Annotated in this window: 36 protein-coding genes, 1 tRNA gene and 2 pseudogenes (1 of these 39 running past the window's edge); 24 read left to right on the plus strand and 15 right to left on the minus strand. The window is 74.9% G+C overall.

Annotated features, from left to right (window positions below; translation table 11 throughout):
- Together AC0666_RS22940 and AC0666_RS22945 are read left to right on the plus strand one after the other, a co-directional pair.
- A pseudogene (locus tag AC0666_RS22940) lies at positions 1–94 on the plus strand (ABC transporter permease); the annotation flags it as partial.
- 5 nt (positions 95–99) lie between these two features.
- Positions 100–861 (plus strand): sirohydrochlorin chelatase, encoded by a 762-nt coding sequence (locus AC0666_RS22945; protein ID WP_361723725.1) that lies wholly within the window; start codon positions 100–102, stop codon positions 859–861.
- Positions 862–930: 69 nt separating this feature from the next.
- Here the strand turns inward: AC0666_RS22945 and AC0666_RS22950 are convergent, their stop codons facing one another.
- On the minus strand, positions 931–1,932 hold the full coding sequence (locus AC0666_RS22950) for a ketopantoate reductase family protein (protein ID WP_468971682.1): 1,002 nt from the start codon (positions 1,930–1,932) through the stop codon (positions 931–933).
- A 226-nt stretch (positions 1,933–2,158) separates the two neighbouring features.
- Here AC0666_RS22950 and AC0666_RS22955 point away from each other — a divergent pair, with 226 nt between their 5' ends.
- Positions 2,159–4,030 (plus strand): DNA/RNA non-specific endonuclease, encoded by a 1,872-nt coding sequence (locus AC0666_RS22955; protein WP_468585438.1) that lies wholly within the window; start codon positions 2,159–2,161, stop codon positions 4,028–4,030.
- Here the strand turns inward: AC0666_RS22955 and AC0666_RS22960 are convergent.
- Both AC0666_RS22960 and mgt read right to left on the minus strand, forming a co-directional pair.
- Positions 4,027–4,590 (minus strand): DUF1697 domain-containing protein, encoded by a 564-nt coding sequence (locus AC0666_RS22960; RefSeq protein ID WP_468971680.1) that lies wholly within the window; start codon positions 4,588–4,590, stop codon positions 4,027–4,029. The genes AC0666_RS22955 and AC0666_RS22960 overlap by 4 nt on opposite strands.
- A gap of 7 nt (positions 4,591–4,597) precedes the next feature.
- Positions 4,598–5,910: pseudogene (gene mgt, locus AC0666_RS22965) on the minus strand (macrolide-inactivating glycosyltransferase).
- A gap of 41 nt (positions 5,911–5,951) precedes the next feature.
- Between mgt and AC0666_RS22970 the strand changes: the two are divergent.
- Positions 5,952–6,803 (plus strand): phosphotransferase enzyme family protein, encoded by an 852-nt coding sequence (locus AC0666_RS22970; RefSeq protein WP_468971678.1) that lies wholly within the window; start codon positions 5,952–5,954, stop codon positions 6,801–6,803.
- Positions 6,804–6,837: 34 nt separating this feature from the next.
- On the opposite strand, the gene AC0666_RS22975 is transcribed toward AC0666_RS22970, so the two are convergent.
- Both AC0666_RS22975 and AC0666_RS22980 read right to left on the minus strand, forming a co-directional pair.
- On the minus strand, positions 6,838–7,551 hold the full coding sequence (locus AC0666_RS22975) for an exonuclease domain-containing protein (RefSeq protein WP_468971677.1): 714 nt from the start codon (positions 7,549–7,551) through the stop codon (positions 6,838–6,840).
- A gap of 122 nt (positions 7,552–7,673) precedes the next feature.
- Positions 7,674–8,969, minus strand: coding sequence for an SAV2148 family HEPN domain-containing protein (locus AC0666_RS22980; protein WP_468585433.1), 1,296 nt, complete (start codon positions 8,967–8,969; stop codon positions 7,674–7,676).
- A gap of 288 nt (positions 8,970–9,257) precedes the next feature.
- Between AC0666_RS22980 and glgX the strand changes: the two genes are divergently transcribed.
- Positions 9,258–11,372 (plus strand): glycogen debranching protein GlgX, encoded by a 2,115-nt coding sequence (glgX, locus tag AC0666_RS22985; RefSeq protein ID WP_468971674.1) that lies wholly within the window; start codon positions 9,258–9,260, stop codon positions 11,370–11,372.
- On the opposite strand, the gene AC0666_RS22990 is transcribed toward glgX, so the two are convergent.
- Positions 11,357–12,613, minus strand: coding sequence for an MFS transporter (locus tag AC0666_RS22990; RefSeq protein ID WP_468971673.1), 1,257 nt, complete (start codon positions 12,611–12,613; stop codon positions 11,357–11,359). The genes glgX and AC0666_RS22990 overlap by 16 nt on opposite strands.
- A 169-nt stretch (positions 12,614–12,782) precedes the next feature.
- On the opposite strand from AC0666_RS22990, the gene treY reads away from it, so the two are divergent.
- Positions 12,783–15,062 carry a malto-oligosyltrehalose synthase gene (treY, locus tag AC0666_RS22995; protein ID WP_478708197.1) on the plus strand — a complete coding sequence of 760 codons (2,280 nt, stop codon included), beginning with the start codon at positions 12,783–12,785 and terminating at the stop codon, positions 15,060–15,062.
- Here the strand turns inward: treY and AC0666_RS23000 are convergent.
- Entirely contained in the window at positions 14,967–15,932 is a 966-nt protein-coding gene (locus tag AC0666_RS23000; RefSeq protein ID WP_468971670.1) for a LysR family transcriptional regulator, read from the minus strand. The genes treY and AC0666_RS23000 overlap by 96 nt on opposite strands.
- An 84-nt stretch (positions 15,933–16,016) precedes the next feature.
- On the opposite strand from AC0666_RS23000, the gene lpdA reads away from it, so the two are divergent.
- On the plus strand, positions 16,017–17,420 hold the full coding sequence (lpdA, locus tag AC0666_RS23005; RefSeq protein WP_478708198.1) for a dihydrolipoyl dehydrogenase: 1,404 nt from the start codon (positions 16,017–16,019) through the stop codon (positions 17,418–17,420).
- A gap of 118 nt (positions 17,421–17,538) precedes the next feature.
- Positions 17,539–18,897, plus strand: coding sequence for a M14 family zinc carboxypeptidase (locus tag AC0666_RS23010; protein ID WP_468971666.1), 1,359 nt, complete (start codon positions 17,539–17,541; stop codon positions 18,895–18,897).
- 157 nt (positions 18,898–19,054) lie between these two features.
- Here AC0666_RS23010 and AC0666_RS23015 read toward each other — a convergent pair whose 3' ends face one another.
- The 3 genes from AC0666_RS23015 to AC0666_RS23025 all read right to left on the minus strand — a co-directional run bounded on the left by AC0666_RS23015 (position 19,055) and on the right by AC0666_RS23025 (position 20,803).
- Positions 19,055–19,519 (minus strand): GNAT family N-acetyltransferase, encoded by a 465-nt coding sequence (locus AC0666_RS23015; RefSeq protein ID WP_468971664.1) that lies wholly within the window; start codon positions 19,517–19,519, stop codon positions 19,055–19,057.
- A 7-nt stretch (positions 19,520–19,526) separates the two neighbouring features.
- Positions 19,527–20,090, minus strand: a complete 564-nt coding sequence (locus AC0666_RS23020; RefSeq protein ID WP_468971662.1) for a hypothetical protein — start codon at positions 20,088–20,090, stop codon at positions 19,527–19,529.
- Positions 20,091–20,242: 152 nt separating this feature from the next.
- Entirely contained in the window at positions 20,243–20,803 is a 561-nt protein-coding gene (locus tag AC0666_RS23025) for an FHA domain-containing protein (protein WP_478708199.1), read from the minus strand.
- Positions 20,804–20,923: 120 nt separating this feature from the next.
- Here AC0666_RS23025 and treZ point away from each other — a divergent pair, with 120 nt between their 5' ends.
- The gene (gene treZ, locus AC0666_RS23030; protein WP_468971660.1) at positions 20,924–22,669 is read left to right on the plus strand and encodes a malto-oligosyltrehalose trehalohydrolase; all 1,746 of its coding nucleotides are present in this window, start codon (positions 20,924–20,926) and stop codon (positions 22,667–22,669) included.
- Positions 22,670–22,688: 19 nt separating this feature from the next.
- On the opposite strand, the gene AC0666_RS23035 is transcribed toward treZ, so the two are convergent.
- Positions 22,689–23,831, minus strand: a complete 1,143-nt coding sequence (locus AC0666_RS23035; RefSeq protein WP_468971658.1) for an aminopeptidase P family protein — start codon at positions 23,829–23,831, stop codon at positions 22,689–22,691.
- 39 nt (positions 23,832–23,870) lie between these two features.
- Positions 23,871–24,728: a LysR family transcriptional regulator gene (locus tag AC0666_RS23040; protein WP_478708200.1), complete on the minus strand. Its 858-nt coding sequence runs from the start codon at positions 24,726–24,728 to the stop codon at positions 23,871–23,873.
- Between the two features lie 144 nt (positions 24,729–24,872).
- On the opposite strand from AC0666_RS23040, the gene AC0666_RS23045 reads away from it, so the two are divergent.
- Positions 24,873–25,670, plus strand: a complete 798-nt coding sequence (locus AC0666_RS23045) for a CTP synthase C-terminal region-related (seleno)protein (protein ID WP_478708201.1) — start codon at positions 24,873–24,875, stop codon at positions 25,668–25,670.
- 75 nt (positions 25,671–25,745) lie between these two features.
- Positions 25,746–25,818 (plus strand) — tRNA-His (locus tag AC0666_RS23050).
- Positions 25,819–25,869: 51 nt separating this feature from the next.
- On the opposite strand, the gene AC0666_RS23055 is transcribed toward AC0666_RS23050, so the two are convergent.
- The gene (locus tag AC0666_RS23055) at positions 25,870–26,625 is read right to left on the minus strand and encodes an alpha/beta fold hydrolase (protein ID WP_468971653.1); all 756 of its coding nucleotides are present in this window, start codon (positions 26,623–26,625) and stop codon (positions 25,870–25,872) included.
- A gap of 72 nt (positions 26,626–26,697) precedes the next feature.
- On the opposite strand from AC0666_RS23055, the gene AC0666_RS23060 reads away from it, so the two are divergent.
- Positions 26,698–27,447, plus strand: coding sequence for a hypothetical protein (locus AC0666_RS23060; RefSeq protein ID WP_468971652.1), 750 nt, complete (start codon positions 26,698–26,700; stop codon positions 27,445–27,447).
- On the opposite strand, the gene AC0666_RS23065 is transcribed toward AC0666_RS23060, so the two are convergent.
- Positions 27,434–29,494: a phosphocholine-specific phospholipase C gene (locus tag AC0666_RS23065; RefSeq protein ID WP_468971651.1), complete on the minus strand. Its 2,061-nt coding sequence runs from the start codon at positions 29,492–29,494 to the stop codon at positions 27,434–27,436. The genes AC0666_RS23060 and AC0666_RS23065 overlap by 14 nt on opposite strands.
- A 412-nt stretch (positions 29,495–29,906) precedes the next feature.
- On the opposite strand from AC0666_RS23065, the gene AC0666_RS23070 reads away from it, so the two are divergent.
- From AC0666_RS23070 to AC0666_RS23090, 5 genes are all read left to right on the plus strand, one after another.
- Positions 29,907–30,929 carry a 3-oxoacyl-ACP synthase III family protein gene (locus AC0666_RS23070; protein WP_478708202.1) on the plus strand — a complete coding sequence of 341 codons (1,023 nt, stop codon included), beginning with the start codon at positions 29,907–29,909 and terminating at the stop codon, positions 30,927–30,929.
- On the plus strand, positions 30,926–31,669 hold the full coding sequence (locus tag AC0666_RS23075) for a glycosyltransferase (RefSeq protein WP_468585416.1): 744 nt from the start codon (positions 30,926–30,928) through the stop codon (positions 31,667–31,669). Before AC0666_RS23070 ends, AC0666_RS23075 begins: the two co-directional genes overlap by 4 nt.
- On the plus strand, positions 31,669–33,177 hold the full coding sequence (locus AC0666_RS23080) for a class I adenylate-forming enzyme family protein (protein WP_478708203.1): 1,509 nt from the start codon (positions 31,669–31,671) through the stop codon (positions 33,175–33,177). Before AC0666_RS23075 ends, AC0666_RS23080 begins: the two co-directional genes overlap by 1 nt.
- Positions 33,174–34,253 carry a cytochrome P450 gene (locus AC0666_RS23085; protein ID WP_468971645.1) on the plus strand — a complete coding sequence of 360 codons (1,080 nt, stop codon included), beginning with the start codon at positions 33,174–33,176 and terminating at the stop codon, positions 34,251–34,253. Before AC0666_RS23080 ends, AC0666_RS23085 begins: the two co-directional genes overlap by 4 nt.
- A gap of 542 nt (positions 34,254–34,795) precedes the next feature.
- Positions 34,796–35,689 carry an NAD-dependent epimerase/dehydratase family protein gene (locus AC0666_RS23090; protein ID WP_478708204.1) on the plus strand — a complete coding sequence of 298 codons (894 nt, stop codon included), beginning with the start codon at positions 34,796–34,798 and terminating at the stop codon, positions 35,687–35,689.
- 144 nt (positions 35,690–35,833) lie between these two features.
- On the opposite strand, the gene AC0666_RS23095 is transcribed toward AC0666_RS23090, so the two are convergent.
- A complete protein-coding gene (locus AC0666_RS23095; RefSeq protein ID WP_361712834.1) occupies positions 35,834–36,043 on the minus strand; it encodes an MbtH family protein in 210 nt (69 codons plus the stop codon).
- 249 nt (positions 36,044–36,292) lie between these two features.
- Here AC0666_RS23095 and AC0666_RS23100 point away from each other — a divergent pair, with 249 nt between their 5' ends.
- From AC0666_RS23100 to AC0666_RS23130, 7 genes are all read left to right on the plus strand, one after another.
- Entirely contained in the window at positions 36,293–38,620 is a 2,328-nt protein-coding gene (locus AC0666_RS23100; protein ID WP_478708205.1) for a lantibiotic dehydratase, read from the plus strand.
- Positions 38,620–40,125: an amino acid adenylation domain-containing protein gene (locus tag AC0666_RS23105; RefSeq protein WP_478708206.1), complete on the plus strand. Its 1,506-nt coding sequence runs from the start codon at positions 38,620–38,622 to the stop codon at positions 40,123–40,125. Before AC0666_RS23100 ends, AC0666_RS23105 begins: the two co-directional genes overlap by 1 nt.
- Positions 40,122–41,306, plus strand: coding sequence for a threonine ammonia-lyase (locus tag AC0666_RS23110; protein WP_478708207.1), 1,185 nt, complete (start codon positions 40,122–40,124; stop codon positions 41,304–41,306). The genes AC0666_RS23105 and AC0666_RS23110 overlap by 4 nt, the downstream gene beginning before the upstream one ends.
- Entirely contained in the window at positions 41,303–41,575 is a 273-nt protein-coding gene (locus AC0666_RS23115; protein WP_468585408.1) for an acyl carrier protein, read from the plus strand. Before AC0666_RS23110 ends, AC0666_RS23115 begins: the two co-directional genes overlap by 4 nt.
- Positions 41,576–41,585: 10 nt before the next feature.
- Positions 41,586–43,904, plus strand: a complete 2,319-nt coding sequence (locus tag AC0666_RS23120) for a lantibiotic dehydratase (RefSeq protein ID WP_478708208.1) — start codon at positions 41,586–41,588, stop codon at positions 43,902–43,904.
- A 176-nt stretch (positions 43,905–44,080) separates the two neighbouring features.
- On the plus strand, positions 44,081–50,467 hold the full coding sequence (locus AC0666_RS23125) for an amino acid adenylation domain-containing protein (RefSeq protein WP_478708209.1): 6,387 nt from the start codon (positions 44,081–44,083) through the stop codon (positions 50,465–50,467).
- 39 nt (positions 50,468–50,506) lie between these two features.
- Positions 50,507–57,671, plus strand: partial view of an amino acid adenylation domain-containing protein gene (locus AC0666_RS23130; RefSeq protein WP_478708210.1) — the 5' portion only. Its footprint extends 140 nt past the window's final position; 7,165 of the gene's 7,305 nt are visible here — the first part of the coding sequence; it begins with the start codon at positions 50,507–50,509; the stop codon falls past the right edge of the window.

A 57,671-nucleotide genomic window follows, 5' to 3' on the forward strand; every position in this document is an offset into this window, starting at 1 on the left:
GATCCTCCTCGTCGGCATCGCCATCGACCTCCTGATCTTCAGCCCCGTCGAACGCCGGGTACTCCGCACCCGCGGCCTGCAGGTCAAGAGCTGATTCCCGTGTCCCCCGCCCCCGTTCTCCTGGTCATCGCCCACGGCAGCCGCGATCCGCGGCACGCGGCGACCGTGCACGCCCTGACCCGGCGGGCGCGGGCGCTGCGGCCGGGGCTGCGGGTGGAGACGGCCTTCCTGGACTTCAACGCACCGCGGGTCGAACAGGTGCTGTCCGCCCTGTACGCCGAGGGTGTCCGCGACGTGGCGGCCCTGCCGCTGCTGCTCACCCGGGCCTTCCACGCCAAGGCGGACATCCCTGCGGTGCTCTCGCAGGCCACGACCCGGCTGCCGGGCCTCTCGGTCCGGCTCACCGAGGTCCTCGGCCCCTCCCCGCTCCTGACGCAGGCGCTTGAGCGCCGCCTGTGGGAGGCGGGGCTCGACCCGGCGGACCGGGCGGGCACCGGTGTGGTGCTCGCGTCCGCCGGATCCTCTGACCCGGAGGCGATCGCAGTGATCGCTGAAATCGCGCGGGAGTGGCGGCACACCGGTTGGTGCGCCGTGCGGCCTGCGTTCGCCTCCGCGGCCCTCCCCCGGACGGAGGACGCCGTACGGGCACTGCGCGCCGAGGGCGTACGCCGGGTCGTGGTGGCCCCGTACGTCATCGCGCCCGGGCGTCTGCCGGACCGGATCGCGGCGGGCGCCGAAGCCGCGGGGGCGGACCTCGTGGCCGGGGTGCTGGGCGCGGCCCCGGAACTCGCCCGCCTGCTGCTGGACCGCTACGACTCTGCCGCGTCCGCCCCGGCCCGTCTGCGGACCCTGACGGCGTGACCGCTGCGCGGGGTGCTCTTCCCCCGCGCAGCGACCCGTGCAGCGGACCCGGTCGCTGCGGACCCGCAGCTAGGCTCGGGCCTCGGCCTCGTCCGCGAGGGCCGTCAGGTCCTCGATGGACATCGCGCCCGGCGGGAGGGACTCCCGGGCGAAGATGTTCGCCGCGTGGCGGAGGGTGTCGTTGACCGGGGTCCGGACCCCGTGCAGCCTCCCGAGCAGGGAGATCTCACCGTTGAGGTAGTCCGCCTCGATGGAGCCCGTGCCGCGCGCCAGGCTCTGCCAGGACGACCCGCCCCGCAGGCCCGGCGGCTGCTCGACCTTGCCGTCCCGCGCCTCGGCCTGCTCCGCCTCCGAGGCGTACGCGATGCCCGCCGCCGCGTACGCCGCCTTGCCCTCGCGGATCGCGCGCAGCAGCAGCGCCCCCTTGGCGGGGGCCGGCTCCGGGCCCGTCGTCGCCTGGATCGCGTTGCCCAGGTTGCCCAGCAGCTTCGCGTACTTCCACCGCATCACGTCCTCGACCACCGGTGCCGCGAAGCCGGACTCCTCCAGGTCGGCAGATATCTGCGCGAGCAGCCGGTCGGTGCCGCCGGCCGCCCGGCCCAGGTGCAGGATGCCGGTCAGCGGAGCGCACAGCGCCGAGACCACGCCCGGCTCCAGGAAGGTCGCCGGCAGCCATACGCAGACCCCGTAGGTCCGCGCGAAGCGCCGCAGGGCCAGCCGTTCGGTCTCCACGCCGTTCTGGAGGCACAGCACCGGCAGCCGCTGCGCCGCCGTGCCGCCGCCCGCGACCTCCGCGTCACCCCACGCGTCGAGTGCGGCGATCGCGTCCTGGGTCTTCACGGTCAGCAGCAGGGCGTCGTCGGGGCGCAGTTCGCCGAGTTCGGCGGGCCCTGACACCACGGGCAGCCGGTGCACCCGGACGCCGCCGGCCGTCGTGAGCCGCAGCCCGTCCTCCCGCAGGGCCTGCGCGTGCGCGCCGCGGGCGGCGAGTACGACCTCGTGCCCCGCCTCCGCCAGGCGCCCGCCGATGGTCGCGCCGACCGCTCCGGCGCCGATGATGATGTAACGCATACGCAGCAGCCTGGCACATCCTCCGGCCGTGTCACCGGCGGGGCCCCGGTGCGCCTGCCGGCCGGCGCTGCTCGGCGCGCTGGCCCCGTGGCGCCGCCGTAGGCTGGAAATGCACGCACGGAGTGGGGAGCCCCAGTCTGTTCGCGTCGCTTTCAACTACCGCGGGGGCGGCATCTTCTCGGCGGGGCTTCTCACGCCTGAACTCCTTTCTTCCAAGGGGGCCCCTATGGCTGCCAAGAAGCGCGCGTCGGCCTCGCCGCCCAAAGGCGACGGCCAGGACAAGCTGATGGAGTCGCTCAAGCACTTCATCCGCACCCGGGGTTCGAGTTACCTCCAGGACCCCAACGTGTCCTCGATCGGCATCGGCTACAAGGAGAAGAACGGGAAGCGGGGCAAGGACCTGGCCTTGCAGTTCACGGTCGACCGCAAAGTGGTCCCGGAGGGCGTGGACGGCCTGAGGAGCGCGCCGATCCCGCCGTTCATCGACATCGGCGGCGGTGTGACCGTCCCGACGGACGTCGTCCAGCGAAGCTACGCGCCCCACTTCCTGGTGGTGGCCGAGGCGGAGACCCCGCTGCGGCAGACGCGGATCAACCCCGTTCGTCCCGGCGTGAGCGTCGGGAACGTCCACGTGAGCGCCGGGACCCTGGGCTGCATCGTCTTCGACCGCAACGACGGATCCCCCTGCGTCCTCAGCAACTGGCACGTCCTGAACGGCCGCCTGGGCAATCCGGGCGACGAGGTCGTCCAGCCCGGCAAGAAGGACGACAGCCGCATCGCCTTGAACCGCCTCGGTACGCTCAAGCGGTCCCACCTCGGGGTGTCCGGCGACTGCGCCGTGTCGAGCATCACGGACCGCGACATCGACCCGGCCATCCTCGACCTCGACGTCACTCCGGCGAAGCTCGGCGAGCCGCAGATCGACGACAAGGTCGTCAAGAGCGGGCGCACCACCGGTGTCACGCACGGCAAGGTCACCCGCCCGTTCGCCAAGGTCAGCATCGACTACGGCACGGGCGTCGGCGTGCGGGAGATCGAGTGCTTCGAGATAGGGCCCGACCCGGACCACCCGGCGGCCGACGGGGAGATCAGCAAGCCCGGTGACTCGGGATCGGCGTGGATGTTCAAAGGGCGGGGAGGCAGGCCGAGCGATGTCCTGGCCGGTCTGCACTTCGGTGGCGAGGGGGACGCGGACCCCGACGAGAGGGCGCTGGCCTGCTTCCCCCGGGCGGTCTTCGACGAACTGAAGATCACCCTCCAGCAGCCGGGCCCCGAGTCGGAGCCCGTGGCGGGCTACGACCCGGGCTTCCTCTCGGTGCCGATAGCAACCCCGCAGCTGAACCCGTCGGTCAAGGGCGATGCCGTGCTGCTGGACGGGTCGGAGGTCATTCCGTACACGCACTTCTCGCTGGCGCTGAACAAGACGCGGCGCTTCGCCTTCTGGGTGGCCTGGAACATAGACGGTTCCACGATCAAGAAGCTCGACCGCTCCGGCATCGAGTTCAAGAAGGACCCGCGGCTGCCGGCCGCCGCCCAGGTCAGCAACGAGCTGTACCGGGGCCGGACCAACCGGCTCGACCGGGGCCACATCGCGCGCCGCGCCGACCTGCTGTGGGGGCCGATGCCCGAGGCCGAACGGGCCAACACGGACTCGTTCTTCTACACGAACATCACCCCGCAGATGGACGACTTCAACCAGAGCGCCCGCAACGGCATATGGGGCCACCTGGAGGACGCCGTCTTCGAGGACGTGCAGGTCGACGACCTCAGGGTGAACGTGTTCGGCGGCCCGGTGTTCCACGACGACGACCGCCTCTTCCGCGGGGTGCGGATACCGCGCGAGTTCTGGAAGGTCCTCGTCTTCTCCGAGGCGGGAAAGCTGAAGTGCAAGGCCTTCCTGCTCACGCAGAACCTGGAGCTGGCCGAATCGCTCGAACTGGACGAGTTTCGCGTCTTCCAGGTCAAGCTGAACGAGATCCAGACCCGGGCCAGGCTGCGCTTCCCGGCCGCCATGACGGCCGCGGACACGCTGGTGGTCCCGGAATCGGTGGAGGACCGCGCCCCGCTGGAGAGCCAGGCGGACATCGACTGGAGTTAGGGCCGGGGCCCTTCCTGCGTCAGTTCGACGAGTTTGGCGACCGTGTTCCAGTTGCGGGTCGTCGCGTCGATGCCCTTGAGGACGGCCGGGCGGTAGAGCGCCTCGGCCAGTTTGGAGCGGCCCAGTCCGTTCGGGGCGTACAGGTAGAGGACCCGGTCGCCGATCCGGAACTCCTCCGGGAGGTACGCGGGCGCGTCGATCGCCGCGAACCGGGAGGGGTCCGGCTGCTCGGAGAGGAAGGTGACGTGCAGCTGCCTTCCCTCCAGTTCGGCGGCGGGGAAGGGGCAGTCGTCGGCGACGGCGCGCAGGCGGGCGCCGTCGGCGACGAGGCAGGCCACCGGGAAGCCGAAGCGGCTCTCGATGGCCCGCTCCAGCGCGCGGGCCAGGGCGACCGGGTCCTGCTGCGCGCTGCTGAAGACGGCGTTGCCGCTCTGCAGGTACGTCTGGACGTCGTCGTGGCCGAGTCCTTCGAGGACCTGGCGCAGTTCGGCCATCGGGACCTTCTTGCTCCCGCCGACGTTGATTCCGCGCAGCAGGGCCGCGTACTTCTTCCTGGTCATGCCCGAATCATGCCCGAGCGGCGGAAGCGGGCGGTGATGCGGGGAGTGCGGCCTCGATGAGGTCGGCGGCCTGCCGGGTGCCTCCTTCGGCGGCCATCTGTGCGCGGACCGCTTCGGCCCGGGCGGCGACCTGCGGGTCCGCGACGAGGCCGAGGACGGCCTCGCGGAGGGTGGCGGCGTCCGCCTCCTCCTTCGGGACGTGCCGGGCGACTCCCAGCGACTGGAGCATGTCGGCGTTGCCGAACTGGTCGACGGCCTGCGGGACGGCGACCATGGGGGTGGCGGTCGCCAGGCCTTCACGGCTGCCGCCGGCGCCCGCGTGGGTGATGAAGGCGTCGGCGTGTTCGAGGACGGCCTGCTGGGGGATCCAGCGGTGGACTTCGATGTTGCCGGGGACGGGGCCGAGATCCGCCTCGTCGGTGAACCGGCCGATCTGCAGGACGACGTGCCAGTCGGGCAGGTCCCCGAAGGCCTCGATGCAGGCGCGGTAGAAGGCGGGTTGCCGGGTGAAGGTGGACCCGAGGGAGACGAGCAGCAGTTTCCTGCCGGCGGCCGCCGCCGGGCGCTGCCAGGTGCTCGCCGCGTCCGTGCTGCGGTCGGTGGCCAGGCAGGAGCCGACGAAGGTGTACACGCTTTCGTCGACGCGGTCGGCGTGAGGCTGGAGGGCCCGCGGGATGAGCACGAGGCTGCGCCGCGGGCGGCCGACGAAGGCGTCGGGATGCTCGTCGATGCCGTTGGCGTCGAGCCAGTCGCGGAAGCGGGCGTAGTACGCCCGGCCGCGCTCGGAGGCGCGCAGTGCGGCCGTCATCGGTTCACCGACCTCCTCCTCGTAGCCGGTCCAGGCGACCAGGTTCGGGGAGAGGGAGATGGCGGGGACCCCCCAGCGGCGGGCAAGGACGACCGCCGGGTAAGCGGTGATGTCGTGGAGGACGAGATCCGGTTCGTCGCCTTCAAACGCGTCGGCGAGCTGCGGCAGGGCCTGGATCGCGTCGTCGAGGAACAGCTCGACGTGGTCGATGAGCTCGGTGCCCCAGGCCCCGGGCTCGTCGTCGGTGGGGAGGGTGGAGTTCCAGATCACCGGCGTCGCGCCGGTCTCGGCGACCTTGGCGGCGAAGGAGGCGGGGACGGCGTAGCTCACGCGGTGGCCCCGGGCGACGAGTTCGCGGATCACCTCCAGGCTCGGGTTCACGTGTCCGTGGGCTGCGATGGAGAACATGGCGATGTGTGCGGGTGTGTCTGCTGTGGTCATGCACTCAAGTTAACGAGACGATACGTCTCGTGCAATTCATTTCCGGGCCGTCGGTGCGAGACTTGGCGGATTCACCGCGAACGGGAAGACCGGAGCACCCGGAAGGGACGGCATGGACGAGGCGCAGGCCAGGGACGTACTGACGGCGGCGGGCCTCACCGGCCCTGCCGGGCTGCTGGCGCTGGGCGAGAACGCGGTCTTCGCCCTCGGCGACGTGGTGGTCAAGGTCGGCCGGGAGGCGGCATTGCTGGAGCGGGCCGAGCGGGAACTCGCCGTCGCGGCCTGGCTCGCCCAGGCCTCGGTCCCGGCGGTGCGCGCGGCCGAACCGGAGCCCCGCCTGGTCGCCGGGCACCCGGTGACGGTGTGGCACCGCCTGCCCGAAGCCGTCCGTCCGGCGGGCCCCGAGGACCTGGCGCTGCTGCTGCGGCAGCTGCACGCCCTGCCTGAGCCGCCGTTCGCGCTCCCCGCGCGGGACCTGCTGGGCGGGGTCGAACGCTGGCTGCGGCTCGCGGGCGAGGCCATCGACCCGGCGGATGCGGCCTATCTGCGGGCGCGGCGCGATGCCCACGCCGTCGAAGTGGCCGCCCTCACCCCGCAGCTGGCGCCGGGCCCGATCCACGGTGACGCCCTCCCCCGCAACGTCCACGTGGGCCCGGACGGCCCGGTCCTGGTGGACCTGGAAACGGTCTCGGTCGACCTGCGGGAGCACGACCTCGTGGTGATGGCCCTCTCCCGCGGCCGCTACGGGCTGGCCGCGCAGGCGTACGACGCGTTCACGGCGGCCTACGGCTGGGACGTACGCGACTGGGAGGGCTGTGCCGTGCTGCGCGGCGCCCGCGAAACGGCCAGCTGCGCCTGGGTGTCCCAGCACGCCCCGACCAATCCCCGCGCCCTGGCCGAGTTCCGCCGCCGGATCGCCTGCCTGCGGGACGGCGACAGCGACACCCGCTGGCACCCCTTCTGACGTCCCCCGCCCGGGCCGGACCGCTGACGGGTCTTCAGCCCCGGTAGGGGACCACGGGCCAGGCCCGCTCGACTATCGCCTCGGGATCCGAGGTGCGCCGCAGGTAGCTCTGCAGCGAGGCGGCCTGCTCCGCCGCCGCGCGCACCTGGAGCTCGTGCAGGTCGGCCAGGGCGACCGAGCCTATGACCGCGTGCTCCGCCCCCATGCGGCGGGCCGCACGCGCGGCGGCCAGTGCGTCCGCGGCGGCGTCGTGCGCGTCGTCGAGGGTGACGCCGTAGTGTTCGCAAAGGGCTTGGAGGGTCCGCCTCCCCTTGCGGTAGCGGTCCGCGTGCTTGTCCAGCACCAAGGGGTCGATGACCGCCGCGGGCCCGTCTCCCACCCGCTCGACCAGCGGCACGACCGCGTGCCGTCGGCACTCACGGTCCAGCAGCGACAGGTCGTACCGCGCGTTCATGACCACGAGCGGGGTGCCCGACCGCAGCACGCCGGCCAGGATCCCGGTGATCTCCTCGATCGCGGGAGCGGCGGGCCGGCCCTGCGCACGGGCCTGGTCCGTGGAAATTCCGTGGATCGCCGAAGCCTGCGCCGGGATGGGCACGCCCGGGTCCAGCAGCCAGGTCCGCTGCCGCGCGATGGCCCCGTCCGGCTCCACCGCGACCACCGCCGCGGTCACGATCCGGTCCGACTCGATGTCCGTCCCCGTCGTCTCCAGGTCGAAGGCAACCATCCGACCGCTGATCCAGCTCATCGCAGGGCCCCGCCCGCCCGGACCGCCCGGGACGCCCCCATGCCGTACCCGTCCTCCACCCCGTGCCCCTCCCCCGTACGCCTTCGGTCAACGGCTTTCAGCCTCCCACGGGGCACTGACAGTCACGACACCGGGCGGGAGTCCTCCCAGATCGACTCGAATTCCTCACGGTACGTGGGGAACAGGCCGTGATCCGCGTCACGTCCGGCGGTGCGGCCGCCGGCCGCGCCGCCGCCGCGCAGCACCAGCACCGGCGCCTCCATGCCGCGGGCCCGGCGCAGGTACGACTGCACCACCGCGATGCCCGAAGACTCCCCCTCCACCAGATAGGCCGTGAAGCGCGGCGTCTCGTCGAAGACGTGGATCTCGAAGCGCGAGGGGTCGCGCAGCCCCGCCCGGACCCGGCGCACGTGCAGGATGTTCATCTCCACCGAGCGGCTCAGCTCCCCCTTGCGCAGGCCGAGCTCGCGCTCGCGCCGCTTCACCGCGCTGCTCGCCGGGTTCAGGAACAGCAGCCGGACCCGGCAGCCGGCCTCCGTGAGCCGGACGAGTCTTCGGCCCGAGAAGTTCTGCACCAGGAGGTTGAGGCCTATGCCGATGGCGTCGAGCCGCCGGGCCCCGCCGAACAGGTCCTCCGCGGGCAGCTGCCGCTGCAGGCGCACCCGGTCCGGGTGGACCGAGACGACGTCCGCGTACCGGTCCCCCACCAGGTCCTCGACCGCGTCGATCGGCAGCCGGTCCGCCGGCGGAGAGCCCGCGCCGCCGCCGAGGGCCTCCAGCAGCCGCGCCGAGGCCCGCTCCGCCTGCTCCAGCACCGGCCGCGACAGGGCGCGGTTGCGGGAGACCACGTTCCGCGTGACCTCCAGCTCGTCGAGCGCCAGCTCGATCTCGCGCCGGTCGTCGAAGTACGGCTCGAAGCAAGGCCAGTGCTGGACCATCAGCTCCCGCAGCTGCGGCAGCGTCAGGAAGCTGAGCACGTTGTCGTCGGCGGGGTCCAGCAGGTAGCCCTTGCGCCGGCTCACCTCGCGCACCGCCACGGCCCGCTGCACCCACTCCTGGCCGGCGGGCCCGGCCGCCGCGACGACCCAGTCGTCCTCGCCGTGCACCGGCTCGTAGATCGGCCGCAGCACCGCACCGACCACCGACCGCAGCCGCTGCTCGATCAGGTTCAGCCAGATGTACGCCCGGCCCGCCCGCTGGGCCCGCGTACGGACCTCGCTCCAGGCGTCCGCCCCCCAGTCCAGCTCGGCCCCGGCCCGTGCGCTCCCGGCCGCCGGCGGGGCCAGGGACACCGCCCCGGCCGCCACGCCTGTGGGCACCCCGCCGGGCGCACCGCCGGGTGCACCTCCTGGGGCGTCCGCCGGGCCGCCCTCGTGACCGCTGTCACCAGGGGGCAGCTCCAGACCTCCCGAGCTCACCCGTGCACCGCCTTCTGCGTCTGGACGCCCGTCTCCAGTGATCACGGAAGGGTACTCCGAGGTCGGCGCCCGGTGCAGCCCGATGGGCCGTACGGCGGGGGCCCGTTGACCCATTATCCGATGCCCGCATAGTCCGCTGACCCGCATATCAGGTCTCCGGGTCACCCGGAGGACGCATCCCAAGTCCCCGCGTAGCGCCCCACTTTCGGGGAAGATCTGCCAGTGACGTGGTCCACGGCGGATCAGCTCGACACATCAGCCCGAAGCCGAGAGGAAGAGTCCTTATCCATGCAGGTCTGGCCGGGACAGGCGTACCCGCTCGGTGCCACGTACGACGGCGCCGGGACCAACTTCGCGGTCTACTCCGAGGCCGCCCGACGTATCGAACTGTGTCTGCTGCACGACGACGGCTCCGAGACGGCCGTCGAACTGCGCGAGACCGACGCCTTCGTGCGGCACGCCTACCTGCCCGGCGTGATGCCGGGCCAGCGCTACGGGTTCCGGGTGCACGGCCCGTACGAGCCCGAGCGGGGGCTGCGCTGCAACGCGGCGAAGCTGCTGCTCGACCCGTACGCGCGTGCCATCGCCGGCAGCGTCGACTGGGGCGAGGAGGTCTACGGCTACCACTTCGGCCGGCCCGACTCCCGCAACGACCTGGACTCGGCCCCGCACACGATGAGCTCGGTCGTGGTCAACCCGTACTTCGACTGGGCCAATGACCGACCGCCGCGCCACGAGTACCACCACACGGTGCTGTACGAGGCCCACGTCAAGGGACTGACCATGCGTCACCCCGACCTCCCCGAGGAGCTGCGCGGGACGTACGGGGCCCTCGCACACCCGGCGGTCATCGGCCATCTCACGAAGCTGGGCGTGACGGCGCTGGAGCTGATGCCGGTGCACCAGTACGTCAACGACCACCGGCTGGTGGACGACGGGCTCAGCAACTACTGGGGCTACAACACGATCGGCTTCTTCGCCCCGCACAACGGCTACGCCTCGGGCGACCGCGGCCAGCAGGTGCTGGAGTTCAAGTCGGCGGTCCGGGCGCTGCACGAGGCCGGGATCGAGGTGATCCTGGACGTGGTCTACAACCACACCGCCGAGGGCAACCACCTGGGGCCGACGCTGTCCTTCCGGGGTCTGGACAACGCCTCGTACTACCGGCTCGCGGACGATCCGCGGCACTACATGGACACCACCGGCACCGGCAACTCGCTGCTGATGCGCTCCCCGCACGTGCTCCAGCTGATCATGGACTCACTGCGGTACTGGGTCACCGAGATGCACGTGGACGGGTTCCGCTTCGATCTCGCGGCCACGCTCGCGCGGCAGTTCCACGAGGTGGACCGGTTGTCCTCGTTCTTCGACCTGGTCCAGCAGGATCCGGTGGTCAGCCAGGTCAAGCTGATCGCGGAGCCGTGGGACCTGGGCGAGGGCGGGTACCAGGTGGGGAACTTCCCGCCGCTGTGGACGGAATGGAACGGCAAATACCGGGACACCGTGCGGGACTTGTGGCGCGGACAGCCGCGCACGCTGGCGGAGTTCGCGGGGCGGCTGACCGGCTCCTCGGACCTCTACCAGGACGACGGCCGGCGCCCGCTGGCGTCCATCAACTTCACGACCTGCCATGACGGTTTCACCCTGCACGACCTGGTCTCGTACAACGAGAAGCACAACGAGGCCAACCGGGAGGGAAATCGGGACGGCGAGACCCACAACCGGTCCTGGAACTGCGGGACGGAGGGGCCGACCGAGGACCCGGAAGTGCAGGAACTGCGCGAGCGGCAGATGCGCAACTTCGTGGCCACCCTGATGGTGTCGCAGGGCGTGCCGATGCTCAGCCACGGCGACGAGTTCGCCCGCAGCCAGGGCGGCAACAACAACGCGTACTGTCAGGACAACGAGCTGTCCTGGGTGCAGTGGCCGGAGCCGGGCAAACCGGCTCCCTCCCTGCTGGACTTCACCCGGCGGATGGTGTGGCTGCGGCGCGACCACCCGGTGTTCCGGCGGCGCCGGTTCTTCCACGGCCGGCCGGTGGAGGGCACCGACGACGAGCTGTCCGACATCGCCTGGTTCACCCCGCATGGGGAGCCGATGCGGGCCCGCGACTGGCAGGCACAGCACGCGCGGGCGCTGACGGTGTTCCTGAACGGGGAGGCCATCTCCGAGCCGGGCGTCCGCGGGGAGCGGATCACCGACGACTCGTTCCTGCTGATGTTCAACGCGGGCGCGGAGCCGCAGGAGTTCACCATCCCGGCCGGGCACGGCGCCCAGTGGCGGCTGGTCGTGGACACGGCGCGGCCGGAGGTGCTGCCACCCGGCACCGGGCCGCAGTTCGCGGACGGGGACCGGGTGGCGCTGACCGGACGGTGCCTGGTGGTGCTTCAGCGTCCCGCGTAGGCGGCCGCCGAGGAACCGCCCTCCGCTGCGGGCCGGTGGGCCGGACGTCCGGCGCCGGCGGCGCGGGCGGCCGGCTGCGCGGGGGCGGTACGGGCGGCCGGGACGCGGGTGGTGAGGGCGAGGAGCAGGCAGAGCGCGGCGGCCGAGACGCAGACGGCGAAGGCGCCGGAGGGCCCGTACCACTCGGCGAGCCGCCCGGAGACGGCGAGGGCGGCGGCCTGCCCGGCGACCAGCGAACTGGCGGCGAACGCCGTCGCCTCGGCGAGCCGGGACGGCTCCACGGACCGCTCGGTGAGGGCGAACGCGGTGATCAGGTGGGGGGCGAAGGCGGCCCCGAGCACGATGACGACCGCATACAGCGGCCCCAGGGTGTCGGTGAACAGCAGCGGTACGCAGAGCACGAGCGCGGCGCCGGTGGCCGCGCGCCAGCGCAGCCGCAGGCCGAAGCGGGCGGGCAGCGCGCCGAGCCCGAGGCCCACGGCCGCGCTGACGACGCCCATGGCGGCGTACACGAGTCCGGCCTGCCCGGGGACGCCCAGGCGGGCGGTGAGGGCGGCGATACCGGCCTGGCAGCCGCCGAACAGGGCGCCCAGGAGGAAGAGCGAGCAGCGCACGGCGTACACGACGCGCGGATGCCTGCCCGGTGCGGGCCGGACCGGTGCGACCCGGCCCGAGGCGGGGGCCTTGCCGTCCCCGTCCGCGCGCGCCCGCTCCGCGGCCGTGACGGCGGCGGTCGGGTGCAGCGCGAAGGCGGTGGCGAAGACGGCGACGAGGGCGGCGGCGGCCCCGAGCGCGAGCGCGGGGTGCGCGATCAGCGCGGCCAGCCCGACCAGGGCGGGGCCGAAGACGAAGGAGACCTCGTCCAGGGTGCCTTCGAGGGAGTGGACGGCGCCGACCACGCACTCGTCGGCTCCGGCGCGGTGCGCGAGGGCCACGGAGCGGGTCCGGGCGAGCGGCCCGATCAGGGGCACCGAGGCGCCGGTGACGGCCCCGATCGCGGCCAGCGGGAGGGTCGCGAGGCCGCCGAGGGCCCCGGCGACCAGGGCCGCGGTGGCGACGGCGTTGACCGCCGCGGCGGTCAGGACCACGGGGCGCTGCCCGTGCCGGTCGGCGAGCCGGCCGAGGACGGGGCCGAGCACCACCTGCCCGGCGGACAGGGTGGCGCCGACCGCTCCGGCGGTGGCGAGGGAACCGCTGGTCTCGGCGACCAGCAGGACGCTGCCGAACTGGGACATGGCCACGGGCAGACGGGCAAGGAAGGAAATCAGGGGAAGGAGGGGCCCGGTGAGGGCGATGACTCTTCGATAGGTACTGGCGGCTTCAAGCACTCGGGCAACGCTAACGCGGTGCAGTCACCCGGATGCATTGGGTAATGGCACGGAATCAGGGAAGGTGGGTACGTACGTTCTCATGAGCCAGCCGAACGCGTACATCCGAACGGAATCCGATGTTCCGGCAAACGTCCCCCCGGGGACACCCCGGTCGACCTACCGCCTCCAACTGCGGGCCGGGTTCGACTTCGCGGCGGCCGAGACGGTGGTCCCGCACCTCGCGTCCCTCGGTGTGTCCCACCTGCACCTCTCACCGGTACTGGAGGCGGTCCCCGGCTCCGCCCACGGCTACGACGTCACCGACCACACCCGGGTGCGCGCCGAGCTCGGCGGTGAGCCGGGGCTGCGGGCCCTGGCCGCCACCGCCCGGGCGCACGGGCTCGGCCTGGTCCTGGACATCGTGCCCAACCACATGGCGGTGCCCTCCCCGCTGCGGCTGAACCGGCCCCTGTGGGAGGTGCTGCGGGAAGGGCCGGACTCCCCCTACGCGCGCTGGTTCGACATCGACTGGGAGGCGGGCGGCGGACAGGTGCTGCTGCCCGTCCTCGCCGGGCCGCCCGACCCGGCGGAGTTCACGGTCGACGGCGGGGTACTGCGCCACGGGGAGCAGGAGTTCCCGCTCCGGGAGGGCACGGCGGGGCTGGACCCGGCCGAGCTGCTGGCCGCCCAGTGGTACCGGCCGGCCTGGTGGCGCGAGGCCCGCACGGCGCTGAACTACCGGCGCTTCTTCACGATTTCGGACCTCATCGGGGTCCGGGTCGAGGATCCGGAGGTCTTCGCGGCCACCCACGCGAAGGTGGTGGAGCTGGTGCACGAGGGCGTGCTGCAGGGGCTGCGGATCGACCACGTGGACGGGCTGGCCGACCCGGAGGAGTACCTGCGGCGGCTGCGCGCGGCGGTGGGGGACGGCTGCTGGATCGTGGTCGAGAAGATCCTCGCCCGCACCGAACGCCTGCGGCCCTCCTGGCCGGTGGCGGGCACCACCGGCTACGACGCGCTGTACCGGCTGGACGGCGTGTTCACGGATCCCGGGGGCGCCGCCGAACTGGCCCGCCGCTACCGGGAGGCCACCGGCGCGGCGGACTGGGCGCAGACGGCGGAGCGGTCCGCGCGGGAGGTGCTGACCGAGGACCTCGCTGCGGAGCTGGCCGCGCTGGAGCGCCGTGCCGGCCCCGGGACGGCGCGGGCCGTGCGGGAACTGCTGATCGCCTATCCGGTCTACCGCCCCTACCCGGGCACGGACGCGTTCGCCGAGCTGGCCGGGGTGGCGCAGGCGGCCGGGGTGAGCGCCGAAGAGGCGCAGGACGTACGCGAACGGGCGCGGCGGGACCCGGCGTTCGCGGCGCGCTTCGCGCAGACCTCCGCGGCCCTGCGCGCCAAGTCCCTGGAGGACCGCGCGTTCTACCGCTGGGCGCCCCTCCTGTCCGCCACCGAGGTCGGGGGCGATCCCGCCCGGCCGGCGGTCTCCGTCGAGGAGTTCCACGCGTACTGCGCGGAGCTCGAACGGGACTGGCCGCATTCGGGGACGGTCCTGTCCACGCACGACACGAAGCGCAGCGCGGACGTCCGGGCCCGGATCTCGGTGCTGTCGCAGGCGCCGGAGCTGATGGGCCGGCCCGCGGGACCCGACCCGCAGCTCGCCTGGGTGGCCCGGCAGACGGCGCTCGGCCTCGGGGAGGTGCCGGAGCGGACCGAGCGTCTGGGGGCGGCCCTGCTCAAGGCCGCCCGCGAGGCGGCGCTGCGCACCAGCTGGACCGACCGGGACGAGTCCTACGAGGCCGCGGTCGGGCAGTACGCCGAGGCCGGGCGGCAGCCGGCGGACCTCCACGAGGAGGACGGGGCGGCCGAGGCGGCCCGGGCCAATTTGCTCGGCATGACCCTGCTGCACCTGGCGATGCCCGGGGTCCCCGAGGTCTACCAGGGCGCCGAGACCGAGTACCGGGCCCTGGTCGACCCGGACAACCGGCGACCCGCCCGATTTCCCCGCGAGGCGCTGGCCCGGCTGGATGCGGGGGCGCGGCCCGGGGACCAGGCGGAGGAGAAACTCGCGCTGACCGCCGCGCTGCTGCGGCTGCGCCGGGACCGGCCCGACCTGTTCACCGGCTACACCCCGCTGGCCGCCCGCGGCCCGGCGGCCGGGCACTGCGTGGCGTTCGGCCGCTCGGCCGGGCTGCTCGCGGCGGCGACCCGGCTCGCGTACCGGCTCGCGGGGGCGGGCGGCTGGCGGGACACCGTGCTGCCGCTGCCGCCGGGGCGGTGGCGGTCACTGCTCGCGCCGGGAGTGCCGTACGAGGGCGAGGTATTGCTCGCCGAGCTGTTCGCCGACCGGCCGGTGGGGCTCCTCCTGCGGGACGGCTGATCCGGGGGCGACGAGCTCGGCGAAGGCCGCCGCCACGCCGGTCAGCGGCGCCCGGGAGAAGACGGCCAGGGGCCGGTGCCAGGGCGGGTCGAGGGAGAGCAGCACGCAGTCCTCGCCGAGGGCGCCCCGGACCGTGTGGGCCGGGGCGATGACGATGCCCACCCCCGCCGCGGCCATCCGTACCGCGGTGGAGGTGTGCTCCGTGCGCAGCACCGAGCGCGGGGTGAAGCCGAGGGTGCCGCACGCCCAGTCGAGGAACGGCCGGCCCTGCACCAGGGGTTCCATCGCGCAGCGGATCCAGTCGCGGTCGGCGAGCTCGGCCAGCCGGACCGCGCCCCGGCCGGCGAGGGGGTCGTCGAAGGGGACCACCAGGACGATCTCCTCGCGGCCGGCGGACAGCACCGTCCCGGTCCACTCCTTGGGCTCGGGGCCGACGGCGAGGTCCGCCACGCCCCGCTCCACCTGCTCCTCCAGTTCCGCCGTGGACCCGTACTCGCGCAGCACCAGCCGGACGCCCGGGTGCAGGATCCGCCAGCGGGCGACGACGGCGGGGAGCAGGCCGACGGCGACGGCGTGGACGGCCGCGATGTGGAGCTCGCCGCCGGCCGCCCCGGCGGCGGCGCGGGCGGCGCGTTCGGCCTGGCGAGCACTGCGGACGGCGAGCTGGGCGTGCGGAAGGAAGGCCCGGCCCATGGGGGTGAGCCGCACCCCGCGCGGCATGCGTTCCAGCAGGGCGCCGCCCACGGATCGTTCCAGCGCCTTGACCTGGTGGGACAGGGCGGGCTGGGTGACGTGCAGGGCGTCGGCGGCGCGGGTGAAGGAGGACTCCTCCACGACCATGAGGAAGTACTCCATCTGACGCAGACTCATGAGCAGGAAGCATAAAGAGTCTGCATGGAGCCGAGAAGATCATTGCCTTGGACTCATGGGCGGCCCCGGCGACACGCTTGCCGCATGGACACAGCAGACGTGATCGTGATCGGCGGCGGCACGGGCGGCTACAGCACCGCCCTGCGCGCCGCGGCCCTCGGACTGACCGTCGTCCTCGTGGAACGCGACAAGGTGGGCGGAACCTGCCTCCACCGCGGCTGCATCCCCAGCAAGGCGATGCTGCACGCGGCCGAACTCGTCGACGGCATGGCCGAGGCGCGCGAGCGGTGGGGGGTGGCCGCACACGTGGACGCGGTGGACTGGACGGCGCTGACCGCCACCCGGGACGACATCGTCGCCCGCAACCACAAGGGCGTCCAGGCACACCTGGAGCACGCCGGCGTACGCGTGGTGCACGCAGCGGCCCGGCTGACCGGACCGCGCTCCGTGCGCACCGACGACGGCCGGGAGTTCGGCGCCGTACGCGGCATCGTGCTGGCCACCGGGTCCAGACCGCGCACCCTGCCCGGGCTTGAGCCCGACGGCCACACCGTCGTCACCAGCGACGACGCCCTGTTCGCGCCGGGACTGCCGGGCTCGGTGCTGGTGTTGGGCGGCGGGGCGATCGGGGTGGAGTACGCCTCCTTCCACCGGTCGATGGGGGCGGCGGTGACCTTGGTCGAGGCCGCGGACCGGCTGGTTCCGCTGGAGGACGCGGAGGTGTCGCGGCATCTGGCGCGCGGTCTGAAGAAGCGGGGCGTCGACGTACGGGCCGGGGCCCGGCTGGAGGGGGTGGAGCGGCTTCCGGGCGGGGGCGTGCGCGCGGGCGTGCGCGGAGCGCGCGGCGACGTCGTGGAGCTGGCGGCGGAGCGGCTGCTCGTGGCGGTCGGGCGGGTCCCGGTGACCGACGGCCTGGACCTGGCGGCGGCCGGACTGGCCGCGGACGCACGGGGTTTCGTGTCCCCTGCCGACTGGTCCCGGCTGGAGACCCCGGTGCCGGGCATCCACGTGGTGGGCGACCTGCTGCCGCCGCCCTCGCTCGGCCTGGCCCACGCGTCGTTCGCCGAGGGGCTGCTGGTCGCGGAGACCCTGGCGGGCGTGGCGAGCGCGCCGGTGGACTATGCGGCGGTGCCCCGCGTGACCTATTCGGCGCCGCAGACCGCTGCGGTCGGGCTGACGGAGGCGCAGGCGCGGGAACTCTCGTACGACGTCGTCGTCAACACCATGCCGCTGACGGCGGTGGCGAAGGGGATGGTGCACGGGCAGGGCGGGACGGTGAAGGTCGTCGCGGAACGGGGCGGGCGGGTGCTGGGCGTGCACCTGGTGGGGCCGCACGTCTCGGAGATGATCGCGCAGAGCCAGCTGATCGTGGGGTGGGAGGCGGAGCCGGCCGATGTGGCCCGCCACGTCCACGCCCATCCGACCCTGTCGGAGGCGGTGGGCGAGGCCTTCCTGTCGCTCGCGGGCCGGGGGCTGCACCAGCAGTAGCCGCAACGCCGAGACGGGTCCGGGACGGAGTGCCGGCGAGGCGTTGGCCAGGGCTTTGGGGGAAAGTCTGGGGCGCGCGCAGCAGTAGGGGGCGTGCGCGGCGGGCATTGCATGAGACGTGACCCTCCTTCGTGACATGTGCTACCCCACACCGCACGAACTTGCCCTGGCCGCCCGCGCGCTGGCGGACGAGTACCCCGCCCTGGTCCGGCTGCGCCAGGCGGGCGCCTCCCGGGCCGGCCAACCGCTGTGGCTGCTCTCCCTGGCCCCGTCGGAGCTCCGGGCCGGCCTCGGCGGCCGGGGCCGCCCGGGCGCGGGCCGGGGCGCCGCCGCGGAGCCCCGGAGCGTGCTCGTCGTGGCCGGGGCGCACGCCAATGAGCCCGTCGGCGGGGCCACCGCGCTCGCGCTCGTACGGCGGCTCGTCCACGACGCCGCCCACCGGGCCGGGTGCGGCTGGCACTTCCTGCTGTGCGCCGATCCGGACGGCGCGGCCCTGCACCGCACGCCCCGTCCCTACTCCCTGCTGCACTACCACCGGAACTTCTACCGGCCGCCCGGCCCCGAACAGCCCGAGTGGGCGCCGTCATTACTGGCCCCGGACCGGCTGCCGCCCGAGACCCGCACGCTGACCGACCTCATCGACGAACTGCGGCCCTTCCTCCAGGTCTCCCTGCACGGAACCGACCTCGGCGGCTCCTGGGTGCAGCTCACCCGGGACATACCGAACCTCGCCGAGCCCTTCGCCAAGTCGGCGGCCGAGCTGCGGATCCCGATCGAGACCGGGGCCTCGGACGCGGCCGGCTGGCCCTCCCCCGGCCCCGGGATCTTCGTGCTTCCGGGCGCCGGTGCCGACCCCGCCGGGGCCTTCCACCCGGAGGACACCCGGCTCAGCACCTGGTACCACGCCCACCGCTACGACGGCACCACCGCCATCGTCGAAGTCCCCATGTGGGCCTCCGACCTGGTGGACGATCCCGCCCCGCACGCGGACCCGCGCGGCGCCCTGCGCCTCCTGGCGGGCCGGCTCACCACGGATGCGGCGCTGGTGGCCGGCGCGCGGGAACTCGTACGCGAGGACGCGCCGTACCGCACACCGGGCGACGGGGCGGACGCGGCCGCGCTGCTGCGGGCCGTGGACTGGACCCTCGCCCTGATCCCCCGGATCGCCGCCGAGTGGACCGGCGCCGGGGCGCCCCCCGAGGCCACGGCCGCCTACATCGGCAGCATCGACGCCTTCGGGCGGCGCCTGTCGCTGCGCGCCGCCGCGATGCTGCTGCGGGTGCTGCGCGCACAGGGGCACCCGGCGGCGCCCGCGCTGGACCGGCTCGTCACCGGCTGGTGCGAGTCCTTCGCCGCCCGCTTCCAGGCGCGCCGGGTCCCCGTGGCCGTCCAGGTCGAACACCAGGCCCGCACGGTCCTGGCCGCGTACGAGCGCCTCACCGGGGCGCCACCGCAGCCGCGGCAAGGCACCCCCTAGTGCTGTGGCCGGGAAGGTTTGCCGGGTCGCGTTGTCCGGTGCGGTGCATCGCAAGGCGGAGGCCCGCGGCTCGTACTGGACGTACTTGCCCGGTCCGACAACGCAGCGAGGTGCCGTGCCGGGCGGCGCGACCCGGTGGACCTTCCCGGTCACAGCACTAGGCGTGCACGGGCAGGGAGTAGCGGCGCTTGGGGGCGGCGGTGGCGCCGAGCCGGTCGTAGAAGCGGATGGCGCCCTCGTTCCAGTCCGGGGTCTGCCACTGGACCTGGTCGAGGCCGAGTTCGCGCGCCAGGGCGGCGACGGCGTCCATCAGGGCGGCGCCCAGGCCTTGGCCGCGGGCTTCCTCTGCCAGGTAGAGGCAGTCCATGTGCAGGTAGTGCCGGGCGTCCCAGAACGCGAACTCGGCGGTACAGGCGGCGTATCCGGCGACCGTGCCGTCCGGGGCCTCGGCGAGCAGGACCCACATCCGCGCGCCCTCGGCGAAGAGCTGGGGGCCGAGCCGGTCGGCCAGGTCCGCCGGCCGGGGCGCGGACTTCTCGTACGCGACGTGTTCGTGGATGAGTTCTATGAGGCGGGGCAGGTCCTCGGGGCGCGCGGGGCGCACGACAGGCGTGTTGTCCATGCACCCATCATCGCCTCCGCGAGCGTCCTAGTGCTGTGACCGGAAAGGTCCACCGGGTCGCGCCGCCCGGCACGGCACCTCGCTGCGTTGTCGGACCGCGCAAGTACGTCCAGTACGAGCCGCGGGCCTCCGCCTTGCGATGCACCGCACCGGACAACGCGACCCGGCAAACCTTCCCGGCCACAGCACTAGCCTTGGTGTTGGACGCGATCCGGAAGTGGTCGGCGGTGGTGGGCGGTTCGGCCGTGCCCAGCTCGGTCGTGCCGGCGGTCGCGCGGAAGGTGCCCTGCGGCGTGCGGAGCGGCACCACGGCCCCGGGCACCATGAGCTTCTTCGCCGCGCGCTCCACGGCGGACTGCAGCGCGGCCGGATCGATGCGCTTGAGCGCCGGCGGAGTGGGTTCGCCGGCGCCGGCCAGCGCCGCAGCCGCGGGCGGCGCGCCGGAGGCGGCCGCGAGGCCCGCCGGGAAGGGCAGGGGGGAGCCCGCGATCAGCAGGGCGGCGCAGGTGGCCACCAGGGCCCTGCGGCGCGTGCGGTTCGGGGTGCCGTCGTCGGCCGGCGTATTCCTCATGCCGGAGTCACAGCCCTCGTGCTCGGCGGTCCGTACCGCAGCGAGGCCGGCAGCGGGAAATGGTGCGGCAGGACCGAACGGACCAGAACGGGACGAGTTGTCCGATTTCATCATCCTTCGATCCCGCGGGGCGAGCTCCGGGCGGGCAGGCCTCAAGCCGCCGACAGCCGGAACGACACCCGGCCGAAGCCGACCTGGTCTCCGTCGCGGACCGCGATCGAGCCGATCACCCGGCGCCCGTTGACGGTGGTGCCGTTGGACGAGCCGAGGTCGGTGAGGACCCACATCCCGTTGCGCAGGCCGAGTTCGGCATGGACCCGGGAGACGGTCTCGTCGGTGAGCCGGAGCCCGCTGCCCGGATCGCGGCCGATCCGCAGGGGCTGCGCACCCGGATGCGGAAGCAGCAGCTTGGGCAGCCGTTCGGCGTTCCAGGCGCGCCGGACCCCGGCGGACACGGCGGAGACGCGGCCCACCCAGCCGAACACCCGCCGGGTCCACGCCCCTTCGGCCCCGCGGCCTTCGAGATCGGCGGTGAGCACGGCGAGTTCCTCGGAACGGCGGGCGACGAGCGCGAGCTCCATCCGGCGCAGGAAGGTGTCGTGGGACAGCTTGCCGAGGGCGGCGCCCTCGCGGAGCTTGCCCAGGGCCGTGTCGCGCTCCGCGTCGGACAGGCGCGGCGCGGGGTGGGCGGGGAACTCGAAACTCGACGTCACAGGGTGATTGTCGGCCCGTCGTGCCGGAGTGTCCAGAACTCCCCCGGCCACCCGGCCATGATGGGGTCGGCACGTGGCCAGGCACACGTTCCGGTACCGCCGAAGAGGAGGGGACCGCCCGTGCAGTTCGAGGTGTGGGCACCGCTGACAGACCGGGTCGCGCTGCGGCTCGGGGACGCCGCGTACGACATGGTGCGCGATCCGGACCGGCCGGGGTGGTGGACCGTCCAGGCCCCGGCCGCCGACGGGGACCGGTACGGGTTCCTGCTGGGCGACGATCCGGCCGTACGGCCCGACCCGCGGGGACGGCGGCTGCCCGAGGGGCCCGACGGCCTCTCGGCGGTGGTGGACCTCGCGGCGCCGGCCGCGGGCGCGTCGCCGCCCCGCATCCCGCTCCAGGACGCGGTCCTGTACGAGCTGCACATCGGCACCTTCACCCCCGAGGGCACCTTCGACGCCGCCGCCGCCCGCCTCGGGCACCTCGCCGCCCTCGGGATCACGCACGTGGAGCTGATGCCGGTGTGCCCCTTCCCCGGACGGCACGGCTGGGGGTACGACGGGGTGGCGCCCTGGGCGGTGCACGAGCCGTACGGCGGCCCCGCCGGGCTGGCGCGCTTCGTCGGCGCCGCCCACGCGGCCGGGCTCGGCGTCGTGCTGGACGTGGTCCACAACCACCTGGGGCCCTCCGGCAACCACCTCCCGGCCTTCGGGCCGTACTTCACCGACACCCACCACACCCCGTGGGGTGCGGCCGTGAACCTGGACGCCGCCGGCTCCGACGAGGTCCGCGCCTACCTCATCGGCAGCGCGCTCGCCTGGCTGCGCGACTACCGGATCGACGGTCTGCGGCTGGACGCGGTGCACGCCCTGGCCGACGAGCGGGCGCTGACCTTCCTGGAGGAGCTGGCCGCCGCCGTGGACGAGCTCGCCGCCGAGTCGGGCCGGCCGCTGTTCCTGATCGCCGAGTCCGACCGGTGCGATCCGCGCACCACGACCCCGCGTCCGGCCGGCGGCCTGGGGCTGCACGCCCAGTGGAACGACGACTTCCACCACGCCCTGCACTGTGCGCTGACCGGCGAATCCCAGGCGTACTACGCCGACTTCGCCCGGGCCCCGCTGGCCGCCCTGGCCAAGACCATGACACGGGTGTTCTTCCATGACGGGACCTGGTCCTCCTTCCGCGGCCGCACCCACGGCCGTCCCGTGGACCGGCGCCGCACGCCCGCGCACCGCTTCCTCGGCTACACCCAGACCCACGACCAGATCGGCAACCGGGCCCTCGGCGACCGGCTCACCGCCTCGCTCTCCCCCGGGCTCCTCGCGTGTGCGGCGGCGCTGGCGCTGACCGGGCCGTTCGTGCCGATGCTGTTCATGGGCGAGGAGTGGGGGGCCACCACGCCGTGGCAGTACTTCACCGACCACCCGGACCCGGAGCTCGCCGAGGCCGTACGGACCGGCCGGCGCCGCGAGTTCGCGGCGCACGGCTGGAAGGCGGAAGAGATCCCGGACCCGCAGGACCCCGCCACCCGCGACCGCTCCTGCCTGGACTGGACCGAGCCGGAGCGCACGCCGCACGACCGGCTGCTGTCCTGGTACCGGACCCTGATCGCCCTGCGCCGCAGCCACCCGGACCTGCGCGATCCGGACCTGGCGGCGGTGAAGGTCGCATACGACGAGGAGCGCCGCTGGATCACCTTCCGACGGGGCGACGTACGGGTGGTGGTGAACCTGCTCCCCGAGCCGACGACCATCGCCCTGGGCCGCAACGGGGTCCGCGTGCTGGCCGCCTGGGAACCGGTGGCCCACCCGGACCGCGACGGCCACCTCCACGTCCCGGCCGAATCGGCGGTCGTCCTCGGCCCGTAGGGCCTGTGCTTCGGCGCGGCTACTCCACGACGGCCAGTTCGCGCGGGGCCCCGTTGAAGCTGCGCGCGCCGGAGGCGGTGACCGTCACGATGTCCTCGATGCGCACGCCGAAGCGGCCGGGCAGGTAGATGCCCGGTTCCACGGAGAAGCACATCCCGGGGACCAGCGGCTGTTCCTCGCCCTCCACCATGTACGGCGGCTCGTGGGTGGTGACGCCGATGCCGTGGCCCGTGCGGTGGATGAAGCGGTCGCCGTAGCCGAACTCGGTGATCACCGCTCGGGCCGCCCGGTCCACCTCGTGGCAGGCGATGCCCGGGCGGACGACGGCGCGGGCGGCCCGCTGGGCCTCGCGGACGATGTCGTGGACGCGCTGCTCCTCGGCGCTCGGCTCCCCGACGTGCACGGTGCGGGAGATGTCGGAGCCGTAGCCGTGCCGCAGGCCGCCGAAGTCGAGGACCACCATGTCGCCGTGGCCGATGACCCTGTCACCGGCCTCGTGGTGCGGGTTCGCGCCGTTGGGGCCGGAACCGACGACCGTGAAGTCGACCTGGGAATGGCCGTTTTCGCGCAGCAGCGCGGCCAGGTCGGCGGCGATCTCCTGCTCCCGGCGCCCGGCGAAACGGACCCGGAGGATCTGCGCGTACACGGCATCGGCCGCCGCGCCGGCCGCCGCGAGCCGCTCCAGCTCCCGCTCGTCCTTGACGGCGCGCAGCATCGGCAGCGCGTCCGTGAGCGCGGCGTACGAGGCGCCCGGCACCTCCTTGCGGAGGCGGAGCAGATGGAGCGCCCAGGTGTTGTCGCTCACCCCGAAGCGGCCCTCGGCGCCGAGGAGCGGGGCGGTGATGCCGTACGGGTTCCTCCCGTCGGTCCAGGGGCGCAGGGTCAGGGCCGGTGCGCCCGGGGCCCGCTCCGCGTCGGGGGCCTCCAGGGCGGGCACCACCAGGACCGGGTCCTCTCCGGCGCGGAGCACGAGCAGGGTCAGCCGCTCGGTGTCGGCGGGCGGCCGGTAGCCGGTGAGGTGGGCCATGTCGGGCCCGGGTGCGATGAGCAGCCCGGCCAGTCCGGCGTCCGCGGCACTCTGCGCGGCGGCGGCCATGCGGGCGGCGTGGTCGGCGGCGGTGAAGGGGGCCGGAACGGCTTCGAGGTCGGCGTCGAGATCCATGGGGCGATCCTGCCGCCGCAGCGGGCCGGACGCGAGTGGTCAGGCGCCGGCCCGGGACAGGGCGGTCAGGCGGGCGGCGAGGGCTGCGGCCGCGGGGGTCGGGGTCGTGGGCGTGAGCAGCTCCGTACGGTGCACCAGGCGCGGGGTGGACAGCGGTACGGCAACCCCGGCCCCGGCGCTCTCCGCCACCCGGCGGGGCAGCAGGGCCAGGCCGTGGCCGGCGGCCGCGAGGGCGCACAGGGCGTGCAGGTCCGTGCCCTCGTAGCGCAGGGCGGGGCGGGTGCGCACGGCGGCGGGCGCGACGCCGGCCTGGGGTGCGTCGAGCCAGCGGGCGTCGGCGAGGTCGTCGAGGCGCAGCGCGGACCGCCCGGCGAGGGGGTGCCCGGCCGGGAGCAGGACGGCCAGTTCCTCCTCGCCGGCTCCGGTGACCGTCAGCGGCGCCACGTCGGGCAGCCGCAGCGGGTCGCTGGGCGCGGCGAGGCCGTCGACCAGGCCGAGGTCGCAGCCGCCGGCGGCCACGGCGGCGGGCACGTCGGCGGGCGGCAGCACCCGCAGGGTGACCCCGGTGGCCGGGAGCGCGGTGAGCAGCCGGGGGGCGAGGGCGAGCGGGGAGGCGGCGAGCACGACCTGCCCGGGCGGCGCGGCGGCGAGCCGCAGCACGTCGGCGCGGGCGGCGTCGAGCCGCAGCAGCAGCGGCCCGGCGTGCTCCAGCAGCCGCACCCCGGCGGGCGTCGGCTCCACGGGCCGCCGGGTGAGCAGCTCGGCCCGCAGGTCGCCTTCGAGGGCGGCGATGTGCTGGGAGACCGCGGACTGGGTGTAGCCGAGCTCGCGGGCGGCGCCGGAGAAGGAGGACAGGCGCACGACGGTGACGAAGGTGCGGAGCAGGTGCGGATCCATGCGCCCCAGCTTGCACCGGCCCTGCCTGCACCCCGCTGCCGGGCCGGGCTGCGGCAACCCTGCAGCTGCCCATCAGATCTGCTGATGGAACATGCAGGAACAATCGTTGGCGCCGAACGGGGTGCGCGCCGCAGGATGATCCACATGACCACCGCACAGACCGCACCGACCTCTCCGGCCTCGCAGGCCCCGCAGACCCCGCAGACCCCGCAGACGCACATCGCCCGGATCGCCCTCGTCGGCGACCGCTCCCCGCATGTGACCTCCCACACCCGGATCCCCCTCCTCCTCGACGCCCTCGCCGCACGCGAGGGTCTCGTCCTGGACGCGTACTGGATCCCCACCGGCGAGGCCGCCGCCGAGGCCGCGACCGGCTCCCTGGCCCGCTTCGACGCCGTCTGGGTGCTGCCCGGCAGCCCGTACGCCAGTGAGGCCGGGGTACTGGACGCGATCCGGGTGGCCCGGGAGGCGGGCATCCCCTTCCTCGGGACCTGCGGGGGCTTCCAGCACCTGCTGCTGGAGTACGCCCGTTCGGTGTGCGGGCTGCCCGGCGCCGCGCACGCCGAGAACGACCCCGGAGCCGTCGACCCGCTGATCGCCCCGCTCTCCTGCTCGCTCGTCGGGCACGAGGGCCTCGTGCGGGCCGAGCCCGGCTCGCTCGCGGAGTCCGTGCTCGGCGCCGAACGGTCGATGGAGCGCTACCACTGCAACTACGGGCCCGCACAGCAGCACCTGCCGGTGCTCACCGCCCACGGCCTGCGCGTGTCGGGGTACGACGAGGACGGCCAGGCCCGGATCGTGGAGCTGCCCGGGCACCCCTTCTTCCTGGGCACGCTGTTCCAGCCGGAGCTGTCCGGGGACGGGACCCGGCCCCACCCCGTGGTGAAGGCGCTGGCGGCGGCCGCCGTGGCGCACGCGGCGGGGCGGCGCCCCGGGCGGTAAAGGCGTCGCGGGACCACCCGGCTGATCGGCTATGCTGTGCATGCACATCGAACGGGTGGTCCGCCGCCCTTCGTGGTGGGTGTAGCTCAGTTGGTAGAGCACCTGGTTGTGGTCCAGGTGGCCGCGGGTTCGAGTCCCGTCACTCACCCTGTAGTTCCCGTAGGGGTACGAGGTCTTCCTCGTACCCCTACGGGCCGTTTCAGCCGCGGAGGAACCGCTCCACCTCCGTGACGAAGGCCACCGGGGTCTCGTGCGGCGGGTAGTGGCCGGCGCCGGGGACGGGGTGGATCCGGCAGTCGGGGTACCAGACCTGCCAGGTGGCGCGCATCACATCGACGGTGAGCGCGAGGTCGTACTCCCCCACGAGCACCAGGACCGGGACGGTGCTGCCCTTCACGGCGGCGGACAGGTCGAGCGACTGCCAGCTGCCCAGGTAGGCGGCGAAGGCCTCCGGGCGGGAGACGTCGAGGGAGTGCGCGACCATGCGGTCCAGCCAGTGACCGCTCGCGCGGTTGCCGGTGACGAGGTCGAGGATGATCCGCCGGTTGGCCGCGCTCCCGGCGGCTCCGCGGAAGAGGGCCTGGGTGTCGTCGTCCATCTCGTACGGAGCGGCCGGGACGGGGTTGATCCCGATCAGCTTCTCGACCCGCTCGGGGGCGCGGACCAGGACCTGCTGGATGGCTTTGCCGCCCATGGAGTGGCCCATGAGGGAGAAGGTGTCCCAGCCGAGTTCGTCGGCGAGCGCGAGGACGTCGTCGGCGATCTCGGGGAGGGTGTAGCGGCCGGGGACGTCCCGGCGGTCGCCGTAACCGCGGTAGTCGAGGAAGGCGTACGAGAACCCCTCGGGGTCGAAGTAGTCGAGCACGGAACCCCAGTTGGCGCTGGTGCCGAACCAGTCGTGCAGCACGATGACGCGCAGGGGGCCGTTGCCGGTCCTGCGGTGGGCGATGGCCATGCGTTCTCCCTCGGTGACGGGGCGTCGGAGCCGGACGCGGTAGGTTCTGCCCATCGCGCCTACCGTCACACCGTGAAACCGCTTTCGCGCACGGTGCGCATCCTGGTGACGGACGACCGCGGGGTCCGTGCGCACCCGCACCAGCCGGCGACGTACGAGATCGTGCGCGGTGAGGAGGTCGCGCAGGTGCTCGACGCGTGGCCCGCCCCGCAGCCGGCCTCGGCGCCGGCGGAGCAGTTCGAGTGCATGTGCGTCGACGGCATGCACGAGCGCGTCACGCTGTACGAGGCCGGTGGACAGCAGCTCGGCAACCTCGCCATTCCGGGCCACGGGTCCCTCGGCGCACTGCTCGACCCGGCCGGGCTGGACGGGATCCCGGCCGCCCACCGGGCCCGGTGGGCCACGGCCGCCCCGGCGGAGCTGCGGAAGTTTGCCGAGGCCATGGCCCGCGGCGAGGAGGACCCCGTACACCCCGCCGCGGTGCCCCTGACGGTCGTCTTCGCATGGCTGGGCGCGGCCCGGCCGCAGCCCTCGGACGCGGCCTCGGTGCTCGCGGAGCGGGCGCCCCTGCGGCTGCTGGCGAAAGCCCGAACGCAGGATCTGGCCTGGGCGGTCCGCGAGGCCGACCGCCCCGGATTGGCGGGCGCCGTACGGTTCTTCGCGAGCGACGGCTTCACCGCCCGCCACCCCAAACGCCGCCGCGTCCCGGACACCGCCCGCGACCTCCTCCTCCGGTACGCCCGCAGCCACCGCCCCGTGGACCTCGCGGTCCTGGAACGGCGACTGCTGCGCACGCCGGACGACCGCGTCAGGCGGTCCTGAGGGCGGGGTCGGAGACGCCCGGGGCGCCGGTCTCCACGTGGCCGGCGAAGCGGCGCAGGAAGGTGGCGTCCGCGTCGGAGACGACCTTGACGTCGTACCAGCGGGCCGATCCGGTCAGGTCGACCGTGTGGCTGGCCGTGGCGCCGGCCGCGACCCGGAGGGTCTGGGACGCGCCGCCGTAGGCGTTGGTCACCGTGAGGTTCACCGCAGCCGAGCCCCCGTTCACCAGCGTCAGCCGGAGGTTGCCGGTGGCCGCGTCGTGGCGGGCCGTGACCTCCGGGCCCGCCTTCTTCGCCGGCCCCTTCCAGGTGCGCAGGAAGCCGTTGGGGCCCCACACCGTCAGGTTGATCTGGTTGCCGGTGGAGCTGCTCGTGCTCCAGGTGTCCGACAGGGTCTTGCCCGCCTCGACGGTGTAGGGCCACGGGCCGTCGGTGCGGTTGCCCGAGGTGCTGTGGAAGTGGGCGCCTAGGGACGGGCCGGCGGCGAAGGTCAGGGTGAACTTGCCGGTGGAGACCGTGGCCTTGCCGTCCACGTACGGCTGGTAGCCCAGCGGGCGGGTCGGCTTCGCGCCGGCCTCTTGCTTCGGCAGGGTGCCCGTCGCCGGCGGGACCGGGTGGTAGGACGGGTGGGCGTTGTGGTCCGGCGGGATGTAGCCCGCCGTGGACGGCAGGGCCGCCGGGGTGGCGTCGGCGCGGGTGAAGTCGAAGGCCGAGGTGAGGTCACCGCAGACGGCGCGGCGCCACGGCGAGATGTTGGGCTCTTGCACCCCGAAGCGCTTCTCCATGAAGCGGATCACCGAGGTGTGGTCGAAGGTCTCGGAGCAGACGTAGCCGCCCTTGCTCCAGGGGGAGACCACGATCATCGGGACGCGCGGGCCCAGCCCGTAGGGGCCGGCCGCATAGCCGCCGCCACCGGCGTACAGGTCCTTCGAGACGTCGGCCGTGGACAGGCCCCAGGCCGAGGAGGCCGGCGGGTACGGCGGCACCACGTGGTCGAAGAAGCCGTCGTTCTCGTCGTAGGTGATGAAGAACGCCGTCTTCGCCCACACCGCCGGGTTCGCGGTCAGCGCGTCCAGGACCTGCGAGATGTACCAGGCACCGAAGTTGACCGGCCAGTTCGGGTGCTCGCTGAAGGCCTCCGGGGCGGTGATCCAGGACACCTGGGGCAGGGTGCCGTTCAGCACGTCGGCGCGGAGCCGGTCGAAGTAGCCGTCGCCCGCCTTGGCGTTGGTGCCGGTGCGCGCCTTCTCGTAGAGGGCGCCGCCCGGCTGGGCGTTGCGGTAGCTGTTGAAGTACAGGAGGGAGTTGTCGCCGTAGTTGCCGCGGAAGGCGTCGCTGATCCAGCCCCAGGACCCGGCCGCGTTCAGCCCGTCGCCTATGTCCTGGTAGACCTTCCACGACACCCCCGCAGCCTCCAGGCGCTCGGGGTAGGTCTTCCAGCCGTAGCCGGCCTCCTGGTTGCCGAGGACCGGGCCGCCGCCGGTGCCGTCGTTGCCCGTGTGGCCGGTCCACATGTAGTAGCGGTTCGGGTCGGTCGCGCCGATGAACGAGCAGTGGTAGGCGTCGCAGACCGTGAAGGCGTCGGCGAGCGCGTAGTGGAACGGGATGTCGTTCCGCGTCATGTACGCCATGGTGGTCGCCGTCTTGGCCGGGACCCACTTGTCGTACTTGCCGTTGTTGTACGCCTGGTGGCCGCCGGCCCAGTCGTGGTTCAGCCCCTCGACGAACTGCATGCCCAGGTCGTTGACCTGCGGGTGGAAGGGGAGGATGTCCTTCGTCCCGTCGGACTGGTGGAAGACGGACTTCCCGTTGTCCTGGAGGACCGGGCGCGGGTCCCCGAAGCCCCGTACGCCCTTCATGGTGCCGAAGTACTGGTCGAAGGACCGGTTCTCCTGCATGAGGACCACGATGTGCTCGATGTCCTGGATGGTGCCGGTGGTGCCCTGGGCGGGGATGGCGGCCGCCCGCGCGATGCTCTCGTTCAGCATCGCAGCGGCGGCGCCGGCGCCGGCGATCTGCAGGAACCTGCGGCGATTGAGTTCAGCCATGGGTGACGACCTCTGCGGGTGAGGGGGGTGTCGAGGGGCGCCCCAAGGACAGCGGTCCCGGGGTACCGGCCGGGGATCAGTTCGTGACGCTGCGCGGTACAGCTGGAGAACGCCGAGGACGTCCCGGGCCTCCCGGACGTCCGCGCATCAGCCGATTCGACCTCCCGGGCACGCTGTACGAAGGGGTGCGCGGAGCTGCTCCGGAGGAACGGTAGGGGAACCTGTGGCCGTGCAACAGGCCGCGGCGGCCTTTCACTTGGCGTGGTGCGGCCCGGCCGCCCGGGCCCGCGGACGCCCGGCCCGGCCGCAGGGTGCCCGGCTCCCGTACTCACCGCGGGTGGGGCTGCGGCGGGCCCGGATATGAGCATCCGTACTCAGGCCCGGTGGCAGGCCGTCCCGGCATCGTGAGCGCATGTTCATCCAGTCGAGTGATCCGCCGCGGCGCGCAGGGATAACCGCCGTCGGCAGCTTCCTGCCCGAAGAGGCCCGCTCCTCGGACGCGTTGCAGCGGGAGGTGGCCCGGCGCAGCGGTCTCGCTCTGCCGCCCAGGCTGCTGACGCAGGCCACCGGCATCCTGTCCCGGCGTGTCGCGGGGGAGGGCGTGTACGCGTCGACGCTCGCCGCCGGCGCCGGCCGCCGGGCGCTGGCCGCCGCCGGGCTCACCCCGCCGGACATCGACCTGCTGCTGTTCGCCTCGGCGTCGCGCGACATGGTCGAGCCCGCCACCGCGCACATCGTGCAGGCGGAGCTCGGGACCCGGGCGCACGCCCTGGACGTCACCAACGCGTGCAACAGCTTCGTCAACGGCATCGACGTCGCCCGCGCCATGATCCTGGCCGGACGGGCCCGCAGGGCGCTGGTGGTCACCGGGGAGACCCCGAGCCGGGCGGTGCAGTACGAGCCCGCCGACTTCGCTGAGCTGCGCAGCGGCTTCGCCGGGTACACCTTCGGGGACGCAGGGGCCGCGGTGGTCGTGGAGGCGGTGGAGCGCGGCGGGATCCTGGACGTGGACAGCGAGACGCACTCCGAGCACTGGGAGGTCGGGGGCATCCCGGGCGGTGGCTCGCGCCACCCGCGGGGGGACGCGTACACCTACTTCCGGGGCGACGGCCACGAACTGCGCGGTGTCTTCGAGAAGGTGGGCACCGCCGTCATCGACCGGACGCTGCACCGGACGGGCATGGACTGGGCGGACTTCGCCAAGGTGCTGGTGCACCAGGTGACGGTGCCCTACCTGGAGCGCTTCGCCGAACTGACCGGCGTACCGGCCGGGAAGCTGGTGGTGACGGTGCCCGAACTGGGGAACGTGGCCAGTGCGAGCATCGGCGTGCAGCTGGACCGGGTGTACGACGAGCTGTCGCCGGGCGAGCGGGTGCTGTGCGTCGGGCTCGGCGGCGGGATCAGCATCATGACGATGGTCTGGGAGAAGTCTTGAACGCACCGCTGTGGGTGGTCGTGCCCGCCCACCAGGAGGAGGCCCGGCTGCCGGCCACCCTGGAGGCCCTCGCCGCCCAGCACGACCGGGACTTCACCCTGCTGGTGGTGGACAACGCCTCCGCCGACCGCACCGGAGCCATCGCCCGGGAGTTCGCGCGGACCGCGCCGTTCCCGGTGGAGGTGATCGAGGAGCCGGAGAAGGGCGTCGGCTCGGCCGTGGACACCGGCTTCCGGTACGCGATCGGCCGGGGCGCGGCCCTGCTCGCGCGGACGGACGCCGACTGCCTGCCCCGCCCGGGCTGGGCGGGGGCGGCGCGAGCCGCCCTCACGGAGCGCCCCGGGCTGGTGTGCGGGCGGATCACCGCCCGGCGCGACGAGCACGGGCCGCTGGGCCGGGCCGGCTTCGCCGTGCTGGTCCGGCTCGCCGCACTGTTCGGCCGGCTGCGGCCCGAGCACGCCCGCCGCAACGGCTTCCGGGCGCCGTACCGGATGCACGCCGGGAACAACATGGCCATCACCGCCGAGCTCTACCTCGCCGTCGGCGGCATGCCGCGGCGCCCCTCGCCCACCGACCGGCTCTTCCTGAACGCCGTACGCCGCCACACCGACCGGATCACGCCGTGCCGCGCGATGGTCGTGGAGAACTCCACGCGCCGGCTGCGCGCCTACGGGCTCGCCGGCACCGCCCGCTGGTACCTCGACCAGGGCAGCGGAACCCAGGGAACGGACCCCCGCTGATGCTCGACCGACTCGACCACGCCCTGCGCGCCCGCCCCGAGCGGCCCGCCGTCCTCACCGCCACCCGCACCGGAGCCACCCGCGTGCGCGCCACCGGCGGCGAACTCGCCGACCTGGCCGACTCCTTCGCCGCCGCACTGCACGCGCGGGGGCTGCGCGCCGGGGACACCGTGGGGGTGGCCGTCCGGCCCGGGCCGCGTGCGCTCGCCGTGCTGCTCGCCCTGTGGCGGCTGGGGCTGCGGGGCGCGGTGCTCGACCCCGGCGCGGGCCCCGACGTGCTGCGGGCCCGGCTGGCGCTGGCCCGGCCCTCCCTCGTCCTCGCCGACGCCGCGGCCCAGGCGGTGGCCGGCTGGGCCCGGCCGCTGGCCCGGCGGGCCCGGCTCGCGCTGCCCGACCTGGCCTCCCTGGGCGGCCCGGTGGCCACCGTGGGGCCCCGGCTGCCGGGCTGCGCCCCCGCGCTGGACCTGGGCGCGCCGCGCTCCGGAGTCCCCGCTTTCGGGGACTCCGACGGGGACGCCGTGATCGTCTTCACCTCCGGGACCACCTCGCGGCCCCGGGCGGTGGTGCACACCCGGGCGAGCCTGGCCGCCGGGATGGAGTCGGTGTCCGCGCTGTTCGGCGGCGCGCAGGCCGCCGCCGGGGCGGACCGTCCGGTGCTCGGCGGCACCTTCTTCGTGCTCGTCCCCTCGCTCGCCTGCGGGGCCTGCGTCGCGCTCCCGGCCCGGTCCCCGGCGGTCCTGGCCCGGCAGCTGCGCCGGCTGCGGCCGCGCGACACCTATCTGACCCCGCCGCAGCTGAGGGACGCGCTGCGGGCGGGGGCGCGCTTCGGCGGCCGGGTGTGGACGGGGTCGGCCCCGGCCAGTGCCGAACTGCTGTCCCGGGTACGGGGCGCGGGCGCGGAGCAGGCGTGGGGGGTGTACGCGCTGACCGAGCTGTTCCCGGCCGCCGCCGTCGAGGCGCGGGAGAAGGTGGCGTACGAGGGGCCCGGCGACCTGGTGGGGGCGCCGCTGCCCGGCGTGAGCGCCGCGCCCGACGAGGACGGACAGCTGCTGCTCGCCGGGCCCGCGGCCCGGCACCGCTACCTGGGCGAGGACCCGGACCCGTGGGTGCGTACGGGTGACCGGGCCCGGCTCGACGGCGCCGGCCGGATCGTCCTGGAGGGGCGGAGCAAGGACATGGTGCTGCGCCGGGCGGAGAACATCTACCCGGGCCTGTACGAGCCGGCTCTGCAGGTACCGGGCGTGGAGCTGGCGGTGCTGGTCGGCGTCCCGGCCGGGCCCGGCGCCGAGACCGCGGGCGACGAGCGGCTCGTCGCCCTCGTACAGCCGCGCCGGGGCGTCGCCGAGGACACCCTGCGGGCGGCGCTGGCGGGGCCGTTGGCCCGTATGGGCTCCGCGCGTCCCGACTCCGTGCTGTTCGGGCAGGTCCCGCTGTCCGGGCGCTCCCGCAAACCGGACCGGGCGGCGGCCTCGGTGCTCGCGGCGGCCCGGCTGCGGGGGCGGCGGTGAGCGGCGGGCAGGCGCGGGCCCGGCGGCGGGACCGGCGGGTCTACCTGCGCAGCCACCCGCTGCTGTTCGCGCTGCTCGCCGCCACGCGCGGACGGCCGGTGCGGCGCCTCGGGCGGACGCTGCTGGTGCACGACGCCGCCGCCTACCGGGAGGCACTGACCCGGTTGCCGCTCGACCGGACGGCGGCCGGGACCACGGGCGGCGCGGCGCGGGCGGCCCTCGCCGAGGGCGTGCTGTTCGACCAGGAGGGCAGCGCGCACCGGGCGGGCCGGCGCGGGCTCGCCGATGCGCTGGGTGCGGCCGGGGTGGAGGAACTGCGGGCGGTCTGGCGCCCGTTGCTGGTACGGGGGCTCGCGCCGCTCGGCCACGGCGGCGAGGTGGATCTGGTGGAGCTCGCACGGGAGCTGGCCGGGTCGGTGGTGTGCGCCCTGCTGGGCTCCGACGCGGAGCCGGCGGCAGTCGCGCGGGCCGCCGCCGAGGCGGCGGCCGCGTCGGTGCGCAGCCACCTGCCCGGGCCGGCCCGGCCGGGTGCGCGGGCCGCGGCGGAGCGGACGGCGGGCGAACTGCGGAGCCTGCTCGGGGGCGGGAGCGACGCCCTGGCCGTGATGACGGCCGTCGCCGCCGTGAACACCACGGTCGCGGCGGTACCGAGGGCGGTGGCGTGGTGCGCCGATGCCGGTCTGTGGGAGCAGGCCGCGGATCCCGAGCTGGCGCCCCGGCTGGCCGAGGAGCTGCTGCGGGTCACGGCGGCCTCGCCGGTGCTGCCGCGGGTGGCGGCCGCGGGCGGGTCGGCGGGCGGCTGCCCGGTGCGGGGCGGTGACCGGCTGCTGCTGGTGGCCCGGCATGCCGCGGGGGCGCACCGGCGGGATCCGGACGCGCTCGACCCGGCGGACGCCCGCCACCTGGTGTTCGGTGCGGGGCCGCACACGTGCCCGGGGGCCCGGCTGGCGCGGGTCCAGCTGGCCGATGTGCTGGCGGCGCTGGCTCCGTACCGGCCAGTGGTCATCCGGGCCCGGGTGGACCGGCGGGCAGCGCTGCCGGGGTGGCGGACCCTGACCCTGCGGGGCACCCGGTGACCGGGAACCTGCCGTCGCCACCCGGCTCCGCCGTGGCCGCGCCGACCGCAGCGGAGCCGGGTGTCGCCGGGTCGGGCCGCCGCTGCGCGGAGCCACTCCCCGCCCCGCCCTTCCACCGTTCCCCGGAGCCCTGCCCCGGACCCCCCACGGGTGCGGCCCCGCCCACCACGGAGCCGGCCGCGGCCGCCCGCGGGGCGCGCTGCCGCTGCGCGGACCGGGCCGGGCTCGGTACGGGTGCGGTCGAGGCCGCGGGCGAAGCGGGCCCGGCCCCGGCCGGGACCGCCGGGAGCCCGGATGCGGACCGGTCCGAACCCCCTGCACGTGCGGCCGAGACCGCAGGCGAAGCCGCAGTCTCCCCCGGGGCGCGGAGCCGCTGCGCGGGCCGGGCCGGGCCCCCTGCGTCGCGTGCGGCCGAGGCTGCACGCGGAGCGAAGTCGGCTGCGGCCGGGAGGCCGGAGGCGGACCGGGCCGGGCCCGGTGTGGGTGCGGTCGGGCCTTTCGGGGGGCCGGTCGCGAGCGGCGGGGTCCGGCCGCTGGACGGGGTGACGGTCGGGGTGAGCGGGGCCGGCGGATTCTGCGGGGGGCATGTGGCGCGGGCCGCCTCGGCGCTCGGGGCGCGGGTGGTGGCGCTGGGGCGTCGGCCCGGCACCGTCGGAGAGTTCCGGTACTGGGATGCGGCCCGCGCGGAGCCGGACCTCGCCGAGGTCGACCTCGTCGTGCACTGCGCGGCCGCGGTCGGCGACCCCGCGCCCGGATCCCCGGCGGAGGCGCAGATGTACGCGGTCAACGTCGACGGCACGCGGCGGCTGCTGCGGGCCGCGGGCGGCCGGCCCGTGGTGTGGGTGAGCAGCGCCAGCGTCTACGACCCGCGCCCCGACCGGTCGCTGGTCCGCGAGGACCACCCGCGCTCCGGCCAGCTGAACGCGTACGGCCGTTCCAAGGCGGCCGGCGAGGCCCTCGCCCTGGCCGCCGGGGCGGTGGTGCTGCGGCCGCGCGCCGTCTACGGGCCGGGCGACACCACGCTGCTGCCGCGGCTGCTGTCGCGAGTCCGGGCCGGGACGCTGCTGCTGCCGGGGCCGGATGTGCCGCTCAGCCTCACCGCGGTGGAGAACCTGGCCGACGCCGCCCTCGCGGCGGCGGACTGGACGCCGGGCGCGTACAACGTGGCCGACGCCGAGCCGTACGCGCGGGACGCCGCCGTACGCCGGGTGCTGCGCGCGCACGGCGTCTCGGCCCGGATCCGGCACCTCCCGCTCGGGGTGGCCCGTACGGCCGCCCGTGTGGCGGAAGCCTGCGCGCGGGGCGGCGCCGAACCGGCCCTGAGCCGCTACGCGGTGGACCAGCTGGCCCACCCGGTGGTGCTGGACCTGAGCCGGGCCCGCGGCCAGGGCTGGAGCCCGGGCCGCACCCTGGACGACTACCTGGCGCGCCTGTAGCCGTGTGCTGTTCCATGCCGGCCGGGCCGGGCGCCCGGCGCCCGGCCCGGCACGGCAGGCCCCCCCCGGGACCGGTCGGCGGGGCTCGGTCCCCCCGCGCCTCAGCCGCGCCGACCGGCGATCACACCCCCGTCGTACGGGACCTCAGGCCCCGGACTGCGCCATCGTGCGGCGCAGGCTCAGTGGACGCATGTCCGTCCAGATCCGGCCGATGTGGTCCAGGCATTCCTGCCGCGAGCCGGTCGTGCCCTCCGCGTACCAGCCCCCCGGCAGCTCGCGGTCCGCCCGCCAGACGGAGTACTGCTCCTCGTCGTTGTGCACGACCCGGTAGCCGGTCTCGTCGGTGTCACTCATCGCTTCGGTCCTCCCGCAGTCATTCGGTCAGCGAGGCCAAGCGTGTCGTGGAGCCCGGTCCGTCCATAGGGCCAAACGCGCAGAAGGACCGGCGGTCGGTGCTGCCACTCCTTCCCTGGTGGCCCGGTCGCGCCCGGCGGCAGGGTGTACCGCAGCCAGGGTGGCGTCCGGGAGGTACCGACAGGTGCCGGGCGTCCGACGCCGCCGGCCATGCCACCCCCTCAGGCTCAGGCCGGAAGGAGCTCCGCCATGTCGGACACCCCAGAGAACGTGCACCTGCCCACCGGCGGGTGGCGGTTGTGGGAGCACTTCGCGCTCCGCGGACCCGGCTTCCCCGCCGAGGGGGTTTTGCGCATGGCGCCGCCGGGGCTGGCCCTGGCCGCCGACAAGTTCGGGCCGGGCGATGCGCTCGCGGGCCCCGAATGGGAGGACTTCACCGCGGCGTTCGACACCGGCGCCGTGCGCACCGCCGAGCTGCTCCAGGACATCGCCGCCTCGCCCCGCTTCCGGGCGGCCGTGGCGTGGCAGAACCCGGCGGTCCTGCGGACGGGCATCGCGCCGTTCCTGAACTGGACGCCGACCGCCGCCGGCCGCACCAGCATGCCCCGCCAGCGCGAGGAGCTCGTCGCCCACTACTGGCAGCGCTTCTGCGTCAAGAACGACACCATCGGCTTCTTCGGCCCCGTCGGCTGGGGCCGCTGGAACCTCGCCACGCAGGGCGTCGAAATCGACCCCGGCACCGGTCTCCTGGCCGACTCCAGGGTGTATTTCGCCAGTTGGGCCATCGACGCGCTGGCGAAGTCGCTGAACGCGGACCCCGCGATGCGGGCCTGGATCCCGCCGCGCCGGGTGTCCTTCGTACGGGCCGAAGGCGCAGCGGTGCACCTGCCGGGCCGGCCGCCGCAGCCCATCGGTGAGGCCGCCCGGGCCGTCCTGGACCTGTGCGACGGGACCCGGCCGGTGGGCGTGATCGCCGAGGCGCTCGGCATCCCCGTGGCGGAGGCCACCGGGGCCGTGGAGTGGCTGCTGGCCAAGCGGTGGGTGCACTGGCGGCTGGAGGTGCCCACGAGCACCTACCCGGAGCGGGAGCTGCGGGCCATCCTGGAGCGCGTCGGCGACCCGGCGCTGCGCGAGCCGGCCCTGGCGAAGCTGGCGGTACTGGAGCGCGGCCGGGACGCCGTGCAGGCCGCGGGCCTGGACGCCGAGGCGCTGACCGCTGCGATCGCCGCCCTGGAGGGGGACTTCGCCGCGCTGACCGCCACCGACGCCCAGCGGTCCAAGGGCGAGCGGACCGCGCCCTGCCGCGGGCTGGTGTACTCCGACTGCCGCCGGGCGGCCACCGCGACCCTCGGCACCGCCCTGCTGGACGAGCTGACCCCGCTGGCCCAGTGCCTGACGGCGGCGCGCTGGATGACCAACCGGTTCGCCGAGAAGGTCGTCGAACGCCTCCGCGAGGTGTACGAGCGGCTGCGCCCGGCCGGCCGGGTGGACCTGGGGTCGATGTGGCTGGGCTCGCTGCCCTCCCCGTACGCGCAGGCGGGCGCGGATCTCGACGCGGTCCAGGCGGAGTTGCGGGCCAAGTGGGCCCGGATCCTCGCCGCTCCCGAGGGTGCGCGGCGGGTCCGGGTGTCGTCGGCGGACATCGCCGAGCGGGTGCGGGCCGAGTTCGAGGAGCCGGGGGCCGGCTGGTCGCTGGCCCGGTACTTCAGCCCGGACGTGCTGCTGCTGGCCGAGGACGCGGACGCGGTGGCGCGCGGGGACTTCGAGATGGTCCTGGGTGAGATGCACAGCGCGCTGAACACGATGGGCGCCTCGCTCTTCGTGCACCAGCACCCCGACCGCGAGGAGCTGATCGCGGAGACCACCCGCGACTTCCCCGGGCCGCGGCTGCTGCCGATGCTGCCGAAGGAGCTGCCGCTGAAGTGGTCGACCCGCAGCAGGCCTTCGCTGGACCGGCCCGAGGACTACTTCGTCTCGCTGGTCGACGACACCGGCGACCCGCACCGGCCGCGCACCGTGCTGTGCGCCGACGTCACGGTGGAGGACCGGGACGGCCGCCTGACGGCGGTGCTGCCCGACGGGGCGGCCTTCGACCTGCTCGACGTGTACGCCAACACCCTGACGCAGCGGGTCATGGACCGCTTCACGCTGCGCCCCGAGGGCGACCACACCCCGCGGATCAGCATCGACAAGATGGTCGTGGCCCGCGAGACCTGGGCCTTCGCCGCGTCCGACCTCGCCTTCGCGGAGGAGAAGTCCGAGGCGAAGCGGTACGTGCGGGCCCGGCACTGGCAGCAGGAGCACGAGCTGCCGCGGTTCGTGTTCGTGGTCTCGCCCACCGAACCACGGCCCTTCTACGTGGACTTCGACAGCCCGGTGTACCTGACGATCCTCGCCAAGGCCGCCCGCCGGCTGGCCCGCAAGGACCCCGGCGCCAAGCTGAAGGTCAGCGAGATGCTGCCGACGCCCGAGCAGGCCTGGCTGACCGACGACCAGGGCGCGGCCTACACCTCGGAGCTGCGCTTCGTCGCCGTCGACCAGAGCGCCGTGCAGCGGGAAGCGGAGGGCGGGCGCTGATGCGTACCTTCGTCGACGACATCGCCGCGCACGCCGCCGCCGAACCGGACCGGATCGCGGTCACCACCCCGACGGGCGACTGGACGTACGGGCAGCTCACCGCCCGGATCGACGCACTGGCGGCGGTACTGCGGGCGCGGGGCGCCCGACCGGAGACGGTGTGCGCGGTGGCGGTGGAGCGGGGCGTGGACGCCGTCGTCGCCCCGGCCGCTGTGGTGCGCTCCGGCGCCGCCTTCCTGGGCCTGGACCCGGAGCAGCCGCCCGCCCGGCTGGCCGCCCTGGTACGCAGCGGGGGCGCCGACATGCTGCTGACCACCTCGGCCCTGGCCGGGCGGCTGGACCTGCCGGTTCCGGGACCGCCGGTGCTGCTGGACCGGCCCGGGACGGCGGCGGGCCCGGCCCACGGGCGCCCCGGACCGCCGGACGGGCGCTGCCTGGCCTACGTCAGCCACACCTCGGGGAGCACCGGGGAGCCCAGCGCCGTGCTGGTCGAACACCGCAGTCTGGACTCGTACCTGCGGTTCGTGGTGCGCGACTACGGCCTGGGCCCGGGGACCGTGGCCCTCCAGGTGGCGCCGCTCGGCTACGACGCCTCCCTGCGGGACACCTTCGCCCCGCTGCTGGCGGGCGGACGGCTGGTGGTGGTGCCGCGTTCGGCGCTGCTGCGGCCCGAGGAGTTCGGCGCGGCGGTGCGCGAGCACGGGGTGAGCGCGCTGCTGAGCGTGACCCCGTCGTTCCTGTCCTTCCTGGCCGGGCAGCCGGACGGGCAGCGCCTGCTGGCCGGGGTGCGGCTGGTGGTCTCCAGCGGGGAGTCGCTGCGGCCGTTCCTGGCCGCGGGGGGCCGGCCCCTGGTGCGGGGCCGGCTGGTCAACCAGTACGGCCCGACCGAGTGCACGATGACCTCCACCCGCCATGTCGTGCCGACCGACCCGGACACGCGGGCGGACACCGTGGGCACCCCGATCGACGGCGTGGTCGTACGGCTGCTCGACGAGGGGCTGGCAGCGGTGCCGGACGGGGCCGCCGGGGAGGTGTGCATCGGCGGGGTGGGCGTGGCCCGCGGCTACCGGGGGCAGCCCTCGCGAACCGCGGAGCGGTTCGTCCCCGACCCGTACGGGCCTCCCGGCTCCCGGATGTACCGGACCGGAGACCGGGCGAGCCTGGGCCCCGACGGGCTGGAGTACCTCGGCCGCGGCGACCGGCAGGTCAAGATCCGCGGCTACCGCGTCGACCCGGCCGAGGTCGAGGGCGCCCTGCTGGCCCACCCGGGGGTCACGGGGGCGGTCGTCACCTCCGACACCGACGGGCTGGGACGGGTGTTCCTCGTCGCCCATGTCACCGGAGACCTGGCGCAGACCACCGACGCGGCGCTGCGCGCCCACCTGGCCACCACCTTGCCCCCGCATCTGATGCCGCGCCGGTTCGCCCGCCTGGCACAGCTGCCCACGACCCGCGGCGGGAAGGCCGACCGCCGCGCCCTCTCGCAGTCCGGAGGCCGCTCATGACCACCGCCTTCACCACCACCCCCGTCACCACTACCTCCGCCACCGCCGCCGCCCCCGGCAGCGCCGGCACCGCGCCCCGTACGGCGGGCGCCCCGCTGGGCCGCGCGGACGCGGAGGCCGCCGCCGTGCGGATCGCCGGCCACGTCCGGCGGACCCCGCTGTTGCCGGGCCTGTCCCACCCCGGGCGGCGGCGGGACGGCTGGGGCCTGCTCCTGAAGGCCGAACACCTCCAGTACGGGGGCTCGTTCAAACTCCGCGGGGCCTCGAACGCGGTCCTCGCGCTCGGTGCCCGCCGGATCGTCACCGGTTCCTCGGGCAACCACGGCATCGCGCTGGCCCGGCTCGCCGCGTCGCTCGGCGCCGAGGTGACCGTGGTGCTGGCGGCCGGGGCCCACCCCGCCAAGATCGCCCTGATCCGGGCGCTGGGCGCACGCACCGTACGGGTGTCGGGCGGCGTCGCCGAACGGGAGGACCGGGCGCGGGCGCTGGCCGAGGAGACCGGCGCGGTCCTCGTGCCCTCCTCCGACCACGAACTGGTCGTCGCCGGACAGGGCACGGTCGGCCTGGAGATCCTCGCCGAGGCACCCGACACCGAGACCGTCTACGTCCCGACCGGTGGGGGCGGGCTGCTGGCCGGGGTCTGCCTCGCCGCGTACGGCCACCCGGTCCGGGTGGTGGGGGTGGAGCCCGCGTGCACGCCCCGCTACGCCCGTTCGCTGGCCGCAGGACGGGCCGTACGGCTGGCGCCCAGCGACACCGTCGCCGACGGGCTGCGCGGGCAGCAGCCGGGGGCGGTGCCCTACCCGGTGATCCGCGACCGGGTCGACGACCTGATCACCGTCTCCGACGCCGAGATCCTCGCCGCCGCGGCGTTCCTGCGCCGGCGCGGCGTGGAGGCCGAGCCCAGCGGCGCGGTCGCCCTGGCCGGGGCCATGCGGGTGGGCCGCGGCAACGGCCGCTCCGTCGCGATCGTCTCCGGAGGCAACACGACGGCGGCCCTGGCGGCGTCCGTCACGGCGGCCGCGCCCGCGCTCGCCACGCCCCTGCCCGCCGCACCGCCGGCGCCGGCGGCCCCGGCCCACCCGTGTCTTCCGTCGCTCACCGCTGTCGTGTCCCGTACGTCCCTCGCGGCCGGCACGCCCGTCGCCGCCGCACGTCCCTTCCTGGAGGAGATCTCATGACCACGACGACCGAGAACCTGATCGCGCAGCCCACCGGCCCCGCCCTGACCGAGCTGGTCACCGGCATCTACCGGGAGACCCTGGGCGTGGCCGAACTCGACGAGCACAGCGACTTCTACGAATGGGGCGGCGACTCGCTGACCGCGTTCCGGATCACCGCACGGCTGGAGGAGGCCCTCGGTGTGGAGGTCCCCGTCGCCCTCGTCTTCGCCTACCCCTCGCCCGCCGACCTCGCCGAGGTCGTCGATGCCGACTTCGTCCAGGCATGAGGGGCAGGCCATGACCGAAACGTACCTGCCCGGCGGCCGCTGGCGGCTGTGGGACCAGTTCGCGCTGCGCGGGGCCGGCTTCCCGGCCCGGGGCGTGCTGCGGCTGGCCCCGGCGGGACTGGCCTCGGCCGCCGACAAGTTCCGCCCCGACACCGGAGGCCCGCCCGACGCCGGGGGCGGGCCCGGGGCGGTGCTGTCCGGCGAGCAGTGGGAGGAGTTCGCCGGCCTGTTCGCCGATGCCCAGGTGGAGACCGCGCACGTCCTCCAGGACATCGCCCGGGCGCCCGCCTTCCGGGAGGCGGTGGCCTGGCAGAACCGGCCGGTGCTCGGCTCCGGCATCGCGCCGTTCCTGAACTGGACGCCGACCGCCGCCGGCCGCACCAGCATGCCCCGCCAGCGCGAGGAGCTCGTCGCCCACTACTGGCAGCGCTTCTGCGTCAAGAACGACACCATCGGCTTCTTCGGCCCCGTCGGCTGGGGCCGCTGGGACCTGGCCACGCAGGGCGTCGAGGTCGACCCGGGCAGCGGTCTGGTCGCCGACTCACGGGTGTACTTCGCCAGTTGGGCGATCGACGCCCTCGCCGCGGTGCTCGACACCGATCCGGCGCTGCGGGAGTGGGTGGCGCCGCGCCGGGTGCCCTTCGTCCGCCAGGCCGGGATGGAGGTGACGGTGCCGGGCCGCCCGCTGCAGTCCCCCGGGGAGCCGGCGCGGGCCGTGCTCGCGCTGTGCGACGGCGTACGGCCGGCCCGGGAGATCCGGGCCGCGCTGCCGGGGGTGGACGTGCCGGCCGTCCTGGCCGACCTGGTGGCGCGCCGCTGGGTGGTCTGGAAGCTGGAAGTGCCGGCCGGTGCCCGCCCGGAACGGTACCTGCGGGCCTGGCTGGACCGGGTTGGGGACGCGGAGCTGCGCCGGTCCGGGCTCGCCGCCCTCGACACCCTGGAGCGGGGGCGCGAGCGGGTCCGGGCCGCCGAGGGGCCCGAGGAGCTGGTGGCCGCGTTGACCGGCCTGGAGGAGGAGTTCACCGCACTGACCGAGACGGCCGCCGTCCGCGAGAAGGCGGCCGGTACGGCCCCGTGCCGGGCCCTGGTCTACTCCGACTGCCGGCGCGCGGCGACGGCCACGTTGGGCCGGACCGTGCACGAGGCGCTCGCCCCGCTCGACCCGCTGCTGACCAGCGCGGGCTGGCTCACCGCGCGGCTCGCCGATGCGGTGATGGGACGGGCGAAGGAGGTGTACGCACGGCTGGCCGGGCAGGGCCCGGTCGACCTGGCTGCGTTCTGGTTCGCCTGCATGCCGATCCTGCACGGCGCCGCCCGCTCGGAGTCGGCCGAGCTCCAGCGGGAGTTCCGCAGGCGGTGGGGGGTGATCCTGGCCCCGCCGCCGGACAGCCGCCGGGTGAGGCTGACGCTGGACGCGGTCGCGGGACCGGTGGCCGAGCAGTTCGGCGGGCCGGGCGGCGGCTGGACGGCCGCGCGCTATCTCAGCCCCGACATCATGCTCGCGGCCGGTGGGGAACGCGCCGTCGCACGCGGCGACTTCGAGCTGGTCCTCGGTGAGCTGCACGTGGCGGCCAACACCCTGGGCGCCTCGCTCTTCGTCCATCAGCATCCGGCCCCGGAGGAGCTCGCCGCGCTCACCGACCGCGACCATCCGGGGCCCCGCCTGATGCCGCTGCTGCCCAAGGAGCACCGCTCCCGGCTCTCGGCCCGGATCCGGCACTCCCTGGTCCGCCCGCAGGACTACCACGTCGCCCTCGTCGACTTCACCGCCGACCCGGGCCGCCCCCGTACCGTGCTCAGCGCGGACGTGGCCGTGACCGAGCGGGCGGACGGCGAGCTGGCGGTGGTCCTGCCCGACGGGGCCGAGTTCCCTGCGGTGGACGTGTTCTCGCACGTCCTGACCACCCTGGCGATGGACCTGTTCCAGATCCTGCCCGAGGAGGCCGAGCACTCCCCCCGGGTCACCGTGGACCGGCTGGTGGTGGCCCGCGAGACCTGGCGCCCGGCCCCGGCGGGCCTGGACTTCGCCGACGAGAAGGACGAGGCGCGCCGGTTCGTACGGGCCCGGCAGTGGCGGGAGCGGCACGGGATGCCGCGGTTCCTCTTCGTGGTCCTGCCCACCGAGACCCGGCCGTTCTACGTGGACTTCGACAGTCCCGTGTACGTGAACATCCTCGCCAAGGCGGTCCGCCGGATGGCCCGCAGGGAACCGGAGGGACGGGCCGTCTTCACCGAGATGCTGCCGAGCCCCGAACAGGCCTGGCTGACCGACGACCAAGGGGAGCTGTACACCTCCGAGCTGCGCTTCGTGGCGGTGGACGAGGGCTGAGCGCACGAAGGGAACAGTGACGCACAACGGCGGCGCGCACGGCCGGATCCCGGCCGGGCGGGGCCGCCGTTGCGCGTTCTACCCCCCGGCCGCTGCGCGCGCGGCTGCGTCTTCTTCCCTACTGACGGGGCCGCGCGGCCAGCAGTGTTGAGGAAAACACCGCTTGGAGGCCCACAGTGAAGGTTGTCGCAGCGCAGGGCGGGGCGAAGCACGGCAGCGTTGCCGGCGAGAGCCCCCGTGAGGGTGACGGGGTGTCGTTCGCGCAGCGGAGGCTGTGGTTCCTCGACCAGCTGTCCGGAGGCTCCGCAGAATCCCTGCTGCCGCTGGCCCTGCGCATCCGCGGCGCCCTCGACGTCCCGGCCCTCGAACGGTCGCTGAGCGGCGTCGTCGACCGGCACGAGGTGCTGCGCACCCGGTTCACCGCCGTCGACGGGGAACCGGTACCGCAGGTGGACGCGCCGGGCCGCACCGTGCTGGAGCGGGTGGAGGCGGCGGACACCGCCGAGCTGTTCGACCGGGAACTGGCGCGCCCCCTCGACCTGGCCCGCGAGCACCCGCTGCGGGCCACCCTCGCCCGCCTCGGGCCCGAGGAGCACGTCCTACTCCTGGTGGTCCACCACATCGCCGTGGACGGCTGGTCCTGGGACGTGCTGCTGCGCGAACTGGCCGCCGGCTACCGCGGCGAGGCGGTGGCGGCGCCCGCGCTCCAGTACACGGACGTGGCCCGCGCCGAGGCCGAGCGGCTGAGCGGCCCGCGCCTGGAGCGGCTGCTGGGCTACTGGCGGGAAAGGCTGGCGGGGGTGCCCCCGCTCGCCCTGCCGGCGGACCGCCCCCGGCCGGCCTTCTGGGACGGCTCCGGGGACGTCGTCCGCTTCGAGCTGCCCGCCGGGCTGGTCGACGAGGTGGACCGGGTGGCCCGCGAGCACCGCGCGACCCGCTACATGGTGCTCCTCACCGTGTACCAGGCCCTGCTGGCGCGCTACTCCGGCCGCTCGGACATCGCCGTCTGCACGACGCTGGCCGACCGGGGGCGGGCGGAGGTGGCCGATGTGATCGGCCCCTTCGTGAACACCATCGTCCTGCGGACCGACCTGTCCGGGGAGCCGAGCTTCGCCGAGCTGCTGGGGCGGGTCCGTGCGGGCGCCCTCGCCGACTTCTCGCACGCCGAGGCGCCCTTCGACCGCGTGGTCGGCGAGGTGGTCACCGAGCGCGACCTCTCCCGCCATCCGCTCGCGCAGGCATCCTTCACCCTGCTCAACACCGTCCCCGCCACGGCGGGCCTGGACGGGCTGGACGTGTCGCTCGTACGGACCCCGCTGACCGGCACGCCGCTGGACGTGTTCCTCGACCTGAGCCTGCGCGCCAACGGCGACATCGCCGCCCGGCTCCAGTACTCCACCGCCCTGTTCGACGCCGACACCATGACCCGCTTCACCGAGGGCTACATGGCCCTGCTGTGCGCCGTGGTGGCCTCCCCCGAGTCCCCGCTGGCCGCACTGGCGCGGCGGATCGAGCCGCTGCCGGGCCGGGAGCGCCGCCGGCTGCTGGAGCTGGCGGGCCCGGCGGGCGAGGTGGTGGCCGCGCCGCCGTTGCGGGTGTCCGGGGAGGCGGGCGCGGTGGCCCTCGTCTGCGGGGACGAGACCCTGTCCTACGGCGAGCTGGACGCCCTCGGCGGCGGCCTGGCAACGGCGCTGCGGGCGGCCGGCGTGGGCTCCGGCACCCCGGTGGGGGTGTGCATGCGGCGCGGGGTGCGGTCGGTGGCCGCGATGACCGCGATCTGGCGGGCGGGCGGGGTGTACGTACCGCTGGACCCGTCCCTGCCCGAGGAGCGCCTGCGCTTCATGGCGGCCGAGGCGGGGCTGCACTGCATCCTCGCCGACGCGGCGACCGGCGAGCGGGCCGGCGGGCTCGGCCCGGCGGTGCTGCCCGTGGAGGGCGTCCGGCCCGAGCCGGACGCGCCGCACCACACGCCGGATCCCCGGGACCTGGCGTACGTCATCTTCACCTCGGGCTCGACCGGGCACCCCAAGGCCGTCGGCATCGAGCACGGCGCGATCGCCGCCCATGTGGCCGCGGCCCGGGCCGAGTTCGGCATCACCGCCGCGGACCGGGTGCTCGCCTTCTCCTCCTTCTCCTTCGACGCCTCCCTGGACCAGCTGCTGACCGCGCTCGGCTGCGGGGCCACCCTGGTCGTGCGGCCGGACGAGCAGTGGCTGCCCTCGCAGATCCCCTCGGTGGTGGAGCGGCACGGGATCACGGTGCTGAACCTGCCGCCCACCTACTGGGCCCAGCTGGCCCTCTCCCTCACCGACGCCACCGCGCGGGCACTGGCGCCGCTGCGGCTGCTGATCCTCGGCGGGGAGTCCGTCCCGGCGGGGGCGCTGGCCGCCTGGCGGTCCGCGGTCCCGGGGGTGCGGGTGGTCAATGCGTACGGTCCGACCGAGACCACCGTCACCGCCGCCACCCACGACATCCCGGCGGACGGCGATCCGGGCCGGGTCCCCATCGGGCGGCCGCTGGGCGGGCGCCGGACGTACGTGGTCGACTCCCGCGACGAGCTCGTCCCCGTGGGCGAGCCGGGTGAACTCCTCATCGGCGGCCCGGAGCTGGCCCGCGGCTACCTGGGGCAGCCCGCCCTGACGGCCGCCCGCTTCGTCCCCGACCCCTACGCGCAGGACGGCGGCCGGCTCTACCGCACGGGCGACGTGGTACGCCGACTGCCCTCCGGGGAGCTGGAGTTCCTCGGCCGGACCGACGACCAGGTCAAGATCCGCGGCTTCCGCATCGAGCTCGGCGAGGTCGAGGCCGTCCTGCGGGAGTGCCCCGGGGTCGTGGCGGCCGCGGTGGCCGTCGCCGCGGACGCCCAGGGCGGCAGCAGCCTCACGGGCTGCGTGGTGGCCGGCCCCGGCGGCCCGGTCGAACCGGCGGTGCTGCGGGCGTTCTGCGCCGAGCGGCTCCCGCACCACGCCGTCCCGGCGGAATTCGCGCAGCTCCCGGCGCTTCCGGTGAACGCCTCCGGCAAACTCGACCGGTCCGCGCTGCCGGCTGCGCTGCCGGGCCGGGACCGGGCCGCGAGCGGCTCCGAGTTCGTCGCGCCGCGCGATGCGACCGAGCAGGTGGTCGCCGAGATCTGGGCGGAGGTCCTGGGCGTCGACCGGGTCGGCATCGACGACGGGTTCTTCGACCTGGGCGGGCACTCCCTGCTCGCCACCATGGCCGTGTCCCGGATCGCGGAGCGGCTCGGCCGCGAGGTGGAGCTGCGCACCCTGTTCGAGCACCCCCGGATCCGCACGTTCGGCCCGCTCGTGGCCGCGGCCCGGCAGGCGGGCACCGCCACAGTGGTCCCCGTGGACCGCTCGGGTCCGCTGCCGCTGTCGTTCGCCCAGGAGCGGATGTGGTTCCTCGACCGGATGTCCGACGCGGGCGACGAGTACGTGCTCTGGTTCTCCTGGCGGTTGCGCGGCGGACTGGACCGGGAGGCCTGGCAGGCCGCCCTCGACGACGTGGTCGAGCGGCACGAGGCGCTGCGGACCGCGCTGACCGAGGTGGACGGCCGCCCGGCGCAGCGGGTGCTGGCGGGCGTGCGCGTACCGCTGCGCTGGCAGCCCGTACCGCCCGCGGCGCCCGGGGAGGACGAGGCCGCGCGACGGGACCGGGTCCGCGGGGAGGCGGTCGCGTACGCCACCGGCCGCTTCGACCTGGCGTGCCCGCCGATGCTGCGGGCCGGGGTGTGGGAGCTGTCCCCGGAGGAGCACGTCGCCGTCATCGCCTTCCACCACGTGGCGACGGACGGCTGGTCCAAGGACGTGATCATCGGCGAGCTGTCCGCCTGCTACGCGGCGCGGCGGTCCGGCGGGCCGGCGCAGCTGCCGCCCGTTCCGGTGCAGTACGGGGACTACGCGGTCTGGCAGCGCGACCGGATGGCGGGCGAGGTGCTGGAGCGGCAGCTGGCGTACTGGGAGCGGACGCTGGCCGGGGTGCCCGTACTGGAGCTGCCCACGGACCGGCCCCGGCCCGCGGGCTGGTCGGGCCGGGGCGGCGCGGTGGAGATCGACCTGCCGCGCGAACTGGAGCCACTCGTCGGCGCGTTGGCGCGCCGGTACGGGGTGACCCGGTTCATGGTGCTGCTCGCGGTGGTGCAGATCGTGCTGGGCCGCTGGTCCGGGCAGCAGGACGTGGCGGTGGGCACCCCGGTCGCCGGGCGCGGCCAGGTGGAGCTGGAGCGCCTGGTCGGCCTGCTGGTGAACACGGTGGTGCTGCGGGCGGACCTGTCCGGCGAGCCGTCCTTCGAGGAGTTCCTGGGCCGGGTGCGGGAGGCGGTGCTCGGGGCCTTCGACCACCAGGAGGTGCCCTTCGAGCGCCTCGTGGAACAGCTGCGGCCGGAGCGGGACCCGTCCCGCAATCCGCTGTTCCAGGTGATGTTCGACGTCCAGGAGAGCGCCACCGGGGGCCCGCGCGTCGAGGGCCTGGAGGTGGAGCACTTCGTCCTGCCGTGGGGTTCGGCCAAGTTCGACCTGACCGCCACCTTCCTGCTGTATCCCGACCGGTTCGCGCTGAACGTGGAGTACGCGAGCGACCTCTTCGACGCCGCCACGGTCACCCGGTTCGCCGGGCACGTCGGCCGGGTGCTGGAGTCGGTGCTCGCGGACCCGGGCCGGGCGCTGACCCGGCTGGACCTCCTGTCCGCCGCGGAGTACGGGGAGCTCACCGCGACGGCGGCCGGCTCGCCGACCGTGTCGGCGGCGGCCCCGTTCACGGTGGAGGGCGAGCCCGACGCGGTGGCGCTGGTCTGCGGGGACGATGTCCTGCGCTACGGCGAACTGGACGGCCTGACCGGCGGGCTGGCCACCGCGCTGCGGGAGGCGGGCGTCCGCCCGGAGCTCCCGGTCGGCGTGTGCCTGCGGCGCGGCATCCCGTCCGTGGCCGTCATGGCGGCGATCTGGCGGGCGGGCGGGGTCTACGTCCCGCTGGACCCCGGGCTCCCGGAGGACCGGCTGCGGTACATGGTCGAACAGGCTGGTGTCCGGTGCCTGGTCACCGACGAATCGACCGCGGCCCTCGCGGACCGCCTCGCGGGGACCGGACGGCCCGGGACCGGAGGCGCCGAGGGCGGCGCCGCGGGACGGATGCCGGTGCTCCACTTCGAGGCCGTGCGACCCGACCCGGACGCCCCCCGCCACACGCCCGGCCCGCGCGAGCTCGCCTGCATCATCTTCACCTCGGGTTCCACCGGCCGCCCCAAGGCGGTCGGGGTCGAGCACCACGCCCTCGGCGCCCATGCCCGGGCCGCCCGCGAGGAGTTCGGCATCACCGCCGAGGACCGCGTGATGAACTTCGCCTCCTTCTCCTTCGACGCCTCCCTGGAGCAGGTCCTGCCGGCGCTGACGGCGGGCGCCGCGGTGGTGGTCCGCCCCGACGTGGTGTGGTCGGTGGAGGAACTCGCCGCGCAGGTCCGCGCCGAGGGCGTGACCGTCATGGAGGTCACCCCGTCGTACTGGGAGGAGATCGCCGCCCGGCTCGACACCGTCGCCGACGACCTCAAGAGCCTGCGCCTCGCGGTGACCGGCGGGGAGACCCTGCCGTCGGCGCCGCTCGCCCGCTGGTTCCGGTACCTGCCGGACGTACCGGTCCAGAACACGTACGGGCCGACGGAGTCGGTCATCTCGGCCACCTCCCACCTGGTCACCGGCCCGGTCGAGGGCCGCGTACCGATCGGCGGGTCCTGGGGCGAGCGCCGGCTGTACGTGGTGGACGCGCACGACGAGCTGGTCCCCGTCGGCGTGCCGGGCGAACTGCTGGTCGGCGGGCCGGAACTGGCCCGCGGCTATCTCGGCCAGGCCGCGCTGACCGCCCAGCGGTTCGTCCCGGACCCGTACGGGGGCACCGGCGGGCGGCTCTACCGCACCGGCGACATCGTGCGCCGCCTGCCCTCGGGTGAACTGGACTTCCTCGGCCGCACCGACCACCAGGTCAAGATCCGCGGCTTCCGCATCGAGCTCGGCGAGATCGAGGCCGTCCTCGAACAGCACCCGGGCGTGCACGGCGCGGCGGTCCTGGTCCGCGAACTGCGCGGGGACCGCACCCTGGTGGGCTACGCGGCCGGCCGCGGGCTCGACGCCGGGGCACTGGCCGAGCACTGCCGGACGCAGCTGCCCGGCTACATGGTCCCGGCCTCCTTCGTGGTGCTCGACGCGCTGCCGCGGACCGTGCAGGGCAAGCTCGACACCGCCGCCCTGCCCGACCCCGAAATGCCCGCGCCCGCCGTGTTCACGGCGCCGCGCACGCCGACCGAGGTGGTGACGGCCCAGATCTGGGCGGAGGTGCTCGGTCTGACCGAGGTCGGGGTGCACCAGGACTTCTTCGCCCTGGGCGGGCATTCCCTGCGCGCCGTGGCCGCCGCGTCCCGCCTGCGCACGGCCTTCGATTGCCCGGTCCAGGTGCGCGACCTGTTCGACCACCCGACGGTCGAACTGCTGGCCGCCGAGGTGGAGCGCCGGCTCGTCGAGCAGATCTTGGCGATGAGCGACGACGAGATCGACCTGTCCCTGACCTCCGACTTCTGATCGCCCGACGCCCCAGCCCGAGATTGGACGGAACTTCCCATGACCACTTCACAGGTCGAGTCCTCCCCCACGTCCGGCGGTCTCTCCCCCGCCGCCCGCCGCCTCCTGGAGCAGCGCCTGCGCGGCAAGGCCTCCGCCGCGCCCGCCGGCATCCCGCGCCTGGACCCGCGCCCCGAGCAGGCTCCGCTGTCGGCCGCGCAGCAGCGCCTGTACTTCCTCGACCAGCTCGACCCGGGCAGCACCGAGTACCTGATGCCCGCGGCCTGGCGGTTCACCGGCCCGGTCGACGTGGCCGCGCTCGACGCGGCGGTCGCCGACCTGGTCGCCCGGCACGAGCAGCTGCGGGTCGTCTTCCCCGACGAGGAGGGCGTCCCCTTCCAGCGGGTGCTCTCCGCCGAGGGAGCGGGCCTGGACCTGGTCGAGCTGTCCGCCGCCGTCCGGGAGGGCGGTGACGCGGCCGTGGCGGCGGCCGTGCGGGAGCGGGCGCTGCGCCCCTTCGACCTGGCGGCCGAGCCCGCGTTCCGGGCCACGCTGCTGCGCATCGCCGAGGACGACCACGTCCTGGTGCTCGCCATGCACCACATCGTCTCGGACGGCTGGTCGCTGGACATCCTGGTGCGGGACCTGCGGGAGCTGTACGAGGCAAGAGCGCAGGGAGGCCCGCCGCCGGCCGGCCCGGCGCCGATCTCGTACACCGACTACGCGATCTGGCAGCGCGGCACCGACGAGAGCGCCGACCTCGCCTACTGGCGCAGCACCCTGGCCGGGCTGGCCCCGTTGGACCTGCCCACCGACCACGTGCGTCCGGCCACCCGCTCCTACGCCGCGGCCGTGCACACCGTCGAGCTGCCCGCGCAGCTGACCGAGGCGCTGGCCGAGGTGGGCCGGCGCGCCGACACGACCTCGTACATGACCGTGATGGCGGCCTTCCAGGCGGCGCTGGCCTTCCACAGCGGCCAGGACGACATCGCGATCGGCACCGTGGTCGCCAACCGGGAGCAGCCGGAGACCGAGCAGCTCGTCGGGTTCTTCGTCAACACCCTGGTCATCCGCACCGACCTGTCGGGCGATCCCACCTCGGCGCAGCTGCTCGCCCGGACCCGGGAGAGCGTGCTGGGCGCCCTCTCACACCAGGGCCTGCCCTTCGAGCGGGTCGTCGACGAGCTCAGCCCCGACCGGGACCTGTCGCGCAATCCGCTGTTCCAGGTGCTGTTCTCGCACACCGCCGACCGGCAGGACGGCCCGTACACGCTCGGCGCGGCGAGCGGCACGGCGGTGCCCATCGACCTGACCACCGCGAAGTTCGACCTGACGCTGGACGTCGCCGAGGACGCGCAGGCGCGGCGGGTGCGGCTGCGGTTCGTGTACCGGCCGGACCTGTTCGCCGAGGAGTCGGTGGCGCGGCTGGCGGCGCACACCGTGGCCGTGCTGGAGGCCTTCACCGCGGCCCCGAGCGTGCCGCTGAGCGAGATGGCCCTGCTGACGGAGCCGGAGATCGCCGAGCTGCTGGGTCCCGACGGCCCCGCGGCCCGCACCCCGGCCGGTGGCCTCCCCGAGGTCGCGCCCCGTCTGGCTCCGGCGCGGGTGGCCGAGCAGATCCGGCGGACGCCGGGGGCCGTGGCCGTCAGCGGCGGCGGTCGCAGCCTGACGTACGCCGAACTCGACACCGCCTCGCGGGCCTTGGCGCGGCGGCTGCGGGCGGCGGGGATCGGGCGGGAGTCCCTGGTGGGGGTGTGCCTGGGCCGGACGGTCGATCTGGCCGTGGCCCTGCTCGGGGTGTGGCGGGCCGGCGCGGCGTACCTGCCGCTGGACCCGTCCCACCCGCGGGCGCGCCGCGCGTTCACGGTCACCGACGCCGGGGTGGAGTGGGTGGTCGCGGACGCGGACGGACGCGCGGCGGTGGAGGGGCTGCCGGTGGGGGTGATCCCGCTGGAGGACCCCCGGGGACAGGTCGCGGCGGAGGAGGACGGGGAGGACGGCCCGGCCGAGGTCCTCCCGACGGCCGACAGCCTCGCGTACGTCATCTACACCTCCGGTTCGACCGGGCAGCCGAAGGGCGTGGAGATCACCCACGCGAACGCCGCATGGCTGTTCGACGCCGCGGACCGGCACTTCGCCTTCCGCCCGGACGACGTGTGGACCCTGGTGCACTCCCCCGCCTTCGACTTCTCCGTGTGGGAGCTGTGGGGGCCGCTGACCAGCGGAGGCAGGGTGGTGGTGCTGACCGGGGACGAGGTCCGCGACCCGGCCGCGGTGCACGCCGTCCTGCGCCGGGAGGGCGTCACCGTACTGAACCAGACGCCCGCCGCGTTCAAGGGGCTGCGCGCCCACATGGCGCAGCAGGGCGAGGTGTTCGCCGACCTCCCGCTGCGCACCGTCGTCTTCGGCGGGGACGCCTTCGACGCCCGGGACTACCGGGACTGGTTCGCCGTGCCGGAGGACGAGCGGCCGGCCCTGGTGAACATGTACGGGATCACCGAGACCACCGTGCACGTCACCTACCGGCTGATCACCGAGGAGGACACGCACTCCCCCGTGTACTCGCCGATCGGCCGCCCCCTGCACGGCCAGCACGGGTACGTCCTGGACCGGGCGCGCCGGCTGGTGCCCCGCGGCACGGTGGGCGAGCTGTACGTGGCCGGCGGCGGGGTGGCCCGCGGCTACCGCAACCGGCCCGAACTGTCCGCCGAGCGCTTCCCGGCCGACCCCTTCGGCCCGGACGGGACCCGGATGTACCGCACCGGTGACCTCGTCCGGGTACTGCCCGACGGACAGCTGGCGTACGTGGGGCGTGCCGACCACCAGGTGAAGATCCGCGGCTTCCGCATCGAGCCCGGCGAGATCGAGACCGCTCTGCGGGTCCTGCCGGGGGTTCGGGACGCGGCGGTGGTGGCCCGGCCCGATGCGCACGGCGGGGCCCGGCTCGTCGCCCACGTGGTGCTGACCGAGGGCCGGCCGCTGGACGCGCCGGACCTGCGGGACCGGCTGCGGCTGACCTTGCCCGAGTACATGGTCCCCGCGCTGTTCGTACGCCATGCCAGGCTGCCGATCACCGCGAACGGCAAGGTGGACCGCGCCGCGCTGGTGGCGGTGGCCGCCGAGGGGACGGCCGCCCCGGCCGACTTCACCGCGCCGGCCGGTGCGGCCGAGGAGGCACTGGCCGCCATCTGGGCCGAGGTGCTGGGCACCGAACGGGTCAGCAGCACGGCGAACTTCTTCGACCTGGGCGGCGACTCCATCCTGGCCCTGCGGGTGGTCGGGCGGGCCCGCTCGGCGGGCCTCGGGCTGAGCGTGGCCGACCTGTTCCGGGCCCGCACCCTGGCGGACCTGGCCCGGCTGGCGACCGCAGCCGACGACGCGGGGCCGGCACCCGTGGCGCCGTTCTCGCAGCTCGACCCGGCCGACGCGGCCCGGCTGCCGCAGGGGCTGGAGGACGCGTACCCGCTGACCCTGCTGCAGACCGGGATGCTGCACGAGATGCTGGCCGACGAGCGGCGCGGGGCCTACCACAACGTCACCGACCTGAAGATCACCGTGCCGGAGGGCTTCGACCTCTCCGCCTTCCAGGCGGCGGTGGAGACCGCCGTGCGCAGCCAGGACATCCTGCGGACCTCCATCGACCTCGTCTCTTACGGCGAGCCGCTGCAGCTGGTGCACCGCACCGCCGAACTCCCGGTCGGCTTCAGCGACCTGCGGGCCCTGGGCCGCGAGGAGCAGCGGGCGGCGGTGAAGGCCTACGTCAAGGAGGAGTTCTCCCGTCGCTTCGACCTGGCCGCCGCGCCGCTGGTGCGCATCCACCTGCACCAGCTCACCGACCACGAGCTGCGGATCACGATCACGGACTGCCATGTGGTCCTGGACGGCTGGAGCCTCACCTCGCTGATCGCGGACCTGCTCGACCTGCACCGCCAGGCGGTGGCCCTCGGGCGCGTGCCGAGCCTGCCCGCGTCCCCCCGGTTCGCCGAATACGTGGCGCTGGAGCGGGCGGCGGCCGAGTCCGAGGAGGGGCTGGCCTTCTGGAGCGGCCGGCTGGCCGAGCTGCGGCCCGTACGGTTCCCCCGGCGCGGCAGCGGCGCCTCCCGCGCCGGCAGTTCGGACATCGTCGAGATCCGCCGCTCCTATGCGGCGCTCGCCGAGCCGATCGGACGCCTCGCCCGGCGCGCCGGCGTACCGCGGCGGACCGTCCTGCTCGCCGCCTTCCACCACACCATGGGCATGTTCGCGGAGCACGACGCCGACCACCCGGCCGCCGGGCACTCGATCGGGCTGGTCACCAACGGCCGTCCGGAGCTGCCGGGCGCCGACCGGATGCGCGGGCTGTTCCTCAACAGCGTGCCGTTCGGCATCGGCAGGCCCGGCCCGGGGCAGAGCTGGCTGGACCTGCTGCGCACCGTCTTCGCGGCCGAGCAGGAGCTGATGCCGCACCGCAGGGTGCCGCTCGCGCGGATCGGCCGGCTGCGGCCGAACGAGCCCGGCCTGGTCGACGTCCTCTTCAACTACATCAACTTCCACCGGCTCTCCGGCGACAGCTGGGACGAGTCCGAGGAAATCGCGCAGACCATGTTCCCCCTCAACATCAACGTGAGCGTGGAGGGGTTCAGCGTCGACGTCGACACCACCCGGGTGGACCCGGCCGCCGCCGAGCAGCTCTCCGACGTGGTGTGCGGGCTGCTGGCGACGATGGTCGCCGACCCCGAGGGGCCGGCCACGGCTCCGCGGCTGGCGGAGGATGCGCGCCGGCGCGCCCTGGTGGACTGGGCGCGCGGCCCGGTCGTGGAGAACCCGCCGCAGCTCTTCCACGAGTGGATCGGCGAGCACGCCCGGCGCACCCCGGACGCGGTGGCCGTCGCCCACGGCACGAGCGAGCTGACGTACGCCGAACTGGACGCCTCGGCCGGGGCCTTGGCCGCCCGGCTGCGGGAACTCGGCGTGGGGCCCGAGGTGATCGTCGGGATCTGCGCGGACCGGGGCCCGGACATGGTGCGGGCGGTGGTCGCCGTGCTCAAGGCGGGCGGCGCGTTCCTCCCGCTCGATCCGCAGCACCCCGCCGAGCGCCTCGCCTTCGTGGCCGGGGACAGCGGGATGCGGGTGCTGCTCACGCAGTCCGCGCTGGCGGGCAAGGTCCCGTTCGACGGGGAGACGGTGCTGCTGGACGCCCCGCTCGGGCAGCCCGTGCGGCGGTCGCCCGACGCCGGGACCGCCGCCGGCAACACCGCGTACGTCCTGTACACCTCCGGGTCGACCGGCAGGCCCAAGGGCGCCGCGGTGCCGCACCGCGGGCTCACGAACCTGATCCACGGCCAGCGGGACGTGTGCCGGCCCACCGGGGACGACCGGGTGCTGCAGTTCGCCTCGTTCAGCTTCGACGTGTTCGTCAGCGAGCTGACCTGGGCCCTCGCCAACGGGGCGCGGCTGGTCACGGCGCCCAAGGAGGCGCTGCTGCCCGGCCCCGACCTGGCGGCCACCATCAACGCCCACGGGATCACCGCCGCCGCCCTGCCGCCGAGCTCGCTCGCGGTGCTGGCGGAGGAGCACGACGAACTGCCCACGCTGCGCACCATCGTGACCGGCGGCGAAGCGCCCACGGCCGAGATGGCCGACGTGTGGTCCCGCGGCCGGCGCTTCGTCAACTCCTACGGCCTGACCGAGACCTCCGTGTGGTCCTGCGGCGAGATCTGCCGGGTGGGCGGCGGCCTGCCGCCGATCGGGCCGCCGATCCGCAACACCCAGGTGTACGTGCTCGACGACGCCCTCCAGCCGGCGCCCGTCGGGGTGCCCGGCGAGATATGCCTGGGCGGCGACGCCGTCGGCCTGTACTACCTGAACCGGCCCGAACTCACCGCCACCACGTTCGTGCCCGACCCGTACGGCGAACCCGGCGGGCGGCTGTTCCGCACCGGCGACCTCGGCCGCTACCACGCCGACGGCAGCATCGAGTGCCTCGGCCGCCGGGACACCCAGGTCAAGCTGCGCGGCTTCCGCATCGAGCTGGGCGAGCTGGAGCACGCGCTGCGGGAGCTGCCCGCGGTGCACAAGGCGGTCGTCCTGCTCCGCCGCGACCTGCCGGGCGACCCGGCGCTGGTCGCGTACGTGGTGCCCGCGCCCGGCGCCGCCCCGGACGCGGAGGCCTTGAGGCTGGAGCTGCGCTCCCGGCTGCCCCAGTACATGGTGCCCGCCCGGTTCGTGTTCCTCGACGAACTGCCGCTGAACACCAGCCGGAAGGTGGACCGGGGCGCGCTGCCGCTCCCGCAGGAGCGCTCCGACCTCGACACCGCCTACGTAGCGCCGCGCACGCCGGCCGAGGAGGCGCTGGCCGAGGTGTGGCGTGCGGTGCTGGGCCTGCCGCGGGTCGGCGTCCACGACGACTTCTTCCGCATCGGCGGCAGCTCCCTGTCGACGGTCCGGGTGGCCGCCCGGGCCGCGGCCCGGGGCCTGCCGGTCTCGGTCCGAGACCTGATCGAGGCCCCGACCATCGCCCAGCTCGCCGCCCGGGCCGGGCGGTCGGCGGACGCGGCGCAGGACGTCAGGTCCGAGGTCCGGCTACGGGAGGGCGAGGGCGACCCGATGTGGTGCGTCCACCCCACCGGCGGCAGCGCGGCCTGGTACGTCGGGCTCGCCCGGGCCCTGCCGGCCGGGGTGCCGGTACGGGCCTTCCAGGCCCGGGGGCTGCTCGGCGGGGTCGACCCGACCACGGTGGCGGGCATCGCGGCCAACTACGCCGCGGAGATCACCGAGCACGGGCGGACCGGCCCGCACGACCTGTTCGGCTGGTCGATGGGCGCCAACCTGGCCATGGAGATGGCGACCCAGCTGCACGAGGCGGGCCACACCGTGGCGCCGCTGACGCTGATCGAGCCGTACCTGCCCTGCCCCGCCTCCCGGGAGCGGCTCGCCGCCGTCGGCCGGGACATGGAGGAGGGGCTGCGGCTGCGCGACCGGGTGCGCGCCCTGGCGCCGTCGGCCGAGCGGGAGGCGGCGACCGCCGAGCTCACCGCGCTGCTGCTCGGCGCGGGCATGGGCGCGGACGAGGCGGCCATGGTGGAGAACGCCCCGATCGAGGTGTGGCACTCGCTGCTCACCGCCCTGGCCGGCTACGAGCTGCGGCCCTACCCCGGCCACGTCCACCTCGTGGTGGGCAGCGCTGCCGCCGGCCTCCCCGACGGCGAGCCGATGCCCGGACTGGACGTGGGCTTCCGGGAGTACG

The sequence above is a fragment of the Streptomyces sp. NPDC043680 genome, from assembly GCF_056436685.1.

Bases quoted from the DNA above. Each gene is read 5' to 3' on its own strand.
- AC0666_RS22975 (WP_468971677.1), bottom strand. From the start codon at position 7,551: ATGAGCTGGATCAGCGGTCGGATGGTTGCCTTCGACCTGGAGACGACG.
- AC0666_RS23035 (WP_468971658.1), bottom strand. From the start codon at position 23,831: ATGGATCTCGACGCCGACCTCGAAGCCGTTCCGGCCCCCTTCACCGCC.
- AC0666_RS23040 (WP_478708200.1), bottom strand. From the start codon at position 24,728: ATGGATCCGCACCTGCTCCGCACCTTCGTCACCGTCGTGCGCCTGTCC.
- lpdA (WP_478708198.1), top strand. From the start codon at position 16,017: ATGGACACAGCAGACGTGATCGTGATCGGCGGCGGCACGGGCGGCTAC.
- AC0666_RS23120 (WP_478708208.1), top strand. From the start codon at position 41,586: ATGACCGAAACGTACCTGCCCGGCGGCCGCTGGCGGCTGTGGGACCAG.
- AC0666_RS23055 (WP_468971653.1), bottom strand. From the start codon at position 26,625: ATGGCCATCGCCCACCGCAGGACCGGCAACGGCCCCCTGCGCGTCATC.
- AC0666_RS22950 (WP_468971682.1), bottom strand. From the start codon at position 1,932: ATGCGTTACATCATCATCGGCGCCGGAGCGGTCGGCGCGACCATCGGC.
- AC0666_RS23070 (WP_478708202.1), top strand. From the start codon at position 29,907: ATGTTCATCCAGTCGAGTGATCCGCCGCGGCGCGCAGGGATAACCGCC.
- treY (WP_478708197.1), top strand. From the start codon at position 12,783: ATGAGCCAGCCGAACGCGTACATCCGAACGGAATCCGATGTTCCGGCA.
- AC0666_RS22960 (WP_468971680.1), bottom strand. From the start codon at position 4,590: ATGACCAGGAAGAAGTACGCGGCCCTGCTGCGCGGAATCAACGTCGGC.
- AC0666_RS23105 (WP_478708206.1), top strand. From the start codon at position 38,620: ATGCGTACCTTCGTCGACGACATCGCCGCGCACGCCGCCGCCGAACCG.
- AC0666_RS23095 (WP_361712834.1), bottom strand. From the start codon at position 36,043: ATGAGTGACACCGACGAGACCGGCTACCGGGTCGTGCACAACGACGAG.
- AC0666_RS23020 (WP_468971662.1), bottom strand. From the start codon at position 20,090: ATGAGGAATACGCCGGCCGACGACGGCACCCCGAACCGCACGCGCCGC.
- AC0666_RS22970 (WP_468971678.1), top strand. From the start codon at position 5,952: ATGGACGAGGCGCAGGCCAGGGACGTACTGACGGCGGCGGGCCTCACC.
- AC0666_RS23015 (WP_468971664.1), bottom strand. From the start codon at position 19,519: ATGGACAACACGCCTGTCGTGCGCCCCGCGCGCCCCGAGGACCTGCCC.
- AC0666_RS23065 (WP_468971651.1), bottom strand. From the start codon at position 29,494: ATGGCTGAACTCAATCGCCGCAGGTTCCTGCAGATCGCCGGCGCCGGC.
- AC0666_RS23110 (WP_478708207.1), top strand. From the start codon at position 40,122: ATGACCACCGCCTTCACCACCACCCCCGTCACCACTACCTCCGCCACC.
- AC0666_RS23000 (WP_468971670.1), bottom strand. From the start codon at position 15,932: ATGAGTCTGCGTCAGATGGAGTACTTCCTCATGGTCGTGGAGGAGTCC.
- AC0666_RS23100 (WP_478708205.1), top strand. From the start codon at position 36,293: ATGTCGGACACCCCAGAGAACGTGCACCTGCCCACCGGCGGGTGGCGG.
- AC0666_RS23080 (WP_478708203.1), top strand. From the start codon at position 31,669: ATGCTCGACCGACTCGACCACGCCCTGCGCGCCCGCCCCGAGCGGCCC.
- AC0666_RS22955 (WP_468585438.1), top strand. From the start codon at position 2,159: ATGGCTGCCAAGAAGCGCGCGTCGGCCTCGCCGCCCAAAGGCGACGGC.
- AC0666_RS23115 (WP_468585408.1), top strand. From the start codon at position 41,303: ATGACCACGACGACCGAGAACCTGATCGCGCAGCCCACCGGCCCCGCC.
- AC0666_RS23045 (WP_478708201.1), top strand. From the start codon at position 24,873: ATGACCACCGCACAGACCGCACCGACCTCTCCGGCCTCGCAGGCCCCG.
- glgX (WP_468971674.1), top strand. From the start codon at position 9,258: ATGCAGGTCTGGCCGGGACAGGCGTACCCGCTCGGTGCCACGTACGAC.